Genomic DNA, 57,671 nt, shown 5'->3' with positions numbered 1-57,671 from the left:
GAATACGAGCTGGACGTTATCCGGCAGACGCAGTTCGCCAACTACATCCTGGTGGTGTGGGACATTATCTCCTACACCCGGCGGCAGAATATCCTCTTCGGCGTGCGCGGCAGCGCCGCTTCCAGCATCATCCTGCACCTGCTGGGCATTACCCCCCTCGACCCCATGGAGCACAACATGATTTTCGAGCGCTTCCTTAATATAGAGCGCAAGGAAATGCCGGATGTGGACATGGACTTCCAGGACGACCGCCGGGACGAGGTCATCAACTACGTTTCCCAAAAGTACGGCCCGGACCACGTGGCCCAGATTATCACCTTCGGCACATTGGGGGCGCGGGCCGCTATCCGTGACGTGGGGCGGGCGCTGGGTATGGCTTACGGGGACGTGGACCGCGTGGCGCGGCTGGTGCCGGCGGCCCCGGGCATGACGCTGGGCAAAGCCATAGACGAAAACCCGGAGCTTAAAGAGATTTTCCAGAGCGATGAAATAGTGCGTAACCTTATCAGCCAGGCGCGGCGGGTGGAGGGCGTTTCCCGCCATGCCAGCACCCACGCCGCGGGCGTGGTCATTTCCCGGGAGCCGCTGGCTAATTACGTGCCCCTCCAGAAGGGCGCCAAGGTGGTGGGGGAAGAAGCGGTCATGACCCAGTTCTCCATGAACGATATCGCCCGCATCGGGCTGCTCAAGATGGACTTCCTGGGGCTGGCCAACCTGACCATCCTGGGCAAGGCGCGGGCAATCATTAAAGAGAAACACGGTTTCGAGATTGACCTGTATAACCTCCCCATGGACGATAAGAAGACCTTCGACCTGCTGGCGGCGGGGGAAACGGCCGGCGTCTTTCAGCTGGAAGGCTCCGGCATGAGGCGCTATATCAAGGATCTCAAGCCCTCCGTTTTCAGCGATATCGCCGCCATGGTGGCTTTATACCGCCCCGGCCCCATGGAGCACATCCCCCGCTTTATCGATGCCAAGCACGGCAAAATACCCATTACCTATCCCCACCCCGCCCTGGAAAACATCCTCCGGGAGACCTATGGCGTCATCGTTTACCAGGAGCAGGTGCTGCTCATCGTCCAAGAGTTCGCCGGCTACAGCCTGGGCCAGGCGGATATCTTCCGCAAGGCCATGGGTAAGAAAATCGCCGAGACGATGAAGAAGGAGAAACGCAACTTTTTCAGCGGCGCCAGGAAGCGCGGCTTTGACGAGCGGCTGACCGAGGAGGTCTTCGCCATGATCGAGCCGTTCACCGGCTACGCCTTCAACAAGGCCCACGCCTGGTGCTATGGGCTGGTCGCCTACCAGACGGCCTACCTGAAAGCCAATTACACGGCGGAGTACATGACCGCCTTTCTGACCATCCACGCCGGGGAGCTGGAAAAGACCGCCGGCGCTATCGCCGAGTGCCGCCGCCTGAATATCGCGGTGCTGCCGCCGGATATCAACCGCAGCCAGCTGGATTTCTCCATCGAGAAAGATGAAACGGGCCAGGTGGCCATACGCTTCGGGCTGGGGGCGGTGAAAAACGTGGGCGCCGGTGCCATCGAGCCGATTATCAAAGAGCGCAGCCAGAACGGCCCCTATAAGTCCGTTGAAGACCTCTGCCGCCGCGCCGATATGCAGTCGGCCAACCGGCGCGTGATAGAGAGCCTGATAAAGGTGGGGGCAATGGACTGCCTGGAAACACGCGGCACCATGCTCAACAGCATCGCCCGGATTATTTCCCTGGCGCAGCGGGAAACCAAGCTGCGGGAGACGGGGCAGACCACCATGTTCGATATGTTCGGGGAAACGGCCCCGGTGCCGCTTACGGAGCTGGAGCTGGCGCCCTCCGAGGTGTCCGATAGGGAAAAAGCGCTCTGGGAAAAGGAGCTGCTGGGCGTCGGCTTCTCGGAAAAGCCGTTCAGCCCGGTGTTCAGCCGGACCGAAGGCAACGCGGTGTTCTGCGGCAATATCAACGCGGAGCTGGACAAGCAGATAATCGTTACCGCGGGGCGGATTACCTCCGTGCGCTATGCCTTCACCAAGAAGAACGAGTCGTTCGCCATCTCCGTCATCGAGGATGTCAGCGGCCACGTGGAGGTCATCGCCTGGCCGCGTGTCTATAACGAGACCGAGGCGCTCTGGAAAGAGGGCAGCGAGCTGATTATCAAGGGCAAGGTGCGCGCCCGCGATGACGAGGTCAGCGTTATCTGTGAAAGCGCCGATTTCTACAAGCCGCCCCGGGAAGAAAACGAGCCTGTTGTGAACCACAATAACAAGCCGGCGGCTGGCAATAATCACCAAGCCGTCGCTAAAGCGCCGGAAGCCCCGGCGGGCAACGGCGGCGGTACGCCGCAGAACGGCGCCAGGCGCCGCCTGGTTATCGACCTGCGCCAGACCAGCGATGAGGATGCGGATATAGCCCTGCTTACCAAAATAATCGCTTTACTCAAGACCTACAGCGGCCGTGACGAGGTGCGCCTGAACATGCTTAACGGCGGCCCCGTCATTCCCATGAAGCTGCCCGGCATGCAGACCGGCTGGTGCCCGGAGCTGAGGCAGCGCCTGACCGGCCTGGTGGGGGAGGCGGGGTTCAAGGTAGAAACGCTTTAGTTTTCCTCCATCCTCCCCCCGCATGGGCTTTGTATTAAAAGTAACTAATTCCTGTAATTCTGAGCGTAGCGAAGAATCCGTATTTATCTGGGTGAGTACGGATTCTTCGTCACTATCGCCTGCCAAAGCCTTGTGCGGCGAGCAGGTTGTTCCTCAGAATGACATTTGATACAAAGCCCCCCGCATGAGATAAAAGTCTTTTTTTATCATCCTTCCACGGGTTATGATATTATTGGAAGATTTGGGAATTCCGTCTGATTAAAGGAGCCGCATGAAAGCCTCATTCAAGCTTTTCCGTATCGCGGGCATAGATATCGGCATTCACTACACCTGGATATTTATCTTCGTCCTGTTCAGCTGGACGCTGGCCCAGGGATACTTTCCCGCCTACTATGAATGGAGCACGGCGGCCTACTGGATAACGGGCATCATCGCGTCGCTGCTTATTTTTGTATCCGTGCTCCTCCACGAGATGGCCCATTCGCTGGTGGCCAATGCCCGGGGCATCCCGGTGCACAGCATTACCCTTTTCATCCTGGGCGGGGTAAGCAACCTGGAAGAAGAGCCGCAGAAACCGGTGGCGGAGTTCACCATGGCTATCGTGGGGCCGGCCACCAGCCTGGTACTGGCGGCTATTTTCTGGGGGCTGACCCGGCTGCCGGGAGACAAGACCACGCCGGTGGCGGCTATCATCAGCTACATGGCCTATATCAACCTGTACCTGGGGGCTTTCAACCTGCTGCCCGGCTTTCCGCTGGACGGCGGCCGCGTGCTCCGCTCCATTATCTGGGGGGCCACCGGCAGCCTGGCCAAGGCCACGGACATCGCCGGGAGGGTGGGGCAGTTCTTCGGCTGGGCGTTTATCGGGCTGGGCGTCTTTTTTATCTTCCAGGTCAGCCTGTTCAGCGGTTTGTGGCTGGCATTTATCGGCTGGTTTCTCAACAGCGCCGCGGACTCCAGCCGCAAGGAAATCACGCTGCGCGAGCGGCTCAGCCGCTATAAAGTGCGGGAAGTGATGAACCCGAATATCGAGACCATCCGGCCGGAAACCACGGTGTCCGAGATGGTGATGAACGTGTTCCGGCGGCAGCCGGGGCGGGCGTTGCCCGTTTGCAGGGACGATAAGCTGGCCGGCATCGTGACGATTACGGACGTGAAGAAAGTGCCCCAGGAGCAGTGGGCGACCACCCCGGTGGAGAAGATAATGACGGTCAGCCCGCTTTACACGGTGGCGCCGGAGGATAATCTCAATGCGGCCATGCAGCTAATCGCCCGGCACGATATCAACCAGGTGCTCATCAAGGAAAACGATAAATGCGCCGGCCTGCTGACCCGCGCCGACATCATCCGGTTTATCCAGATGAGCCACGAGCTGAACATTCCCCGGTTGGGAAACTAATAGATTAAGGTCAAGCCGCTTACCGCTTCGGCTCGTCCAGGGCTTCGGTGATGTCCTTGGCCATTTTCAGGAACAGCCGGCGCAGTCGCTTCATGACCTCTTCGGCGGCCTTTTCCCCGGCGGTCCTGGCCTCCTCCGCCGCTTTACGGGCGTCCGCCGCCGCTAACTGGATGTCATCGAGAATCTCCGGGAGGGGCTTGTTGAAAATCTGGTTCTTATCGGCCATATGCGCTCCTTTTACATAAAATGAATCTTTGGCAATCATTATAGCACAATGCGCCGGGTGGCATACCGGCGGCTTTAGTGCTAAAATACTGGCATCAAGGGGAGGGGGCCTATGGACAGACCGCAGTCTAAACTCAGCTTCGCCATGATGTCATTCATGTTCAAAATCCGTGATATCCTCAAACCGCGCAAGAACGTGCTGGCGGAGTTCCGCCGCGTCCTGAAAGAGGGCGGCGCGCTGCTGGTCAACGACCACCATGTGCCGGATGCGGACATCGCGTCCGCCGTCAGCGCCGGAGGGCTTTTCCGCTTTACGGGGAAGGTTGCGTACGTCCGCCGCTTTGTCAGGGTCTGAGAAAGAAAAACGCATGACTTTGGAAGACAGCCGCCCGGGGCACCGGAAACGCCTGCGCGAGAAGTTCCTCAAGTCCGGCTTGAGCGGCTTTCACGACTATGAAATCGTGGAGCTGCTGCTGAGCCTGGGTACGCCGCGGCGGGACTGCAAGAATGCCGCCAAGGAGGCTATCAAGCGGTTCCAGACCCTGCGCGGCGTCCTGGAGTCATCGCCGGAAGAGCTGCAGCAGATTGACGGCATAGGGGCGCACAGCGCCTTCGGCATCAAGCTGGTGCAGGAGGTAGCCCGCGAGTTCCTCCGCGCCAAAATGCTGGAAAAGCCTTTCTACAAGTCCTCGCAGGAGGTGTTCGACTACCTTTATCACGCCATGCGCGGGCTGAAAAAAGAGGTATTCAAGGTGATATACCTCACCACCCAGAACCAGATTATCGATACCTGTGACCTTTCCGAGGGCACGGTCAACAGCGCCGCCGTTTCCCCCCGCGAGGTTATCGAGGGGGCCATCAGGAACAACGCCGCCGCTTTGATATTCGTCCACAACCACCCCTCCGGTATCACCGACCCCAGCCCCAGCGATAAAAGCCTGACCCGGGAGCTGGTCTATGCCGGCCGGGTGATGCGCATTAAAGTCCTCGACCATATTATTATCGGGGATAACTGCTACTACAGCTTCGCCGGAGAAGGGCTTATCGAGGAATACGAGACGGACTTCGTGAACCTGATGCTGCGGGGTACCTCGGAGGCGCGGAAGAGACTCTATCGCGCCCGCCGCCCTGAAGATAAACTCTAGACTATTTTACCTTTGAGGTTTTTTCCAGCGCCAGCAGCTTTTCCTTCATCGCCAGTCCCCCGCTGAATCCCCCCGCCCCGCCGTCGCCCGCCAGCACGCGGTGACACGGCACGATGATAGGGAAGGGGTTCCGGCCTAAAGCCTGTCCCACCGCCCGCGCCGCCCCGGGCTTGCCTATCTGCCGGGCCAGCCAGCCGTAGCTGCGGGTCTCCCCGTAGGGAATGCGCCGGGCGGCCTCCCAGACCGAGCGCTGAAAGGGCGTGAAACCGGAAAAGTCCAGCGCATCCGGGAATTCCACTCTGCGCCCGGTAAAATAGGCGTGGAAGCGCGGCATGAGGTCGCGGAAGGGGTCGGTTGACACCACCGCCCGGTCTATTATTTCATCCCCCAGGGCGGCCTCGGCATCCGGCGCCGATGGCAGGGGCAGGGTAACGCGCCGCAGCCCGCTGTCCGAGGCCAGCAGTCCGACCCACCCGTAAGGGGTATAGAAAACGATGTAGGATAATTCTTCGGTCGAATCCATAGCTCTTCTATTGCCGCGCCTGGTAAATGGCGCCGGAGACTATCAGGACAATGCCCGGCAGGCCGGCCGGGGCTAAAAACAGGTACACGGTCTGGTGTTTAACTATTGCTTTATTCATGGCGGCCAGGCTACATTATAAGCGTTTAACCCCGCTAAATCTACTATTTAAATTCCGGCACTATCAAGCCGTAATCGCCGTCACGGCGGCGGTAGAGCAGCCGCACCGCGGCGGCTTCCGCATCGTAGAATAAATAGAAATCATGTCCCAGCTTCTCCATCTGGTCGATAGCCTCATCCAGAGACGCCGGCTCGATGATGAAGTGCTTGGTCTTGACCACTTTCCGGCGGGGCGGGGCGGCTTCAGGCTCCGGGAACTTGCCCCGCACCCGGGGGTTGCCCCGGCCGCGGTCGTAAAGCTTGCCCTTGTGCTTGTCCAGCTGCCGCGTCAGGACCGCCGCCGCTTTATCGATGGCTTTAAAAAGGTCTTCCGCCCGTTCCTCGGCGTGAAAGACAGAGCGGCCCGCCCCGCTGTTGACGGTCGCCCGCACCAGATAGTGCTGCTGGGGGGACTTGGTGTTTTCTTCGGAGATTTCCACCTTCACGTCGATAATGTCCGGCAGGTGCTTGTCCAGCTTGCCGAGTTTTTTTTCACAGTAGCGGCGGGTCGCGGCGGTTATTTCCACGTTGGTGCCGGTAATTTGCAGTTCCATATCACTCTCCTGGAAAAAGTATTTTTTACAGCTCCAGCGCCAGCGCCAGTCCCCAGACGGATAAAGCCCCGGCGGACTTAAGCGTGCCGGCGCCGGCGCTCAGGGTGGCCCCGGAAGTAGACACGTCATCCACCAGGATAACCTGCCGGCCCTTTAGCTTTTCATTAACGCAGGCGAAGGCGTCCGCCACGTTGGCCAGCCGGCTCGCCACACCGGATGCCCTGGCCTGCGGCGGTGTGTAGGTTCGTTTCACCAGGCAACCTTCGATAACCGGCAGGCCGCTGCGGCGGCCGAGTTCCCGGCACAGCAGCGCCGCCTGGTTGAAGCCGCGTTCGCGCTGGCGTTTGGGGTGTATGGGCACGGGCACCAGGACATCGCCGGGGAGGGGGTTTTCTTTAAGGAAATCGTCCAGAAAAGCGGCCAGGCGCGGCGCCGTGGCGCGGAGGTTGCGGTACTTAAGCTCGTGGATGGCGTGGCGCACCACGCCGCTGAAAAGGAAAGGGGCGCGGATGCCGTCTAATGCGGAATCCTCCCCGATGCAGCCGGGGCAGGGCGCGCCAACGGCCCGGGGACGCCCGCACCTGGGGCAAACGGGGGGAATAATTACCGTCAGCTGCCGCCGGCAGGAGACGCAGATAAAGTCGCCTTCCCTGCCGCAGCCGATACAATACGGCGGAAAAAGGAGGTCAAGTGCTACCCTCTTGAGTCTGGTTATAGGAGGAAGCACATTAGCCACCCGCTGCTGTTTATTCCGGACGCTGACGACGGACTATCGAGGCCGGGAGTTGTGCATCGAGCCGCTCATGATAGGCTCGTCTCTATAGACATCACCGTTCCTGATTTTAAGGTTGAAGCCGCAATCGGGATTGGTGCAAACCCACGCTTTGAACTGAATGGAAGCACCCTGACTTCCGAAATCGGACAAAGGCACGAGGTCTCCGGTATTGCATTTCTGACACTTGGGGAAATTGAACTGTTCCATGGGGTCCTCCTCCCAACCAGTAATAAAGAATAATTAGTATAAGTATAGCCTGTAATCGCAGTACTTGGCAAGTAGGCGCACGAGCCGTGCCGGAAAAAATAAGGGAAGCGGGCACCGCGGCACGATGCCTCACTTCCCCAATGGCCGGGTAAATGTTAAGCTGTTTATCTTATTCGGAAAAATGCCGGGAAATGCGTTCCACTGATTTGGCGGCGTCCTCCTGGGCCTTTTCAATCGTCGTCATGGACTCGTTCATCTTGTTCTGGCTGGCAATCAGCCCGTTAACGCTGGCGGTCAGGTTGTCCACGTTCTTGTTCAGAATACCGGTGTCCTCGTCGATGGTCTTGATCTCCTGTCCCAGGTCGGCGAAAATCTGATTCAGGCCTTTCATGTCCTCGCTGAAAGAGCTCATGCCCAGCGTAAGCGACTTAATATCCTGGCTCAGGGCCTTGGCGGTATCGCTGAAGACCCTGGTGTGCTGGCTCATGGAAGCTATGCCGAAGTAGATGCTTTTCAAATAGTACCAGGCGACGACGATGAGCGCCACCAGCAGCACGACGCCCAGCCCCACCAGCCACAGGGTTAAGTTAGCGGTATTGTAATCTAACATATGTCTCCTTCCGGCTTTATTATTATCTCAGGCCGATAGACAGCGTAATAGTATCGGCAGTGCTGTGCCAACATTATAGCACGTATCCGCGGGCGCGATATAAAGCGGCGGGAAAACGGGGACTAGTCCTGCTGTTTGCCGTCCGCGTCGATGAAGACCATCTTGTCCCGCAGTTCTTCCGCCACCAGTTTTTTCAGCGCCGTTTCCGTCAGCTTGGGCGCGTACTGGCACTGGATGAAGAGGAAGGGACGCCGCACTTTAAGGATGCGGAACGGCGCGTGGACGAGCTTGGCCGGCACCCATATCATGGTGGAAACGGTAATGATATGGCTTTCCATCTCCGGCCCCATGCACATTTCCATGTCCGCCCCCAGGTCCTGGGGGTTGGCGGGGTCGGTGCCGAGCGCTACCAGCAGCTCCGCGTCCTGGTGGATATGCGGGCCGTGCCCGCCCATCTTGGTGGCTTCCTCCCCCATCCACATCACGGAAAAGTATTTGCTGTCCGCCAGGATATCCTTGTCCGTGAAAGCCACCATGGAGGGCATCCGCCCGAAGCCTTTTTTGCGCTGCTCCTCCGGCAGCTCGTGGAGAAAGTACTTGCTGTATTTCAATGACGCCATGTTTTTCACTCCTTCTGATTTATCTTTTTATTACCGGCGGGGAAGTCCTTTTGCAGGCGGAAAACGGTGGTGCCGTCCGTCCGGGCTTCCGGGCCGCCGCTGATACGGTAGTCGTTTCTTTCCCAGAACTTCAGGGCGCGGGGGTTATTTACCTGTACCGCGGAAAGGATGCTGGTGATGCGGCTGTCCGCCAGTATCTCCTGTTCCACCATCGCCACGATGCGGCTGCCGAAACGCCTCTCCCGGCAGGACGGGATTATCATTAATAAGGTAAGGAAAGCGTGGGAAGGATTGCCCTCAAAATTGCCGGGGACGTAGCTCAACACCCCGGCGAGACGGTCTTCCGTGTAAATCCCCCGGAAGACGCCGCCTTCCCGCGCCGCCTCCTCCATGTCCCTGAGCACCATCTGCATCGAGGCGTTGGCATCCGGTCCCAGTGCCAGGAAGCCCTCACACTCGTGGTAAACCTCCAGCACGCTGTCGATTTCGCCGGGGGGCACTGCTTTAATTTTCAGGGTATTCATCTGCTTTCCCCTGACCGCCGCCGGTTATGGTTGCCGATTTCCTGACGGCTGAAAAACTATCCTTTCACAATAGCCTTGGCCGGGCACCACCATTCGTGGGAGACGCAGGCGCCGCAGTCCGTGCATTTCTTCACATCGATGCGTGTCGTGTAGAGGGTCAGGCCGTCATCTTCCGTTACCTTTTCGTCCACCACTATCGCTTTTTCCGGGCACTGCGTGACGCAAAGCCCGCACTTAAGACATTTTTTGGTATTTATCTTGTAAGCCACTTTATCCTCCAACTCTTTCTTCAGCCGGGAACCGCCGCGGGGCTTTTTCAGGCGGGGGTTTCGTACTTGTCGTCCGGCCACATCGCCCAGTTGATTTTCTCCCGGGCTTCCTTGGGCAGTACCTGGCGGTAAGACTTTTCCGTGTGCGCCGGGCCCTGGTTGAACTCCATGAATATCCACGGGCGCTGGCAACTAATAGGTTTCCACGGCGCGTGGATGAAGTTGGGGGGTATCCAGATGCAGCAGGTGCGGGTGATGTGGTGCTCTTCCAGCTCCGGCCCCAGGTACATGACCACTTCCGCCCCCAGGTCCATCGGGTTCTGCGGGTCGGTGCCGATGTGGAAAAGCAGCTCGGCGTCCTTGTGGATGTGCGGCGGGTGCCCGGCGTATTTGAAATCGCCCAGATTATTGGCGAAGCCCGGCAGTATCCAGTGTATCAGGTAAAAGTGGCTGCCTTTCGCCAGGGTATCGTCCATGTAGGCCATCACCGGGCGGCGCTCGTTGGGGAATTTGGCGGGGTCGTACTCGATGATGTATTTATCGTATTTCTTCTCGGCCATGATGAGCCTCCTTTTCTATGCTTGCCGAAATATTATCGTAATCAGAGAACCACTGTCAAATTATTACCGGGATACTAGAAAAGGGGGGGTGGGGGTAAGTACTTTACCCTGTTTATTCAGGAAGCTTCGGCGGCCTTTTGGGGTCCTGGCGCCGCCTTTTCTGCGTCCAGTCTACTCTCCGGGCGGGGAAAAAGGCAAATGAAACGGATTTGACATTAAATAGTACGGTATATAGACTACGTATGGAGTCGATTACTATATATTATTAAGGAGGTTTCATGAAAGCAGCAGTTTTACACGAATACGGTAAACCTCTGGTCATAGAGGAAGTAACCCTGGACAAGCCCGGCCAAGGCGATGTCAAAATACGCATCGCGGCGGCGGCCATCTGCCACAGTGATATCCACTCCATCAAGGGGGAGCACGGCAGCCCGCCCCTCCCCGCCATCCCCGGCCACGAAATCTGCGGCTACGTGGAGGAGGTCGGTGAGGGTGTGGAATACGTAAAACCCGGCGATAAGGTGATTGCCAGCATTATTCCGGAAGGCTGCGGGCACTGCTACTACTGCCGCACCGGCTATTCCAACCAGTGCATGAACAACCACATCATGCTCTATACCAAGGGCCGCTACGTGGACGCCCAGGGCCGCCGGCTTACCCAGTTCGCCGGAGCGGTAGCCGGTTTCGCGGAATACTCCGTCATACCGGAAATGAACCTGGTGAAAGTGCCGGAAGACCTGCCGGTGGACCGGGCCTGCCTGCTGGGCTGTGGCGTGGTGTCCGGCTACGGGGCGGTGGTGTACCGCGCCAACGTCACGCTGAACAGCAGCATCGCCGTTATCGGCTGCGGCGGGGTGGGGCTTAACGCCATCCAGGCCGCCGTGCTTTCCGGCGCTTACCCCATTATCGCGGTGGATGTTATCGATAGCAAGCTGGAAAGGGCCAAAGCTTTCGGGGCGACGCACGCGGTCAACACCCGGCAGGAAAAAGACCCGGTGCGCAAGATATTCGAGATTACCTACGGCCGCGGCGCGGACAACGTTATCATCTGCGTGGCCGGCATCGATATCCTGCGGCAGGGCTTCATGATGTCCGCCCAGGCCGGCACGACGGTTATCATCGGGCACGGCTTCGGCGAGCAGCTGACCGCCTTCGCGCCCACGGACTTTATGATGGGTAAAAAGCTGACCGGCAGCGCTATCGGCGCCGTGCGCCTCCGCCTGGATATCACCCGCCTTATCGAGCTTTACCAGGCCGGGCGCTACAAGCTGGACGAGCTTATCTCCACCCGCTTCCCCTTCAAGAAGATTAACGAAGCGCTGGAGTCCTCGGCCCAGGGCGACGCCCTCCGCAACGTAATCATGTTCGAATAGCGCGGGCCGGCTGCTTCCGGCTGAACTTAATATTACTGACTTTTTACGCTGACGGCGCGGGCGGTTGCCGGCGTGTCTTTCGTCCGTCTGTCCGTTTGCCAATCGGCGGGAAAAACGTGTAAAATATAGCTTGGACAATAAGCGTTTTTTATTCTTTATCCCCTTTTATTTGATTCAATCGCGCATGGAGTAAACCATGCTCCGGTCAGGAGGAATGTTTTGAACAAGGTAGCTGAAGTAACTTTAACGTCCGATGCCCCCGGCGTCAGCCTGTTCATGCTGGGCAACGAGGCTATAGCGCGGGGCGCTATCGAGGCGGGCGTCCAGGTGGTGGCGGCTTACCCCGGCACGCCGTCCAGTGAAATCACCGAGACGCTGGTCAATAACTCTAAAAACACCGGCATGTACGCCGAGTGGTCTATCAATGAAAAGGTGGCTTTTGAGGTGGCCATGGCCGCCGCCATGAGCGGCATGAGGTCGCTGACTATTATGAAGCACGTCGGCGCCAACGTGGCCCACGACCCCCTGATGTCCGCCAGCTACATGGGGCTGCCCGGCTTCGTGATGATATCCGCCGACGACCCCGGCCAGTGGAGCTCCCAGAACGAGCAGGACAACCGCTACCTGGCCCGCCAGGCCTACATCCCGGTGCTGGAGCCCTGCTCTGCCCAGGAAGCCAAGGACATGATGGTGGACGCCTACCGCCTTTCCGAGGAGTTCGGCCAGATGTTCATGCTGCGGTCGGTCACCCGCATCGGCCACGCCCGCAGTGACGTGGTACTGGGGGGAATCGAAGCGGAAAAACGCCCGGCCAACTTCGTGCGGAACTTCCAGAAATACGTTTGCCTCCCCGCCAACTACCGCGGCAACCGCCGCCTGCTGATCAAGCGGCTGGAAAGTATCAAGGGCGCGATGGACACCCTGCCCTATAACCACCTCGCCCTCAAGCAGGGCGCCAAACTGGGCGTGATTGCCTGCGGCATCTCCTACGGCTACGCCCTGGAAGCCGTCAAATGGCTGGGACTGGAAGACAAGGTGTCCGTCCTGAAAATAGGCACGCCTTACCCGATGCCGGAAAAGCTTACCCTCCAGCTATTAAAGTCCGTGTCCGAGGTGCTGGTGGTGGAGGAGCTGGAGCCATTCGTCGAGGACGCGGTGAAAGTGCTGGCTAAAGACAATGACATTACCGCCAAAATCCACGGCAAAGACCTGCTCTCGTTAGCCGGGGAGCTTTCCGTCCGCCAGGCCGCCGAGGCTTTAAGCAAGCTGACCGGCGTCAAGCCCCCGGTGGACTTCGCGGAGATAGACAAGCTGGCCCGGGAAACGGCCTCGCTTTTGCCCCTCCGCCCCCCGACCATGTGCGCCGGCTGCCCGCACCGCGCCTCCGTTTACGCCATCAATATCGCCGCCCGCCGCTACCAGCAGGCCACCGGCAAGGAGCCGGTAAAGACCGGCGATATCGGCTGCTACGCGCTGGCGGCCAACCCGCCGCTGAGCTCCGATGACGCCGCCGTCTGCATGGGCGGCTCCTTCGGGCTGGCCAACGGCTTTGCCCATGTCCTGGACGTTCCGGTGATCGCCCACCTGGGCGACTCCACCTTTTTCCATTCCGGCATCCCCCCGATGATTAATGCCGTCTATAACAAGTCGAAAATGGTCATGGTGGTGCTGGATAACTCCACCACCGGCATGACCGGCTTTCAGCCCCACCCCGGCGCCACCGGCGACCCCAATCTCGATATCAAAATCGAGGACATCGCCCGGGCTTCCGGTGTCAAGTTCGTGGAGGTGGTGGACGCTTTCGATTTGCCTAAACTTATCGACACCATGGAGCGGGCCATCAAGTTCGAAGGCCCCTCGATGGTCATCGCCCGCCGGCTCTGCAATATCCTGGACCAGCGGGAAAAGCGCAAGAGCGGCGAAAAGACCCTACCCTACGTGGTGGACCCGCAAAAGTGCATGTCCGGCGCGCCGCCGGCCTGCCAGGCCACCTGCCCCCTGCATATTGATATCCGCGGCTACGTGGGACTGATTAAGGATGGCAGGTTCGATGAGGCGCTGGCGCTGATCAAACAGTCCCTTCCCTTCCCCTCCATCATCGGCCGCATCTGCACCCACCCCTGTGAGACCAAATGCAAGCGCAGTGAGGTGGAAGAGGCTATCTCCATCAACGCGCTGAAACGGGCGGCGGCCGACTTCGGAAAATATACCGATGATTTAACCGTCCCCGCCGGGAAAAAAGAAAAAGTGGCGGTGGTGGGCGGCGGCCCGGCCGGCATCATGGCCGCTTACGACCTGCGCAAGGCCGGTTATAAAGTGACCGTCTTCGAGGCCCTGGACAAGCTCGGCGGCATGATGGCCGTGGGCATTCCGGAGTTCCGCCTGCCGCGGGACATCCTGGCTAAAGAGACGGACATTATTAAAAAGCTGGGCGTGGAAATCAAGCTGAACAGCCGGGTTGGCAAAGACGTTAAGCTGGCCGACCTCAAAAAAGAATATAACGCCGTTTTCCTGGCCGTGGGGGCGCATAAGGGTCGCCGCCTCGGCATCGAGAACGATAGCGCCGCCGGCGTTATCGACGGCACCGAGTTTTTGCACAAAGTAAATACCGGCGAGAAGATTAAAGCGGAAGACAAGGTGGTGGTGGTGGGTGGCGGCAACGTGGCTATCGACTGCGCCCGCACCTGCCTGCGTCTGGGCTTTAAGGACGTGAACATCGTTTACCGGCGCTCCCGCCAGGAGATGCCCGCCATCGCCGACGAGGTGATTGAGGCGGAGCACGAGGGCGTCAAGCTGACCCTGCTTGCCGGCCCCAGCAAGGTGGTGGTCAAGAATGATAAAGTGGCCGGGCTGGAGTGCGTTAAAATGCAGCTCGGCGAGCCTGACGCCAGCGGCCGGAGACGCCCGGTGCCGGTAAAAGGCTCGGAGTCCGTTGTCGAGACCGGGCTGATTATCGCGGCGGTGGGGGAAGAGCCGGACCTGGCTTTCATGGGTGGGGAAATGGCGGCGGCGGTAAACGGCGCCTTTATCCAGGCCGACCCGCTGACGCTGGCGACGAACGTTAAGGGCGTGTTCGCCGGCGGGGACGCGGTTACCGGGGCGGCTACGGTTATCCAGGCCCTGGCGGCGGGACGCAAGGCCGCCAAATCCATCGACAAGTACTTCAAGGGCGAGCCTCTGGACCAGGGCCGCGAGGGCGAAGAGGTCTTTGAGAGCAAGCTCATTATAGATACCTGGGACGTGGCCAAAGAGTCCCGGGCGGCCGTGCCGGTGCTGCCGGTGGCGCAGCGTAAAGGCAACTTTAAAGAGGTGGAGACCGGGCTGACCAGGGAGAAGGCTATCAGTGAGGCGCAGCGCTGCCTTACCTGCGACTGCCATATCTGCATCAACCTGCTGGGCTGCCCGGCCCTGATTACGGATAAAGGCAAGGTGGCGGTGGACGCGGCCGGCTGCCCCGGCTGCGGGGTCTGCGCCCAGGTCTGCCCCTTTGACGCAATAAAACCAGGAGAGTAAGATGACTGCAAAAAATGAGATTAACATAATAATCTGCGGCACCGGCGGACAGGGCGTGGTGCTGGTATCCGAGCTGCTCGGCACGGCGGCGGTGCGGGGTAAGGTGGCGGTCAAGGGGTCGGAGGTGCTGGGCATGGCGCAGCGCGGCGGCTCGGTCTTCAGCAACCTGAGACTGGGCGGGGACGTTATCGCCCCCATGACGCCGGAAGGCAAGTGCGATGTCCTCATCGCCGTGGAGCCGTCGGAGGCCCTGCGGAATATCCAGTACTTGGCCAAAAACAGTGTGGTCGTCCTCAACACCACTACCGTGCTGCCTTACACCGTTTACCTGGGTAAGAGCGGCTACCCCACGCAGGAACAGATGATCAAAAAGCTTAAGGAAGTCACCCAGCGCGTTATTCCCCTGGATGCCAGCGGTCTGGCTAAAGAGGCGGGCAGCCTCCAGGCGGCCAACGTGGTGATGCTGGGGGCTTTATTCGGCACCGGGCTGATGCCCATTAAGAACGAGACGGCCAAGGAAGCTATCCTGGGTCGCTTTAAAGCCAAGGTGGGGGAGATAAATATCAAGGCCTTCGATTTAGGCTACGCTTACGTCCAGAAAGCGCTCAAGGGCGCGGCGGTCTAGGGAAAACCCCCTTTATTTCCCCCTTTACCTAAGGGGGAAGATGATATAAGCCCGGCAGGGGATTTTCCGCCGGGCTTTATTATTTGCATCTATCCATAAACATACCGGCGAAAGTAGTATACCCCGCATGCCAATCGGGGCCGGTGTCCAGGTATTCCGGCTTAGTGCTGGCTAAGGGAAATCATGCAAATTCATCTCACTGGATTCCGTTTGGCAACGGAATGGTTAACCATTTTCAAAGCTAAAATGTCATAGGCCGTGACAACCATCTATTGTAAATCATGTATGTCCGCGATAAACTGATAACTGTCCACTGTAAACTGTTAACTTTCCGCTATTATACATAACACTAAAAACAAATGCCCGGATTTTGAAGCTAACTGGACATAAACTAAAAAACAATTAACCGTAGCTGATTACGTACGGAAAATAATAAAAAAAATTAAAAAAACAAATGCCGCCCGGCCTTTTCCCCCCGCCGGTTGCCCTTTCCCCTGATTCTTCCCTTGGTTCACCGTTTCGCCAGCCTTCTTCAGTTCCCCCTCTCTGTATACGGAGAGGGGGTTAGGGGGAGAGGCCCGTAAAAAAAGAGAGGGCAGCTTTTTGGGCTGCCCCCTGATTTACATTTTCCGGTTATTCTTATCCTAGTGCTGGGAGAAGGCGGCGGAGACCAGCGCTGGCCCTTCATACTTGAAATTGACTTTCTTGGTCACGTCCGGCAGCGGCACGCCCTGTTTGGCGAGCTGTTTCTGGAGCGCCTTGATATCCACCTTCTTGATGTCCACGCCCGCTTTGAGCGCCAGCGCGGAAGCCGTACCGGCGGCCTCGCCGAAAGCGATGCAGTGCGGGATGAGGTTGAAGTACTCCTGGACGTCCTTGTCCGAGGAGAAAGCGCGGCAGGCCACGAACATGTTGTCCACGTTCTTCGGCAGCAGGGCGCGGTAGGGAATGTACATATTGGGATGGTCCAGGGACGCCTGGCCGCGGTCGAGGTCCGGGAAAACGGCGATGGTGTCCAGGAACGGCTGGTTATCCGCCATGTCTTTAACGGTGAGGAAGTACTCGCCTTTCATGCGGCGGCTGGAGCGGGTGCCCAGCTGCGGGGAGGAGAGTACGATAAAACTCTTTTCAAAGCCCGGCATGTTCTTCTTGAAGAAGTCGTAGGTCTTGAGCATCTTGGCCCGGCCTTCGAACTCGACGCGGGTCAGCTCTTCGATGTCGATCTGGCTCTTGTTGGCGTAGCGGTTGTGGAACCAGACCACGGCGTCCTGGTTGGGCAGGTTGCTGGTAAAATACCCGCCGAAAGCGCCGGACTCCATTGCCTTGCGGGAAAGCTCCATGGCTTCCTTGGGGTGGGTCTTGCGGAATTCGGTGGCCTTCTTGAGGTCGACCCCGTCCACCCAGAAACAGAGCGCCAGGGCGGAGATGCGGTAGTTCGGGGGGATATCGTCTTCAAACTCGATGCCGGCATAGGGGAAAGTATCGCCGTCGCCGGTGGAATCGATAACGATTTTGCCCAGGATGGCCTGGCGTCCGGCCTTGCTCTCGATGATAACGCCCTTGCAGCGGTTGCCTTCCATGATGGGCTCGGTGCCCCAGGCGTGGCAGTAGACCTTGACGCCGGCTTCCTTGACCATCTCGTCGAGGACGCACTTGGAAATTTCAGCGTCGATGATAGCGGCGTAGCTTACGCGGTCCAGCCGCGTCATGAAAAAGCTGCGCTCGAAGTAGTACCGTACCAGGTCCTTCTCCAGGGAGCCCCAGTGCTCTTTCTTGGGGTAGTCCACGGCGTCGCGGGAGATAAGGCGGTCGATCCACTCCTGGGTGATGCCGGCAATCTGCTGTTTGCCGAAATAGTCGCTCAGCAGCGGGATAATCGTTACCAGGCCGCCGGTGCCCATGCCGCCCAGATAGCCGTACCGCTCGATGAGCACGGTGTCCGCGCCGTTCCTGGCGGCGGTAACAGCGGCGCCGATGCCGCCCGGCCCGCCCCCGATGACGACAACATCGCATTCGCGGATAACCTTGATATCCCGCGCCGGCTCTTTAATTGTTTGCATAGTGACGGATTTTGCCATGGCAACCTCCTGAAAGCATTTTGTGCAAAAAGTATAATATATCTTATTTAAAGAATATATAAAAGCCGCACCCCGTGTCAAATGTTTTCTATTCGGTATAACCTGCGGTTGACCGGCCGGAAATGCGGCGGTTAAAGCTGTTTTTATGACCTGGCGCGGTACGGCGCGGCCGGTATCAGTCCGCCCCTCCGGCTGCCGCCTTGCCGATGCTCACCAGCAGGTTGATAAATCTCACCAGCAGGCTGATGCCGTAAATCACGGTAATGCAGATTAAGCCTATTTTCACGCCCATGTCCGTGGCGGCGGCGGCGGTGGAGCTGGGTATCACATTGGTGCTGAAATCAAAGGGATAAACGGCCAGCAGGGTGATAACCGCCGCCAGCCCGAAGCCGCTGGTGATAACGTGAACGGCCCGGCGGAGAAGGATATTATCCAGCAGTATCAGTACCGTGTGCCCGACGATGGAGACTATCAGCGCGGCATTCAAAATCGGCAGCCAGCGCTCGATGTCATCCGTGAAAAATGATTTCCAGCTCCAGGTGGAGGTGGCGGCGTGATAGGTGTAGTAAGCGATGTACTCATGGAAAAAGTTAAGGCCCACCAGCAGGATAACGCACCAGGCCAGGACAAAGGCGTAGCCGGTGACGCGCAGCTCGCGGTGCCGTCCCGTAACGTCTTCCCTTTGGCGGGAGGGTCGCTCATCGCCGGTCGCGGCGGCGCGGTAGGGCGGCGGCGGGGGAGAAGGCGGCGCCGGGGGTGCGACCGGGGGTGGTGGGGCGGAAAAAGGCGCAGCGGCCGGCTGGGCGGCGGCAGGCGGCGTATCGGACGTCCTGAAAGTCCAGCCCACCATCGCTTCCGCCAGCTCGGCGGCCAGCGGCACTCTGAAACGCTCGCCCTGGTAGGCTTTTACCATCAGCACTATCCAGAGGATTACCCCGAGAATACCGAGAACGGCGGAGAAGAACCACCCGATGAAGGGTATCCAGCCGAGCACGCCCATGGCAATGCCTATCGACCCGAACACCACGATGGACTGCGCGGCGTGGAAGCGCACCCACTTGTTCTGCTGCTCCAGGATAAAAAAGATAATGCCGGTAATCCAGATGCCCAGGTAGCAGAGCAGGCCGCTGATGCCGGGGGCGAGGTTCACGGTGGACGCGTAGGGAGCGCCGCGCTGCTCCCGCTCCAGCTGTTCCCGGGCTTCCACCCTGGCCTTCTCTTCCTCGTAGATTTTTCTTCTTTCTTCCGGTGATAGTTCCATAGCGATACCTCCGCCCGGCAGCCGGGCCAGTCACGCCCCAATTATACAATAAGCGGTAATTCCGGTAAATAACATGGAAATCTATGGAGAATTGTCTTAAAATGGTTTATTAACGAGTGAATATGGAAACAGCCAGGATGAAATTACAGCTCGGGCAGCTTGCCCGACTTTACAACGTGCAGACGGCGTATTTAAATATCGACCGTTTCCTGGAACCGGCTGCCCCGGAAAGCCTGCTGGCGATACTTAAAGCCCTGGGCGCCCCGGTAATAACGGAAAAGGACATCCCGGCGGCCATACGGGAAAGAAAACTGTCGCTCCGGCGGCAGCCGGTCGAACCGGTTACTATAGCCTGGGACGGGGCGCGCCCGGCGGTCAAAATGAATTGCCCCGCCCCCCTGGCGGATGCCCCCGTGACCTGCCGCCTGGAGACGGAAAGCGGGGAGCGGACGGAATGGCCGGTGCCGCCGGACGCCATGAAAGTCCTTTCCGGCACTGACGTCGAGGGCATCAGCTATTTGACCAGAGAGATTACCTTGACGCGGGGACTGCCTTACGGCTATCACCGGCTGACTTTAGATATGAAGGGTAATTCCTGCCGGACGCAAATCATCGCCGCGCCGCAGAAAACATTCACACCGGAAGGCCCCGATGAACGGCGCTGGGGCACATTTATCCCGCTGTACGCTTTACGGGGGAAAGATAGCTGGGGCAGCGGGGACTACCGCGCTTTAGGGGAGCTGGCGGACTGGGTGGGGGGAAAAGGGGGGAGCGTCCTGGCTACGCTGCCTTTGCTGCCGCTCTACCTGGACGAGCCTTACGAGGCCAGCCCCTACGCGCCGGTCAGCCGCTTGCTCTGGAGCGAGTTTTACGTGGATATAGCCGGATTGCCGGAGCTTGACGACTGCCCCGCGGCGCGGTCGCTGGTAAACTCGGACGCTTTCCGGGGGGAAATTGCAAGACTGCGCCAAAACCCGCTGGTGGACTACCGCGGTGTCATGGCTTTGAAGCGGCGGGCCATGGAGGAAATGTGCCGCTGCCTCTTGAACAGGCCGGGCGCACGCCGCGATGAGTTCCTCCGCTTTGTACGGGAAAACCCGCTGGTGGAGCGCTACGCCGCCTTCCGGGCGGTGATGGAAAAGCGTGAAGCGCCCTGGCCGGCCTGGCCGCAGACTTTGCGGGACGGCAATATTACCCCCGGTGACTACGATGATAACGTTAAAGACTACCAACTTTACGCGCAGTGGCTGGCGCACCGGCAGGTGGAGGAGCTATCCGTAAACGCCCGCGCCAAAGGCATGAAAATGTACTTCGATTTGCCGCTGGGCGTCCACGCCGCCGGGTTCGATGTATGGCAGCACCGGGACAGCTTTGTGGCCGGCGTGACCGCCGGAGCGCCGCCGGATGCCGTTTTTACCGGTGGGCAGGACTGGTATTGCCCCCCGCTCCACCCGGAAAATATAAGGCGGGACGGCTATCAATACGTGCGCGACTACCTGCGGCACAACTTGCAGTACGCGGATATATTGCGCGTCGACCATGTGATGGGGCTGCACCGCCTTTTCTGGATTCCGCCGGGAGGAGATGCCGGGCGGGGGGTGTACGTTAAGTACCATGCGGAAGAGCTTTACGCCGTCCTTTGCCTGGAGTCCCATTGTCACCAATGCGTCATCGTCGGTGAAGACTTGGGCATGGTGCCCGGCTACGTGCGTAAAAGCATGTCCCGCCACGGGCTGGACCGCATGTACGTCCTCTATTATGAGCTGGCGGAGGACGCCTCCAAAGCCATGCACGCTATCGCACCGTCCACCGTGGCCAGCCTCAATACCCACGATATGTCGCCCTTCGCCGCTTTCTGGGACGGGGACGATATTAAGGAAAGATTAAACATGGGTCTGACGGACGCCGCCGGGGCTGTAGAGGAAAGAAAGCATCGGCGCGTGGTAAAAAACAGCCTGACCAATTTCCTCCGGCAGAAGAAGTTCCTGGCTAAAGCGGCCTCCGGCACGCGGGCGGCGTTGAGTGCCTGCCTGGCCTATCTCAGCGCCAGCCGGTCGCGCACGGTGCTGGTCAACCTGGAAGACCTCTGGCTGGAAAAGCGGTCGCAGAACGTGCCGGGCGTAGGTGAAAAGTACCCCAGCTGGCGGCGCAAAGCGTGCTATACTTTAAAGGAGTTCAGTAACGATAAAGACGTCAGCGCCGCGCTGGCCGGGGTTGACCGTCGCCGTAAACACCGGATGGAAAGGGAAGGCTAGATGGAACGCTATATCTGTATTCACGGGCATTTCTACCAGCCGCCGCGCGAGAACGCCTGGCTGGAGTACGTAGAGTGGCAGAACTCGGCCTATCCCTACCACGACTGGAATGAGCGTATTACCGCCGAATGCTATCTGCCCAATACCTCCTCCCGCATCCTGGGAAAAGACGGGTTTATCGCTAAAATCGTCAATAACTACGCCAAAATCAGTTTCGACTTCGGGCCTACCCTCCTGACCTGGCTGGAAGATAACAGTCCGGACGTTTATCAGGCCGTCCTGGAAGCGGATAAACAGAGCGTTATAGATTTCTCCGGGCACGGCTCGGCGATGGCGCAGGCCTACAGCCACCTCATCATGCCGCTGGCCAATTACCGCGACCGCTACAGCCAGGTGGCGTGGGGCATCAGGGATTTCGTGTACCGCTTCGGGCGCCAGCCGGAAGGCATGTGGCTGCCGGAGACCGCCGTGGACCTGGAGACGCTGGATATCATGACGGAGCTGGGCATTAAATTCACCGTCCTCTCCCCGTACCAGGCGGCCAAGGCGCGCCGCGGCGGCGCCCAGAACTGGCGGGACGTTAGCGGGGGGACTATCGACCCCACCCGGGCGTATTTCGTAAACCTCCCCTCCGGGCGGAAAATCAGCGTATTCTTTTACGATGGCCCCATTTCCGCCGACGTTTCTTTTAAAGACCTGCTGAAAAACGGCGATGTATTCGCCGGCAGGCTGTCCGACGCTTTTTCCGAGAAACGCGACCACCCCCAGCTGGTCAACATCGCCACCGACGGCGAGACCTATGGGCACCACCACCGCTTCGCCGATATGGCGCTGGCTTACGCCATCCATGACATCGAAAACGGCGGGGCGGCTAAAATCACCAACTACGGCGAGTTCCTGTCCAAATACCCGCCGGACTTCGAGGTGAAAATTATCGAAAAATCGTCCTGGAGCTGCACCCACGGCGTGGACCGCTGGTGGAGCGATGACGGCTGTACCACCGGCGCGGGCAACCACCCGGAATGGAACCAGAAATGGCGCACGCCGCTGCGCAACGCCATGGACTTTCTGCGGGACACCATCGCCCCCCGCTATGCAGAAAAAGCCGCCCCGCTGTTTAAAGACCCCTGGGACGCCCGCAATGGCTATATAGATGTGATACTGGACCGCTCCAAGGAAAACGTGGCTCAATTCTTCCAGAAATACGCCTCTCACGAGCTGAACCCGGCAGAGCGGGTAACGGCGCTCAAGCTGCTGGAGCTGCAGCGCCACGCCATGCTGATGTACACCAGCTGCGGCTGGTTCTTCGATGAGCTTTCCCGACCGGAGCCGGTGCAGGTCATCCAGTATGCCGGCCGGGTGGTCCAATTGGCCCGCGACCTTTTCAGCGGGGATACGGAGGAGGACTTCCTCAAGATTCTGGAGCAGGCTAAAAGCAATATACCGGAGCAGGGGGATGGCCGCCGCATTTACGATAATTTAGTGCGACCCGCCATGATAGATTTAGATAAAGTGGCCGCGCATTACGCCATCAGCTCTCTCTTTGAAGACTATAGCGATAACAACAAGGTCTATTGCTATTTCGTGGATAATGAGGACTACCATGTCACGGAGTGCGGCCAGGCCAGGCTGGTGACCGGGCGGAGCCGCATAACCTCCGAGATTACGGAGGAAACGGCGCTGATAAGCTACGGCGTCTTTCACCTGGGCGGGCATGTCATCAACGCCGGGGTGCACGATTACCAGGGCGAAGAGCCGTATCAGCAAACGGTAAGTGAGATAGCCAACAGCTGCTCTACCGCCGACTTTACCCAGGTGATGCGGCTGCTGGATAAGAGCTACGGCGGCGCGGCCTATTCCCTGAAGTCGCTTTTCCGCGACGAGCAGCGCAAGGTGCTGGACTATATCTTGCAGTCGACGATGACGGATATCGAGCGGGCCTACCGGCAGCTCTACGAGAACCACTATTCCCCGATGCGTTTCCTTTCCGAGCTGGGCGGCCCGGTGCCCCGCGCTTTCCACTCCGCCGCCGAGCTGATTATCAATATAGATTTGCACCGCGCCGTCAACGGGGGCGCGGTGGATGTGGAGTCCGTGCGCAGCCTTATTGATACCGCCGGGAAGTGGCAGATAATAGTTGACGGCGAGGGCATCGGCTACGACCTTAAGTTAACGCTGGAAAAAATGATGGCGGCGCTGGCGGCCGCCCCCGCTGATACGGACAGGCTGAAGAAGCTGGGGGAAGCGATAACGCTGGCGCGCGGCCTGCCCTTCCCGGTAGACCTGTGGAAGGTGCAGAACCTCTACTGGGAGATGCTGGGCAAGGACTACGCCGTCCTCCAGCTGAAAGCCGGGCGGGGCGATGCCGCGGCCCGACAGTGGGTGAAAGCGTTCGCCGGTCTGGGCAACGACCTTTCTCTGCGGGTGGGGACGGAAGGGTAAAAAGCGCCGTCAGGTTTCTACAACGCGGAAGCGGTAATAGAGCGCCAGCCCGGCCACCAGTATGGAAATAGCCACGATGTTCGCCCCGATGATTACCCAGTCGTGCCGGCCGATGCCGTAAGTTAACCACAGAGCGTTGCCCGCGGTCAGCTGCCACATGGTAATATGGCTGACGTCACGCGCGGAGCGGCATTTCAATATCTTGGTTACCTGGGGTAAAAAGCTGAAGCTGGTAAGCGCGGCGGCACAGATGCCGACGATTGTCCAGACGATGCCGTCCATATATCACCGCTTTCCGGATAAATCATTTATCCTGCCGCCGCAGGAAAATCACGCCCAGCGGCGGTATGGTCAAGGTCAAAGAATGAGGCCGTCCGTGCCTCGGCTTGTTCTGGGTGGCAAGCGCGCCGGGATTGCCCTGGCCGCTGCCCCCGCAGGCGGGGCTATCGCTGTTGAGTATTTCCCGCCAGGCGCCCGGCAGGGGCACGCCGATATCGTACTTGAAGTGCGTCTGCGGGGTGAAGTTGCAGACGATAATGGTGAGATCTTCCGGTTTGCGCCCCTTGCGGATAAAGCTGATGATGCTGTTATCGGCGTCGCTGGTGTCCAGCCACTCGAAGCCGTCGGCCTCAAAGTCCAGCTCGTGTAAAGAGGGCTGCTCCCGGTACAGCTTATTGAGGTCGGCCACCCAGCGCTGGATGCCGGCATGGCGGTCATACTGCGTAAGGTGCCAGTCCAGAGAGCTTTCGTGCGACCACTCCCGCCACTGCCCGAACTCCCCGCCCATGAAGAGGTTTTTCTTGCCGGGCTGGGCGTACATGTAGCCGTAAAGCAGGCGCAGTCCGGCGAACTTCTGCCAGTCATCCCCCGGCATCTTGCCCAGCAGCGATGACTTGCCGTACACCACCTCGTCATGGGAGAGGGGAAGCACAAAATTCTCGGTAAAGGCGTAGACCATGCGGAAGGTGATATCGTTCTGGTGATACCTGCGGTAAACGGGGTCGCGGCCCAGATAGACCAGTGTATCGTGCATCCAGCCCATGTCCCATTTCATGCCGAAGCCGAGCCCGCCGGAATAAACGGGGCGGGACACCCCCGGCCAGGCGGTGGACTCCTCGGCGATGGTCTGCACATCCGGCTTTTCCCGGTAGACCACCTCGTTGAGCTGCTTTAAAAAGGCGATGGCGTCCAGGTTTTCCCGCCCGCCGTTTTTATTGGGTATCCACTCCCCGTGCTTGCGCCCGTAGTCCAGATAAATCATGGAGGCCACGGCGTCCACCCGCAGGCCGTCCGCGTGGTACTTTTCCAGCCAGAAAAGGGCGCTGCTCTTGAGGAAGCTCCGCACCTCGTCCCGGCCGTAGTTAAAGATGCAGCTGTTCCAGTCCGGGTGGATGCCCAGGGCGGGGTCGGCGTGCTCATAGAGGTGGGTGCCGTCGAAGAAATTCAGGGCGTGCTCGTCATCGGGGAAATGGGAGGGAACCCAGTCCAGGATAACGCCGATGCCCTGTTGGTGCAGGTAGTCCACCAGGTACATGAAGTCCTGGGGGGCGCCGTAGCGGGAGGTGGGGGCAAAGTAGCCGGTGGTCTGGTAGCCCCAGGAGCCGTAAAAGGGGTGCTCCATGACCGGCAGCAGCTCCACGTGGGTGAAGCCTAGTTGCTTGATATAATCGGCGATTTGCGGGGCGAGCTCGCGGTAGGTCAGATAGCGGTTGCCTTCCTCCACCACGCGCCGCCAGGAGCCCAGGTGCATCTCATAGATAGAAAAGGGGGCGTCCAGCGCGTTATTTTTCTGCCGCTTGGCCATCCAGTCGGCGTCCCCCCAGTCGTAAGCCAGGTCGCGCACGATGGAGGCCGTTTTGGGCGGGGTCTCGGCGTAAAACGCAAAGGGGTCGGCTTTGTCGACGGTGTATTTCCGGACATGGGAAACGAGGTGGTATTTATAGACCGCGCCCGTCCCGATGCCGTTAATAAAACCTTCCCAGATGCCGGACTTGCCCCGCTGCCGCAGGGGATGGCTTGATTTGTTCCAGCCGTTAAAGTCGCCGGTGACGGATACTTCCCGGGCGTTGGGCGCCCAGACGGCGAAGTGCGTCCCGGCCGCGCCGTCGATCACGCGGGGGTGCGCGCCGAGCTTATCGTAAAGCTGGTAGTGATTGCCTTCGTTGAAAAGGTAGAGGTCGTCATCGGAAAGCAGGGAAACATCATAGCGGACGGGGGGCGCGTTAGGGGTTGGCGCGGGCTGGGGCGGTTTGGCGTTCTTTTTCGGCGTCATGATTTTAGTATTGACCTTTCTCGTCCTCAACCTCAGGAACAGCCTCTTTGACCGGCGCCGGGGTGAGGTCGGTTAGGCGGAAGATGTGGGCGGGGCAGACGGCGGGATTAAGCTCCACGTAGTTCCATTCCCCCCGCCAGGTGTAGGACTTGCCGGAAAGCAGGTCGATCACCTGGTACGGTTTTTCCGTATCGAAGCCCCAGGCCGCCAGCGGCACGTTGACCATGGAGGACTGTATGGCCTGGGGATCCAGGTTCACCGCTATAAAGATGATATTGGCGCGGTCGTCCGTGTGCTTGCTGTAGCAGATAATATGGTCGTTGGCGGAGGCGTTGAACCATAAATTACGATTGCGGCGCAGGGCCGGGTTTTCTTTACGAATACGGTTGACGCTGCCGATAAAGCCCTTGAGGCTGTCCGGCCGGTCGGTGTCCCAGTGTTTTATTTCATATTTTTCCGAGTTCAAATATTCCTCGCTGCCCGGGGCGCGCGGCGTATTCTCCATCAGCTCGAAGGCCGGGCCGTAAATGCCGTAGTTGGAGGAGAGCGTGGCCGCCAGCACCAGTCGCGCCTGGAAAGACCACTGTCCCGCCTTTTGCAGGTAGGCGTGGAGGATATCCGGGGTGTTCGGCCAGAAATTGGGCCGGAAGAAATCTTTGACCGGCGTCTGCGTCAGCTCCACCAGGTATTCCGTCAGGTCTTTTTTATGATTACGCCAGGTAAAGTAGGTGTACGACTGCGTAAAGCCGAGCTTGGCCAGGCGGTACATCACCTTGGGGCGGGTGAACGCCTCGGCCAGGAAAATGGCGTCCGGGTAGTCTTGCTTTACCTCCCCGATAAGCCACTCCCAGAACCGGAAGGGCTTGGTGTGGGGGTTGTCCACGCGGAAGATGCGCACGCCCTGCTCCGCCCAGAACACCACGATGCTTTTCAGCTCTTCCCACAGCTCCCGCCAGTTTTCCGTATCGAAGTTCAAGGGATAGATATCCTGGTACTTCTTGGGGGGATTTTCCGCGTACTGGATAGTGCCGTCCGGCCGCCTGAGGAACCACTCCGGGTGCTCCCTGACGTAAGGGTGGTCCGGCGAGCACTGGAAGGCGATATCCAGGGCGATTTCCATATTGAATTCCCCGGCTTTGGCCAGGAAGCGCCGGAAATCCTCCAGCGTGCCCAGCTCCGGATTGACGGCTTTATGGCCCCCCTCCGCCGCCCCGATAGCCCAGGGCGTGCCGGGGTCGCCGTTATTAGCGGCCACCGCGTTGTTCTTCCCCTTGCGGCTGGTGACGCCTACCGGGTGGATGGGGGGCAGATAGAGCACGTCGAAGCCCATTTCCGCGATGTAGGGCAGACGCGCCTCGCAGTCCCGGAAGGTGCCGTGTTTCCCCGGCGCCGGGGAGACGGAGCGGGGAAACATCTCGTACCAGGCGCTGAAGCCGGCTTTTTCCCGTTCCACTCTTACCGTGAGCTCTTTGGCATAGGTGGCGGGGTTCCGGCGGTCGGTGCATTTTTCCATCAGCTCCGTTATTTCGTCGCTCATGGCCAGGTCTATTTTTTCCTCGTCGCTGACGGTGGGGGAGTTGAGCGTATCCAGTAAAGTCTTCAGGCCGTGCTTGTTGTTTTTGGAGGCGCAGCGCCTGACCTCCGTTATCATCTCGATGCCGCTGCGGAAGTGCACCATCAGGTCTTTATCAGCGGCCAGCAGGCGTTTTTTCAGGTCGCGCCGCCAGGTCTTGAAGCAGTCCACCCAGGCGGTGATGGTGAAAATATAGTCGCCGATTTCTGCGGCGGCGAACGACCCCGCCCAGCGGTCATTGACCAGCAGCCGCATTGGGGTCTCCCGCCACCCGGTCTCTTCACCGCGGCGGTAAAGGAGGCGGGCGGACAACACGTCATGGCCGTCCGCGTAGATATCCGCCTCGACGTTGACCGTATCGCCGGCGGCGGCCTTGGCGGGATAGCGTCCGCCGTCCACTTCCGGGCTGACGCCCTCGATGATGATGCGGCAGCGGCTGTCCATCGGTCCGTTCAATTGTTTCATCATAATATCATGCCCGGGAGGCCGGGAGGTACATTTGTTCGCAGTACTCTTTGAGCATGCGGCGCGCGGAATAGACGGGGACGATGGTGCGTATGGAATTTTTCATCATGGCAATCCAGCCCGGCGGCAGGCTGTTCCGGTCGCGCTGGTAATAGAGCGGGATTACCTCTTCCTCCAGCAGGTCATACAGCGCGTCGGCGTCGGACTTGTCCTCTTCCTCGCAGCAGCTTTTAATCGTGTCGTCGCCGATAGCCCAGCCGTTGCCGTCGGTAAAAGCCTCATGCCACCAGCCGTCCGGCACGCTGAGGTGGAGGACGCCGTTGAGGCAGGCTTTCATGCCGCTGGTGCCGGAGGCTTCCTGGAGGCGGCGGGGGGTATTGAGCCAGATATCCGCGCCCTGGGCCAGGTACCGGGCCAGACGCATGTCATAGTCCTCCAGAAAGGCGATGCGACCCTGGAAGGTATGGTCTTTGGTCAGGTTGTGCACCTGCTGGAGCAGCAGCTTGGAGGCCGTGTCCGCCGGGTGCGATTTGCCGGCGAAGATAATCTGGACGGGGCGCTCCTCGTCATTGATAATGCGCTTGATGCGCTCCAGGTCCTGGAACAGCAAAGAGGGGCGCTTGTATTCCGCGAAACGCCGCACGAAGCATATGGTTAACGCATCGTGGTCAAGCAGAGAGCCCATGGAAAGGATTTGCTGGGGTGATATGTCTTTATGCGACCAGCGCTGCTGCGCCCGCTCCAGGATGATGTGGAACAGTTTGCGCTTGAGCACCTGGTGGAGCTCCCACAGCTCCGCGTCCGGGATGTCGTTAATGCGTTCCCATAGCGCCGGGTCATCGTGTTTTTCCATCCAGTCGATGCCCAGGTACTTGCTGTATAGCTGCCGGGTCTCCAGGGCCACCCAGGTGGGCACGTGAATCCCGTTGGTAACGTAGGATATGGGGACTTTGTCCTCCGGCACGTCCGGCCACAGGCTGTGCCACATATGCCGGGTGACTTTGCCGTGTAGCCGGCTGACGGCGTTGCGGTAGCCGGAGGTCTTCATCGCCAGGATGGTCATGTTAAAGCTGTTTTTGGGGGCTTCGCTATCGCGGCCCAGGTCCAGGAAAGTCTCCTTATCGATGTCCAGCAGCGGCCAGTAGCTTTCAAAGTAATGCTCCATGAGCTGTGTGGTAAAGACATCATGCCCGGCCGGGACGGGCGTATGGGTGGTGAAAATGGTGTTGCGCCGTATCTTTGCCGCGGCGTCCTCGAAAGACGCCCCGGCGGCTACCTCTTCCCGGATGCGCTCCAGCGTCATAAAAGCCGTATGCCCTTCATTGGCGTGCCAGATGGACGGGCTGATGCCCAGGGAGCGCAGCACGCGCACCCCGCCGATGCCCAGCAGGATTTCCTGCACCAGGCGCTGCTCGCGGTCAGCGGTGTAAAGTCGGTTGGAAAGCTGGCGGTCCTGGAGCTCGTTTTCTTCCAGTCCGGTATCCAGCAGGTAAAGTTTCACCCGCCCCAGCTGCACCAGCCAGGCGCCGATGTGCAGCGTTCTTTTATCCAGCTTTACCTCTACCAGGCAGCGCTGGCCGGAGCTGGAAAGGATGCGGGTAACCGGGGCTTTGTTAAAATCCAGCTGGCGGTATTCTTCTTCCTGCCAGCCTTCCGAGGAAATGCGCTGGTGAAAATAGCCCTGCGGGTACATAAACCCCACCGCCGCCATGGGGATGCCCAGGTCGCTGGACTCTTTGCACAGGTCGCCGGCCAGCACGCCCAGGCCGCCGGCATAGATGGGCAGGGAGTTATGCAGGGCGAACTCCATGGAAAAATAGGCCACCGGGCCGTTAAAAGCGCCGGGGTGTACCTGCCGGTACCAGGAAGAGCCGTCCCGGGTATCGGCGTCGAAGGAGGTCATGGCGGCATCGTAAATCGCCAGGAAGGATGAATCGGCCGCCGCCGCTTCCAGCTTTTCGCGGCTGATATCGTAAAGCATCTGGATGGGATTGTGCCCGGTCAGTCTCCAGAGGGTATAATCCAGGGTGCGGAAAACCAGCCGGCCTTCCGGGTGCCAGCTCCACCAGAGATTGGTGGCCAGCTCTCTGAGACGGCTGATGCGTTCCGGTATTTTAAGGTACGTCACTGCTGTGCTCCTTTTTTACCCGCTCAAGACCTATAGAAAAATTATATTCTAATTGGATTGAGATTACTAGATGATAAAGCGTCAAGAAGGTCAGGGTTAGCTTTATATTTTGTTGGTGGTTTGGCCGTAATTATGGATGGAAATGGACAATATTGACATCAAAAGCCGGGCGTGGGACAATCAAAGTAGTATAAATATGACACTAACCGAGACCGGTAAAAGGAGTATAATATGACGCCTGGATACATGGGAAAGCTGCTATGGGTGGACCTTACCACCGGGAAAATTACCGTTGAAACCCCGGACGAAAGCCTGTACCGGGACTACATCGGGGGCTACGGCATCGGGGTAAGGAAGCTTTACGACCACATGAAGCCGGGCGTTGACCCGCTGGGACCGGAAAACATTTTAGGGCTTATCAGCGGCCCCTGCACCGGCACGCCGATTCCCTCCGGCGCCCGCTACGCCGCCGTGGCTAAGTCCCCGATAACCGGGGGGTGGGGTGATGCCAACTCCGGCGGGTTCTTCGGGCCTTATTTGAAATTTTCCGGTTATGACGGCGTGTTTTTCACCGGCGCCTCCGCCAAGCCGGTGTATCTGTTAATCGACGAGGGCAAGGCGGAGCTGAAAGACGCCGGCCATCTCTGGGGCAAGGACGCTTACGAAACGGAAGAAACACTGGAAGCGGAATACGGCAAAAACAGCCGGGCGGTCTGCATCGGCCCGGCCGGAGAAAAGCTGTCGCTCATCGCGGCCATCATGACGGACCACGGTTCGGCGGCGGGGCGCTCCGGGCTGGGGGCGGTGATGGGCTCCAAGAAGCTCAAGGCGGTGGTCGCCCGGGGTACCGCGGCGGTTACCATCGCCGACAAGGAAGCCGCCGACCGGCTGAGAAAAGAACACGTCAAAGAGCTGGCGGCGCCCGGCCCGATGAACCTGGAAGGGCTGCACAAATTCGGCACCTCCGCCATGACCGCCAACTCCGCCGTCAGCGGCGATACCCCGGTCAGGAACTGGGGCGGCATCGGCGTCGTCGATATACCCAACGTGGAAGGCCTCAAGGCGGACGTCCTGGCTTCTTACGTAACCAAGCTGGGCGGCTGCTGGCGCTGCCCGGTGGCCTGCAAGGCCGTCCTCAAAGAAGGCGTGGAATACGAATACCCCGCCGGCGTCAGGCGGCCGGAATACGAAACGCAGGGTAGCTTCGGGGTGCTCTGCGGTAACAGCAACACCGAGTCCATCAACAAGGCCAACGATATCTGTAACCGCTACGGACTGGACACGATATCCGCCGGCACGATTATCGCCTTCGCCATAGAGTGCTATGAAAACGGCATTATTACCAAGAAAGACACGGACGGCATCGACCTTAAATGGGGCAATCACCAGGCGCTGGTAGCCATGACCGAGAAAATGGCTAAAAGGGAAGGGCTGGGCGATATCCTGGCCGACGGCGTCAAGGTGGCGGCGGAGAAAATCGGCAAGGGCGCGGAGAAATTCGCCGTGCACGTCGGCGGGCAGGAAGTGGGCATGCACGACCCCAAACTGGGGCATGGCATGAGCTCGGGCGCCCGCTACCAGATGGACGCCACCCCCGGCCGCCATACCCAGGGCTTCGGCCCCGGCGGCTTCAGCACCCATGTCCTCAATTCCAGCGGCCTGTGCCTGATAGGTTTCGGGTTCGGGGCGGGACCGGCCAGGATGGTGGACTTCCTGAACGCGGTCACCGGCTTCAACTATACGCTGGCCGAAGTCCTCAAATGCGGGGATAGGATCGGCGCTTTGAGACATATTTTCAACCTGCGCGAGGGCATCTGCGAGCTGAACTGGACGCCGCATCCCCGGATAATCGGCGACCCGCCGCAGAAGGAAGGGCCGCTGGCCGGCGTCACCATCGACCAGAAAGCCCAGGTTTACTGGAACATGGGCGCCATAGACTGGGACCCGATTTCCACCAAGCCCTCCAAGCAAAAGCTGATGGACCTGGGGCTGAAAGAACTGGCGGAAGAGCTCTGGCCGCCGCCCAAGTTCCCCTTCGGGCCGCCCCCGGGCTAAATAGTTGCCGAATAGTTAATTAAGAGCCTGCCTGACAAGCTATACGCCGGGCAGGCTTTTTTTTAGGGGGAAGAGATTAGGGAATAGAGATTAGGGGGAAGAGGGAAGGGAAAATATGGTGAGCCGTGGAGGGCTCGAACCTCCAACCTGATGATTACAAGGAACTAAATGGCAAACCATGCAAAACTACACCTCGTAGCTAAAACCGGCAGCTCCTACTCATTTTAAAGGTGATTAGGGTTCCGTTGATAGAACCTTGATAGTATATACAGAGCAACAGCCCCGCCTGTTACTGCCAAAGCTTTAAACATGCCCTCAGCATATAGCTGGATGATTTGAATGGCACTTGCCCCGGCGCTGGCCGCGAAATCAACATTACTCATCGTGTTTTTATAGATTACGACAAGAAAAATAACAGCCAACAATCCAACGAAAAACCTGACCGCTCCCACTAGGTAAGGGATAATATTTAAAGCATTCATCTATATTAGTTCCTCCTATATAAATATGTCACAAAAATAAAACTATCAAGATGATGATTACCCCGTCGGCAATTATTTATGATAGTGAGGCCAATGCCTTAAAATCAGATTCTTTCAATATACGTATCTGTTGACCCTGAAGCATTAGTTCCTCTGCCTTTCTATGTTTTGTACTCTTTTCTTGACCCGCTAATTTTTTAATATCTTGGTCCCCGGCAACTAACAAAGTAGTCCGTTTAGTCACACTGTTCTCAACCTGGCATCCAAGATTAGCCGCCATTATTACAGCTTCATTCCTATGTATTGATAAAGCACCGGTAAATACCATCACTTCACCATAGAGCGGTCCATCTGGATTACCATTCATCTTAATGTGGTGTGAATCGCTTGATTTAGAGATATTAATGGGTTGTCGTACACGTTTTAGCCAAGATTCTATATCAAGGCCAGTCTTTTCAATAGCCGCAATCATGATATGGCCTGAGGCTTTAGCATCTTCAAATGCATCATGGTGTGTGAAGTTATATCCGATAAAGTCACAGATATTTTTCAGACCATAACCTTTATAGGCGAATTGTTCCCAGGTTCGTCGTGCAACCAAAGCTGAATCTAACCACTTTATAACCGGCGGTTCAATCTCATATTTTTCAAAAGCCTTAATAATGGAAACTCTATCAAAATGGGTATGGCACACGCAGATATGACTAATAAAATATTCACTGATTATTTCAGTTATATCAGGGAATCTGGGAGCTTCTGTAACTGTAATTTCATCAATACCATGGATAGATATATTCATCTGATCAAAATAATCTTCCGGATTAACATAAGATTTCCAGCCTTTAACGAACACCCCATCTTTAAATTCTGCAATACCGATTTGGCAGATTGAGGACATATCAGCATTGGCTGTTTCTACGTCAATCGAAATGAAATTCATCCGACCAATCCTTTTTTCCCCTTTGTTGAGGCCACCCGATGCCGCTATCGGCGCTGGTGATACGCGCTGCCTTGCCGGAAGATTTACAGCTAGGAGGATTCATAATACACCTCTGTGACTGAAATTATGGCGTATTGAATTGGCTTTATTATAAAACAAAGGAAGAGATTAGGGAATAGAGATTAGGGGGAAGAGGGAAGGGTGAAGGGGGAAGTAAAGTAAAAAGATGGTGAGCCGTGGAGGGCTCGAACCTCCAACCTGATGATTAAGAGTCATCTGCTCTACCAGTTGAGCTAACGGCCCGGCTAATACTTACGACTTTTTATTGTAGCATTACCGGCTGTATCGTGGCAAGGCATTGAAGCTGACAGGTAAAAACAGCCAACAAAAAGCTCCCCCGCGCTAAAGGGCAGGAGAGCTTTATTTATCTTGTTACGGTGTTTCCCGGCCAAAAATCAGCCGGTAGCGGCTCAGTTTTGCACGTGGTCGGCCAGTTTTATACGGTCGATGGGCGCCAGCAGGCTGCCTTCCGCCGTCAGGATATCCCGGCTGCTGATGATGTTCAGGTCCGGGTGCGCCAGGCGGAACCTCTTCATAATGTCGTCGTGTTTCTTGAAAGACTCGTCATCCTTCGCTTTGGCGTTGTCCGCGTTCTTTTTTCTAATCCACAGTATAATCATGCTTCTCTCCCGGATAAAGCGTTTATTTTAACGCCGCCCATCGTCTTACCGTCGCATCACCTGAAGCAACGTGGGTGGCGATTAAGCTACGGAACTAGCTTATCGCCGGGGCGGATAATAAAACATAAAAAGGCGGGGCGGCGCTATAAACAAAATATAAATTTTAAACGTGGGGGCGGAAAATAGGGGTAAACGAAGAGGGTCGGACGGCGCGCCGTCCCGGCCCTCAAATAACACGGGGAAGCCGTAGATTTAGTTTTTACTGACGCGTATATTGAACTGGGGTTCCGGGGCGGACGCCATGCGCTTTAGCGTGTCCTCTATCCTCTGTTTCAGCTCATCCATCCCGAAGGGCTCGGTCAGATAGCTGTCACAGCCCAGGTTGAGACCCCTGACCGTGCCGTCGCCGGTGTCCCAGGTACTGAGCATCATGATGGGGGTCTGTGTCCACTGGCGGAGCTGGAGACAGGTGCCGATGCCGTCCAGGGTAGGCATGACGATGTCCAGGATAATAAATTCCGGCTGTTCCGCCCCGAGCACCTCCCGGAGCTGGAGGCCGCTGCGTTCGGTATTGACTATCTCGTACTTGCCGTCGTTCATCTCTGTTTGCAGCAGCGATACCAGAGCGGGGTCGCGGCTGATAATAAGCACCTTGATTTTCGCCATCATGGTAGTCTCCTTCGGCATGATTGCTCGTTTTACCCGTAAAGATTAACACCGGGTCAGTAAACAGGGCATAAACGGAAATAATCATAAGATAAATAACTTGTTAATGATACGGTGGGGCGGGACGGCAAAAGAAACCCCGACCGGGGAGGTCGGGGTTTACATAACCTATGAGGTTTGCGGGAATAAATTCAGCTATTTTTTCGCTTTAGGCTTGGCTTTGGCCGCGGGGGCGGCTTTGGCTTTAGCCGCCGGTTTTTTGGCGGCAGGTTTGGCGGCGGCTTTCTTTACCGCGGCGGGCGGCGCGGCTTCGCCGGGTTTGCGCGGCGGTTTGCGCCCCATTTTGTAGACGCGGGTCAATGATACTTCCATGAAGACGATGGGCTTGGTCACTTTGCTGATAACGATAGGGCAGTGCTTGACACTGCCGGGTATGGAGACCACCGCGGGCTCGGTGATATGGTACTTTTCCCCGCCCAGCGTGAAATCGATTTCCGCCCCGAAGTCCGTGATATCCAGCGGGTTCCCGCCGATGAAGCAAAGCATCTCCGGGAATTTGTGGGCGTGGGTGAAATCAAAGGACATGGGTTTGGTGATGCAGTGGTACCCGATGCTGCAATCGGCGTCCAATTCGCCGTCATGCGCCACGATTGATTTCCCGCTGTAATGGGCGATCTCCCGTATCAGGTCCCCGGTGTGTACGCACTTTTCGTATTTGTTTTTTGCTGCCATGTTTCTCTTATCTCCTTCTAAATAAATTTACTAAATTAAACCGGTTATTCGTTCCCGGAGGAACGCGTGTAAGCCCGGCTGTTGCCCGCGGTGAAAAAGAACACGGGACTATCGATGCGGCGGAAGACCAGCGGCAGGTGCTTTAACCCGCGGGGCACGAATATCAGGCAGGAGTAATCTATAATGTACTGCTCGTCATCCAGCCAGAACTCTATTTCACCGTCGAGCTTCCGCGGGTCTTCGCGGCTGCTCCCGATGAACCCCAGCACCTCATCGAAGGCATGGGTATGGGCAATCTCCGTCTGGATGCCCTGCTGGCCGTGGGACTTCCAGAGCCAGTGGCAGTCCACGTAAAAAGCCCCCGGCACGATCTTTTCGTTGAGGTTAAAGAGGGGAGTGCTTTCCGTATAGTTGCCGGCTTTACGCTGCTCCTCCATCCGTTTCATCATTTCCGCCGGTGGCTGTCCCATCCGGATGTTATCCGTGATGATGTATTTAGCGTATTTTCTTTCGGCCATTACTATCGCTCCTCATCCATAAATACCCGGGCGGCTAGGTCTCGTTGCCGGAGGTCCGGGTGTAAGCGGCGCCGTTGCCCATGGTGATAAACAGCAGGGGGCGGTCGATTTTCCTCATGCCGCAGGGGCCGTGGGCCAGCCCGCCGGGGATGAATACCATACAGCTTTTGTCCACGATGTACTGCTCATCGCCGAGGTAGAAATCCAGCTCGGCGCCCAGCTCCTGCGGGTGCTCGCGGTCCGTCCCCGCGAAAATCCAGACCTCGTCCCATTCATGGGCGTGGGAAATCTCGGTATAGACCTTGCCCTTCTGGTCCCACATCCAGACGCAGTCCACGTAAAACGCCCCTTTGGCCACGGTATCCGTCAGGTGGAACATGTGGGTGCTTTCCGTATAGTTGCCCGCCTGCCGCTGCTCCTCCAGCCTTTTCAGCATCTCGGCGGGGGGCGGCGGAGTCTTGTCTTCTTTAATGATATACTTTTCATATTTTTTATCCGCCATGATTCTCCTTACAAAGACCTATTGCCGCCGGCAACACCGGAAAAAACTATTTTTTGGACTTGCGTTTGGCTTTGGTTTTTTCCTTACCGACCGCTTTTTCTTTATCTTTGGCTTTGGACTTAGCTTTGGACTTGGCTTTACCTTTGGGTTCAGTCGCCAGCGTTTCCCGGGCGATTTTAGCCGCGGCTTTGACGTTGGCAAGGAGCTTGGCGTTCTTGGCGGTTTCCGAGGTAGGTTTGCCGGTGACCGGGTGGTTGAAATGGAAGGGGAAAATGTAGCCGGAAACGAAGCGGGGGTCGCCTTTGGGGGTGGGGATATCGGCCCCGGGAGCGACGAAGCTCTCCATCGCCTTGCCGAGCTCTTCCACCGGCGACCAGGAGTCCGCGGGTATCTTGATGCTCAGGGGGATAATCCAGTCCACCTTCCAGAATTTCCAGACGCCCTTCTGCTTGATATATTCGATTTCATACAGGCCGCCGACGATGGACGGGCTGGTCTTGCCGGTCTTTTGGTTGGGGACGGCCACGCCTCCGAAGGAGTACCAGCGCCCTTTGGCGTGCTTGCCGTCCGGGTCTACGTCCACCACCCCGGCGATGGGCATGACCTGGTGGAGAAAGCCGGGCGGCGGCTCGGGCCGGTCCGTGCCTACCCCGAAATAGCGGTTGACGCCTTCCTTGCCCTTCCAGGTGCCTTCCAGCCAGTGCAGGGTTACGTCCGGGTCGTCCGCGAAGCAGTCGGCAATCTCATCGCGCATCATGTGCATGACGTAATAGCTGTAGGCGCGCTGGAGCCTCTTGACCTCGTTAACGTCCTCCAGCAGGCCTACTTTCTTTTCCAGGGCTTTGATTTTGGCTTCCATTTCTTTTTGTGTCATCTGAAAAACTCCTTACGATGCATTATCCGTATTCATGAGCGTGTTTTTAGAGCTATCCGTTTGTTTTTAGGTAATATTAAACTGATTTTACTCTAAAATACAGGGAAGAAACAAATAAAAACGGGGTATATTTTACTAAATATACAGTATAACGCGGATATTTATTTAATAAGCGGCGGATTGCGCAGCGCCGGGGTCGGTTATAGCGGCAGGACGCAGGACGGAATGGGGTGAAGAAAATAATGGCGGCGGGGGGAGGCAAAGCCGCCCGACGGTGATTTATTGGAGCCGGGACTAATGCAGGCCAACAAATAACCGCTCATGGTGAGCCTGCTTGCCCTTCATAGCTTCAGCGTAGGAGGGTCGAATCCATGAGCGGCTTAGTGTATTGCCCTTCGACAAGCTCAGGGTGAGCGGTTACGCGAATTGTTTTTTGTTGCAAGCTACGGCGTAATTAGTATAAATCCGCTAGACCGACGTCGCCGGGGCGGAGGTGGTTATATGGTACCCCACCCCCGGTATGGTCTGGATGTACTTGGGGTTCTTGGGGTCCGGTTCCAGCTTGCGGCGCAGCCGCCCCACGAATACCCTCAGGTACTCTTTTTCCGATGAGTATTCATTGCCCCAGACGCTTTGCAGCAGCATGTTATGGGTCAGCACTTTATCCGAGTTTACCGCCAGGTGCTGTAAAAGGGCGAACTCGGTGGGGGTAAGCGTTATCTCCCTGCCGTCCACGGTCACCCGCCGCTTGGCGAAATTGATTTCCAGCCCGTCACTGACAAAAGAGGGCTGGGCGGGGGCCACGGTGGGGTCGCCGCGGTGGCGGAAAGCGGTCTTGATGCGCGCCATCAGCTCGGCGATGCCGAAAGGCTTGGTCAGATAATCGTCCGCGCCCAGCTCCAGGCACTTCACTTTATCGTTTTCATCACCGCGGGCGCTTAAGATAATAATAGGGATGTCCGACCACTCGCGGATGCGGCGGCATACCTCGACGCCGTCCACCTTGGGCATCATCAGGTCGAGGATAATCAAATCAACGAAGTCTTTCTGCACCTTTTCCAGCGATTCCTCGCCGTCCGTGGCCGTAAAGATTTCGTAGCCCCGCGCTTTCAGGTTGGTACTGAGCAATCTCAGTATCGCCGGGTCGTCATCTACGATTAAAATATGTTTCTTGTCCATGGTCGTGTCCCCCTTAGTTCAATGGCAGGCTGAAAGTAAACCTGGCGCCTTTGCCCGGCTGGCTGTCCACCCAGATTCTGCCTCCATGCGCTTTTATAATGCCCTGGCAGATGGCCAGTCCCAGACCGGCGCCCTTGCGGCGCCCGGCCTTGCGGCCGTCTCCCTGGAAAAACCGTTCAAATATTTTCTGGTGCAGCTCCGGGGGGATGCCGGCGCCTTCATCGGTAACGCTAACGTTAACCTCCTGGCCCCCGTTCCGCGCCTGGATATAGATATTGGAGTTGTCCTCGGAGAACTTGACCGCGTTCTCCACCAGGTTGGTAAGTACCTCGCCGATACGCACATCGTCTATTTCCACGGCCGGTAAATCTTCCTTGACGTCGATATGCAGGCGGTGCCGGAGGGTAATGTTGTCCAGCCGGTCTTTAATGGACTCGATTACGTTAGCGAGGTTGCCGGGCTTTTTCCTGACCTCCAGGGCGTCCGCTTCCAGGCGGGATATCATGAGCAGGTCGTCCACCAGGCGGGTCAGCGTGTCCGCGTCTTTATCGATGGATACCAGGAAGTCCCGCCGCGTCTCTTCGTCAAAAATAACATCCGGCTGCAAGAGGCTGTTGGCTGAGCCTTTGATTACCGCCAGCGGGGTGCGCAGCTCGTGGGAGACGTTAGCCAGGAAATCGGTACGCATGACGTCAAGCTCCCGGAGCGCCCTGGCGCTGGACGCGTCTTCATAAAGCTGGGCGTTCCTGACCGCGATGGCAATCTCCCGTCCCACCCCCTGGAGCAGTTCCACGTTGGTGGGACTGAAACAGTTGTTGAAATCCGTGGCTACCCCCAGCACGCCGATGCTTTCACCGAAAATCAACAGCGGCACCCCGGCGAAACAGCGGTAGCCGATGCTGCTGATAAAGCCTAGCTCCGGGTCGTTATTCTTGGTCAGGTCTTCCACCACCACCGGTTTGGCCTGTTTCACAATATTGCCGATGGTCCCCACGGCGTTGGGGTACTCTTTGGGGATATCGATGATGGTCCTCAAGGATAATCCGTGATGTCCGGACAGCTTTAGTTTATCTTTGTCGCAGAGGTAAACGAAACTCGCCTCCAGCCCGGTGCACTGGGCGATTCTTTCCAGCGCGGAGTCTATAAGTTTCTGAAGGTCGAGCGACTGCGCCACCGCCTGGGAAACGCTGAGCAGGGTATTGGCGATGCGGTTGCGCCGTTCCAGTTCCTCTATCAGCTCCCGGTTTTCCAGCACCAGGTGCTGTTTTTCCAGCCCGCGGTGGAGGACGGAAAGCAGGCTTTCCGGGTCAACCGGCTTTTCCAGGTAGGCGAAAGCGCCGCGGTTCAGGGACTGCACGGCGTTTTTCACCGAGGAATGGCCGGTAAGCATAATGGCGATGATGTCCGGGTGAAGCTCCATGATTTTAGAGAGCAGTTCCGTGCCGTCGGCATCCGGCAGGCTGATGTCGAGGATAGCGGCGTTATAAAAGCACTCAGCCAGCAGCGCTAATGCCTCGGCGGCGGAAGGGACGGTCCGTACTTCGTAGCCCTTCTTTTCCAGTATCTGGCGGATGACGCCCAGGAAATCATGGTCATCATCGACGACGAGTATGCGGTCATTAACTCTCATGGAAACTCCTGAGACGGCTTGGTTTTTTACCTATTTGCTTGACCAGCTCGGCGGCTTTGGCGGGGTCGAAGGGTTTATAGAGGCAGGTGATGGCTGAAGCCTCCTGGGCTTTTTCCAGGGCGTCCTTAACCTCGTTACGGAATCCGGTCATCATGATAGCCAGCAGTTCCGGGTTTATCTCTTTCAATCTTAAAAGGGTTTCCAGTCCGTCAATATCAGGCAGTTTGACGTCTATGAAAGCCATCTGGCAGTTCCGGTTGCGGGTTAACGAGACTGCTTCTTCGCCGCTGCCGGCGGTGACCACATCATATCCCTGGTGTTCCAGTATATTGGTCAGGGTATCGCAGATATCCGCGTCATCATCGACGACGAGGATGGGCTGGCCTTCGGCAGTCTCGTTAATCAGCTCCAGGAGTTTATCTATCCTTATGGGCTTGTGGATTATCTGATGGGCGCCCTCGTCCCGGGCGGTCTGCAGCAGCTCTTCATCGGAATAGGCCGTCATTAAGATTATGGATGCTCCCGGCTGCATTTCCTTGATTTTCTTGAAAGCGTCCACGCCGTTCATTTCCGGCATGACGATGTCCATCAGGGTAACGTCAAACCTCTGTTCCTTGAATTTATCCACGGCAGACGCACCGTTGTCCGCCGTCTGGACGGAATAACCACGCCGCTTCAGAATCATGGCAAATGTTTCTAGAAGGTCCTGATTATCATCAACCACAAGAATTGTAGGTTTGTTATTCATTAGCGGTTTATCTCCTTTTTTCGATAGGTAGTGTTACGGTAAAGGTGGTGCCTTGTCCTATCTGGCTGACCACTTCCATTTTGCCGCCGTTTTGTTCCACCAGCCTTCTGGAGATGGCCAGTCCCAGGCCGATGCCCTTGGGCTTGGTGGTGAACAGCGGTTCGAATATTTTATTGATATTTTCTTCAGGTATGCCGCAGCCGGTGTCTTTGAAAGAGATTGAGACGAAACTGTCATCCGCGGCGGCATCGATATCAAGTTCTCCTCCTTTCCCGTTCATTGCCTGCAAGGCGTTGGTGATAATATTGGAAAATACCCGGTTCATCTGCTCCGGGTCGGTTCTTACCGGGGGAGTGTGCCCGTTCAGATTCACGTGGATGCCTATTTGCTCCGGCGGCGCCGCCAATGACAGGCTTTCTTTTACCAGGCTGGTCAGGTCCACTTTTACCTGGGCCGGCGGCCTGATGCGGGTGAAGTCCAGCAGGTCGGTCACTATTTTATTGGCCACGTCTATCTGTTTATCCAGTACTTTAAGCGTGTTGGCCGCCTCCTCATCGCTCTTTTCCGTGAGCGTCAGGTTAAGCAGATAGGCGCAGTTACGGATAACGTTCAGCGGGTTGCGCAGCTCATGCCCCACCCCGGAGGCCAGCTCCCCCACGGCCGCCAGCCGCTCGGAGCGGATAAGCTTTTCCTGTACCTGCTCCAGGTCTTTGGTGCGGATATCCACCTCTTTTTCCAGCTGCTGGTAATAGTTGCGCTGGGATTCCTCCAGCTCCAGCTGGCGGATAGCGGCGCTGATTCTTTCCGAAATGGTCCGGGTGAGGTGTTCTTTCTTTATTAAATAGGGATTATCCCGGCTGGAGTATATTTCCAGCAGGCCGATAGTCTCCCCGTTCCTGACCAGGTTTTCCGCCACCCGGCTGTCGGATTTCTGGAAATCGGGGCTGTTAAATACCTGGTCGCGGAAGGTAATCCTTACCGTGGTTTCCTCCGGGTACTGGAGTGCCTGGGGAATCAGTGTCACCGCTTTGCCCAGGAACTCGTTGATGGAGTTGCTGTCCCCGGAGGCTTTGCCGATGTCATAAAGGCATTTCATTTCCCTGTCCCGCTGGTGGTGCTGCTGCTCGCTGTTTTGCAGCATGGCCACCACCGAGCCTACCGCGCTCAGAATAATAACGAAGGCGGTGGGCTTGAACATGGCGTTGGGGTAGGTATCTATTAATATGGCGTAGGGCAGCAGTACGATCATGGCGACGAGCGCCGTCATTATGGCCGGGATAACGCCGAGGCTATAAGCCGCGTAGACCACCGGCGCGAAGAACACCAGGCCGAGGAAATCAATTCCCCACAGATTATGGAGATTGTTCATGCCGTCGGAAAAACCGGTCCAGCCGAGCCGCCCGGCGATAGCCGGTAAATAGTAGACGAACGCGCACAACGCCATGATGGCGATGATATACCGCAGGTGCTTGTTCGCCCACAGTCCTTGTTTATTATGTTGGCAACTCATTTGCGGCCCTCCCCCGGCCTTCCGGGTCGGCTGCTTTACCTGCTGCGGCATTCCACAGCAAAAAGCAGTAGGGGCAATTCATCCGTTTTGCCCCGCATTTTCAGGCTACTACCGACCAACTATGGCGGACAACCATGATAACCCTCTAATAATATTGGTGTTCACCCTTACTCCCATATCAGCTTTTCTCTGGAATAGGCGTTATCTCCGGTTTATTTTTTCTGGAATTACTGCATGATGTTTTTTATTTCCTTAATGTCATCCAGCAACTCCCCCGCGGATATGTCCGGCAGCGACTGCATCAGCCCGGCCAGGGGATATTCCTCTTCCTCGTCCTGGGCGAAGAGGCTGCTGAGGGAATCGCTGCTCAAGTCCATTTTGGCGTCTTTAGCCTCCGCCGGCGCGGCGGGAGCTTTGGCGGTCTCGATGCCGGTAATGCCTTGCTGGCTCTTCAGGTTGTTCCCCAACCGTGTTTGCATCCCGTATCCTCCTGCGAGGTCGAATGGATACATCCAATTTACCCCCAGTCTCCGTTTATGAACACCAGACCATCCCTAACTTTGGCCTGTTCTTTTTCCTAATTAGCCTGAGAAAACCATCCAGAGCTAAAATAGGGAATTTACCATAATAAATTAAGGGGCAACCTGTATTGTCAATAAGGGGATGAGGTGGCAAAATCTATACGCTTACGCCGGAAAGAGCTATGAAATACGTAAAAACCCATCAATCGCATGAAAAATTTATGATATATTTATGGTTTATTTATGAACTTTATCCTTCTCTTAATACCGCTGGCATAAAATCGTAAAGGTTGTTAGAAAAAGGTGGGAGAGGGGCGGGAAAATAGGGGATATTAAAGAGGGGTTAAAAAATGATGCAGTCAAAGACGGATAGCGTAAGTTTGTATGTGGTCGAGGAGCAGGAGATATACCGGGAACTCTACAGCTGCGTTCTTCCACGGCACGCCAATATAGAAATACTGCGCGTTTCCGGCGGCGGGGAAAAAGGGGTGATGATGCGGGCGGTGGCGGAGCTTATGCCGGACGTCATGCTGCTCAGCGTAAAGAAACTGGACAAGAACATCATCGACGAGCTGGAGAAAATCAGGAACTCCTACCCGCGGATGGGCATCGTTATACTTATCGTATTTTACAGCTCGCAGGACATCGAACTGCTGCGCCGCCTGGCGCTTAGCGGGGAGAGCGGCATGGCGCTTTTCCTGAAGCAGTCCCTGGATAAAGTGGACCAGCTATGCCGGACGGTCATGGCCGTCAGCCAGGGACAGGTAATCCTGGACCCGCCGCTGGCCACCTTCATGTTCGCCGGGAAACCGGAAAGCCCTTTCCTGAAACAGCTCACCACCCGCGAGCTGGAAATCCTCAGCCTGCTGTCCCAGGGCTACACTAATTCCGCCATCGCGGATACCCTATTTATCGATATTAAGACCGTGGAGCACCACCTCAACAGCATGTACAGCAAGCTCAAGGCGGACCCGGGCTACAATACCAAGCATTTGAGAGTCAGCGCCGCCCGGCTTTACCTGGAAACCATGGGCACGCTCTATCAGAAAGAAGAAACGAATGCGCGGGCCGCGGCGGTGAGATAGGGGCCTATACCAGGAAGACTATCAGCTCTTTCACGTTCCAGATAACGATCAGCGCCAATAAAACAATGGAAGGTATCAGCAGCTTGCCCGGCGCCAGCCAGGCAAGCCCCACCGGGACGATTACCTTGACGAAAACCAGCAAAAACGGGATTTGAAGCAGCGCCCTGACAAGGGGATTAATCTCGTCAAACCCCAGGTATACCGCCAGCAGCGTCAGGACAAAGTCCAGTACGCCCAGAGAAACAAAGGTCAGCTTCTCCGCCGTGCACTTTTTAAAAGTAGCTGAAGAGCTCCGCCAGCCGGTTACCATGACACTCTTTCCCCCGCCAGCTATTTATGCATCAGGCAGCTTTATCCTGATATACCCCCGGACCGCGGCACGGTACCGTTCCTGAAAGCCCCCCGCGAATCTGGAGTTGCTATTCCCAGGTTTTCAACGGCTCGTAGCTGGCAGTTGTCATTATCTCGAAGCCCTTGCCCTGCCAGGTCCCCTGCATTTCCGCTATAGCGGCTTTGAACTCCGGGCTCTGGGGCAGGGAGTCCAGGTCTTTTTGGGTATCGTATTCGTAAACCGCCAGGTACTGGGGTTTCTGGCTTTTTTCCTCAATCATCTTATAGCGGGTCACCTTTTTTATGCCCTTGAATTTCAGGAGCATGGGGACATGCACCTCGTTATACCACTTGTTAAACTCGGCCTCCCGGGCGGGGTCGCATTCGGTTACGACCAGGTTGACGATTCTGGCTTTAGACATGATGTTTTCTCCTTTCAATATAGCGGGTAAATTATATCCGTAACGATGTGTTAATGATAGAATTTGGTATGAGTAGTTGTCAACAAAATTGCAGGGGCGTATTTGACATTATCCCGCCGGGGAAATACACTGTGTATGGCTAATTAACCGGTAATAAAGTGATATAGGAGGACACCTTGAAAGCTGCAGTTTGCTATGAGTTCAACAAGCCCCTGGTGGTCGAGGACATTACGCTGGACCCGCCCAAGGAAGGCGAGGTAAAAGTGAAGATAGCGGCCACCGCCGTCTGTCACAGCGATATCCATTTTTTCAAAGGAGAGTTGCCGGGACAGCCGCCTTTTGTGGGGGGGCATGAATCGGCGGGCTGGGTGGAAGAGGTCGGTCCCGGCGTTACCGGCCTGAAAAAAGGCGACCCGGTAGTGCTGTCGCTGCTGATATCCTGTAACAAGTGCAAGTACTGCCTGAGCGGGCGTTCCAACCAGTGCACTACCGTTTTCACGCTGGATAAAGAGACCCGGATGCACAACAAAAAGGGACAGGACGTCAACATGCTGCTCAAGACCGCCAGCTTCGCGGAATATACCATCGTGGACCAGACCCAGCTGGTCAAGATCCCCGCCGATATGCCGATGGACCGGGCCTGCCTGCTGGCCTGCGGGGTGATCACCGGCTACGGGGCCGTGGTCAACCGGGCTAAGGTCTCTCCCGCGAGCAGCTGCGTCATCATCGGCGCGGGTGGGGTGGGGCTTAACTCCGTACAGGCGGCGGCCATCTCCGGGGCCTACCCGATTATCGCGGTGGACGTGGCTGACAGCAAGCTGGAGGCGGCCAGGAAGTTCGGCGCCACGCACACGGTAAACTCCACGAAAACGGACGCGGTTAAAGAAGTCCAGGCGATGACGGGGGGAGAAGGGGCGGACTACGTTTTCGTGACGGTGGGCAACACGGCGGCTATCGTCCAGGGCATCGACATGTCCGCGTTCACCGGCATGACGGTTATCGTGGGCATGCCTAAAATATCGGACACCATCACCATATCGCCTTTCTTCATCACCCGCTATGAGAAAATCGTCACCGGCGCTTTCATGGGCAGCGGGCAGCTGCACATCGAGGTGCCCAAGATGATAGCGCTTTACAAGGCGGGCAAGCTCAAGCTGGACGAGCTTATTTCCGGCCGTTTCCCGCTGGAAGACATCAACGAGGCGATCAACCAGGTGGTGACCGGCAAAGCGCTGCGCAACGTTATCGTGTTCAAGTAAATAAGCGTTTTATCGCTATAAATACAATGAAGGATCTCAGGGAGGGGTAAGGCATTTGCCCCTCCCTTCCTTTTCCCCCCAAACAAAACCCCCTCCCATTTGGGGGAGGGGGCCGCCAGGTTACTGTCAACTAACAACTGTCAACTGTTAACTGTCAACTGTCAACTGACAACTGTCAACTCAAAATCTTACTTTCCGTCCCCGGCCTTATACACTTTACATAATAGCGCGGTCAGGTCCGGCGACCCGTACATCGGGTCGCAGTGGTTATTGTTCGTCAGCACGTTGGGGTTGGAGCGCAGCAGCCCGTGCAAAGGTCCCGGGTCTTCCGGGTAGAAGCAGTTGGCCGTAGCCATTACCACCCCCCGCAGAATCCCCGGGAAGAGACGAGCTTTCTGTTTGATGCGGCCGCGCGGGCTTTCAATCCACGCCCAGTCCCCGTCCTCGATGCCGTACAGGGCGGCGGTGTCCGGGTGGAGCTGCATCACCGGGTCTTTCTGGAAGCTGCGCAGCCAGGGGATGTTCCGGTACTGGGAGAGGAAGTAGAAGGGCTGCCGGTAGCCGGTGGTCAGCACGCACGGGTATTCTTTATAAAGCTCCGGCGTGGAGATAGGGCTTTCCCCCGGCTCCTGGAAGTAGGGCAGCGGGTCGTAGCCCAGGTTTTCCAGCACGGTGGAGTACAGCTCCATCTTGCCGGTAGGGGTGGGAAAGCCGCCCCCCTTGCGCCAGTATTCCGTCTTGTACTTGTAATAAAGCTGGTCTTTGCCCATCCGGGCGTGGACGACCTTTTTGCTGAAGTCTTGCCAGGTCATGTTGCCCTTGCGCAGCTGGTAGTCCAGCATTTTCTCCACGTTCTCGAACCAGTATTTCGGGGCGACCCGCTTGCCTATTTCGTTAAATATTTTGCTGTCCTGCCAGGCCTCGCCGGGCGGCTCCACCACCTTGTTGTGCGCCTCTATCATAAAGCGCGGGTGCATATCGAAAATATCGTCGATTTCCAGCCAGTGCGCCGCCGGCAGCACGATGTCCGCCTGCTCCGCCATCGGCCCCATGAACTGGTCGGCATGTATCATGAACTCCACGTTGTTGATGGCCTGCAGGACTTCCGTGGTGTTGGCCAGGTGGATGATTTGCTGTCCCCCCACGCTGAACCACACCCTGACGGTGGGGTCCGGCTTGAGCAGCTGCTTGATAACCGTGTCCGAGTGCGCGGTGCGGGCGGCGCCCATTTTAAACTCGTCCGCCCCCACGATGCCCCGGCGCATTTCGTCGGTAATCGGTATCTCGGTAAAGAAGTCCTCGCGCAGGCCGGTGTCCGGGGGCATCCAGCCTATCATGCTGCCCGGCCTCTCTATATTGCCGGTCACCCCTAGCAGGCAGATGATGCTCCGCAGCGTCTGGCCGCAGTTGGCCTGGCGTTCCAGCGAGCTGCCCACCTGGATGCAGCCGGGCGTGTCTTTGGCGAACAGCCGGGCCGCTTTGCGTATATCGTCGGCTTTAAGCCAGCAAATCTCCGCGGCGCGTTCCGGGGTGTATTCCTGGACTCTCTCCTTGAGATTTTCGAAGCCGTAAGTCCACTTCGCCACGAACTCCTTGTCCCAGAGCCCCTCGCTGATAATCACGTTAATCATGGCCAGCGCCAGGGCGGCGTCGGTGCCGGGGCGTATTTGCAGCCACAGGGTGGCGCGGGAAGAAAGCGCCGTTTCCCGGGGGTCGATGACGATGAGATTTTTAACATACTTGAGGCTGTTGAGGAACCAAACCGCCATCTCGCCGTCGGCGCTGGAGATTTCCAGCTGCTTGGCCCAGGCAATCTGGGTCTTGGGGAACTCGCCGCCCCAGCCGTGATAATCGCAGTAAAGCCGCCCGTAGCCGGTCACCAGCCCGTATAGGCCCAGCCGGGGGCTGTGGCAGATGTAGCCGGGGGTGATGATGTTGGCCGTGCCGATGGAGCGCGCGAAGCGGTGGGTGTACTCGTTATAGCCGCGCCCCGTCCCCTGTGACACCGCGATGGACTGCGGCCCGTATTTGGCGATGGACTCCTTCATTTTGGCTTCGATGGTGTCCAGCGCCTCGTCCCAGGTAATGCGCTGCCACTTGCCCTCCCCCTTTTTCCCCGCCCTTTTCAGGGGGTAAAGGAGGCGGTCCGGGTGGTTGATGTGCTGGATGCTGGAAAGCCCCTTGGAGCACATCGTGCCTTTGGTGGGAGTATCCGGGTTCCCCTCGATGTGGATGATGACCCCGTCCTGGACGGTGGCCAGCACGCCGCAGCCGCCGTGGCAGCTTTTGCAGGTAGTTTTAATTATTTTCGTTTCACTCATAACCGCTGTCTTTCTGAAAAAATATCCCAGACTTTTGCAGAGTTGCGTAGTAAAGAGGGTAAACGGCTGCGCCGGCCGCTAACGCGCTCTGGCGACCAGCGGTCTATACGCGCCGGCTTTGAGGACCACGTACCGTAGCGCCAGGCCGCCGCATATCTCGCACACCACCCCGGTAATCAGGATGGCGGAGTTCACCTCGCCCGCCGCCAGCCCGGCGATGGTAACGGCCAGCGGTATCACGATGCCCAGCAGCACCACCCCGACCCAGAACATGGGGGCGCTGTGGCCGTGGATTTGCTCCAGCACCGACTGCTTGCCGACCGCCTCCCGGGCGGAGGCCCGCCACAGGTAGATAATGATTAAGAGGATGTTGGCCGCCAGCAGCCAGCGGCTGCCCGTTTCCGCCTGGGAAAGCACGATGCCGCCGCCGTTCAGCGCGATAATCACCGCCAGTCCGAAGCCGCCCAGCACGCCGCACATGATGAACAAAATGGGCAAAAGCCAGGTGTTCCAGAAAGGCACCCCCTTGACCGATTTCAGGACGAAGCCGGTGTAAATAGCCACGGCGAAGGCCATGACGCCGGTCAGTGCTTTAAAGACTATTTCCGCCGCCCCGCCCGGCCACTGCCAGGAAATCAAAAGCTGTATGGCCCCCAGCCCCACGAACCCCACCACGAACAGGAAACCCCGCGCCAGCCAGGATGTTTGCGGGTGGGCCATAATCCGCCAGAAGCGCAGCGGCTTGCCCAGGAAAATAAGGTGGGTGCCGCCCTTGAGCACGGCGATTATCAGCCAGCTGATGAGCATGCCCCACAGGCTGTTAAAAAACAGCGATACCAGGTATAGACCCCCGCCCAGCCCGCCGGCATAAAAGGCTATCCATAAAAAGATGCCGCGGCGTTCTATCCATTCCGTCTGGCGGGTGTAATTTATCATCCACTCGTGTGCCTGCATGGTACTATGCCGCTCCAATCGTGACCCCTTCCTTTGCGCCGTCGGCTTCCGTTGCATCGGATACCTGTCCTATTTTGCCGTCCAGGAAGAATACCGAGGGGTCGGTGTCATATTCGGGGTGCAGCTGGAAGCCTTTTCTGGCCTCTATCAGCCGCGATATTTCGCTCTCGGGGTCGTCCAAATCCCCGAAGGTCAGGGCGCGGGCGGGGCAGGTGTTGACGCAGGCGGGCGTGGCCTCCCGGTCTTGGCCCGGCTGGAGCCCTTTGGCCATACCGGCGTCGATGCGCTCTACGCAGAAATTGCATTTTTCCGTGGTGCCTATCTGGTGGGTATAAAGCTTCTTGCCCGCTTTTTCGAAAGGCGTCTGTATCTTGCCGGGGAAAAAGCCCCGGTCTTTATCCTTGGAAAGGAAGGTGCGGTTCTGGTAAGGGCAGGCCACCACGCAGTAGCGGCAGCCCACGCACTTGTTCTGGTCCACCATGACGATGCCGTCCGCGCGCCGCGTGGTGGCGCCGGTAGGGCATACCGCCACGCAGGGGGCGTCTTTACACTGGTTGCACCGCACGGAATAGGTTGACACTTCCGGGTGGGAGCCGCCGGTATCCAGGAAGACCAGGCGGGGCCACCACATGCCCATCGGGAGATAGTGCTCGATGCGGCAGGCGGCCACGCAGGCGTAGCAGCGCACGCACCGGGATAAATCTACGGCCATTCCCCATCTCATCGCACTATTTCCTCTCTTTAGTACCTGTTACGTAATGCGTAAGATAAATCCATAATGACTACGCAATACTTTTGTATAATAGCATAGAAAAGGTGTATCATGCAAGAACTATTTATAGTATATATTGAAACGCACAATATGTCAGTGAACTATGTCACAATGTGAACTATTTAACATTGTGCAACGGCGGCGGGAAAATGGATTTAAGAGATGGCGGTGTGGAAAACTAAAGGTAGGGGGTGGGGCTAAGCGTTATCGGACATGCCCTCGGCGATGCGGTGGAGCACCTCTTTGTCCAGGATGATGACGGTGCGGCGGGACAGCCGGATGCCGCCCATCCCCTCGATAACCTTGAGCGAGCGGTTCACCATCTCCCGCGAGCTGCCCACCAGGCTGGCCATGTCTTTCTGTGTCAGGTTCAGGCCGGTGGTGTACTCTTCGCCGCCGTAGCGGCCCAGGAAAAGCTTGGCCAGCCTGGCCAGCACCTGGGAGGAGGACAGGTCTTCCAGCAGGTTGGAATCGCGCCGGATACGCTCGGCCAGGGCGCGGATGACGTTCATCATCACCCGGGGGTTGTCCTGCAATACCTTGATGATGTCCTTCTTTTCGATGGAATAGAGGACTACCGGGGTCAGCGCCACCATTCCGGCCGCGTTGGGCCCGCCGTCGTACAGCGAGACGTCATTGAGCGAATCGCCGGGGGGCGCGACGTGCAGCACCTGCTCTTTCCCGCCGGGGGAGGTCTTGTACACCTTCACCAGACCGGAAACGATAAAGTACAGCGAGTCCGTAAAGTCGCCTTCCGCCAGGAAATGGGCGCCTTTGTCGTGGCGGACTTCCCGGAAAAGGCGCTGTACCGGCTCGATCTGCGCCGCGTCGATACCGGTAAAGTATCTCATGGACTGGAGTAGTTCGATTTGTATAGCCATAGGCGTACACTTGATATTAGCATATTACGCGACCGTAAAAAAGTGAGGGGGGCGCCGCCGGTGCCCTTTTCTCTTTTTCCCGGAAGGCGGAATTTGCATTAATAAACACCAATGGTATAATAAGTAAACTATATTTAAGGAGACTTCCGTGAGCAGCAGCAGGCAGGCCGTGGTCACTACCAAAAACGGTAAACTGGAAGGCGCTTTTGCCGGTGGTATTTACACGTTCAAGGGCATCCCTTATGCCGCCCCGCCCGTGGGTGACTTGCGCTGGCTGCCGCCCCGGCCCGTCAAGCCCTGGGACGGCCTGCGCCCCGCCCAGAAATACGGCGCTATCGCCCCCCAGAACCCCATGCCGGTGCCCCTCCCCGGCATGCCCCCCGCGGATGAAGCGCAGGATGAGGACTGCCTGTTCCTGAATGTCTGGACGCCGGGCCTGGACGACGCCAAACGCCCGGTCATGTTCTGGATACACGGCGGCGCTTTTATCATCGGCTCCGGCACCGAGGCTTTCTTGGTAGGCGGCAGCCTGGCCCGGCGCGGGGATATCGTCCTGGTCAGCCTCAACTACCGTATGGGCGTTTTCGGGTTTATGAACCTTAAGGAAATCACCGGCGGCCAAATACCGGCCACCGGTAATGAAGGACTGCTCGACCAGGTGGCGGCCCTGGAGTGGGTACGGGAAAATATCTCCGCCTTCGGCGGCGACCCGGCTAACGTCACCGCCTTCGGCTTTTCCGCCGGCGGCATGAGTATCGGCAATCTGTTGGGCATGCCGGCGGCCCGCGGCAAGTTCCATAAAGCCATCCACCGCAGCGGCGCCGCCAATATCATCGGGCCGCTGGAGGAAGCGGTAAGCATTACCGGGCAATTTTTGGAGATATTGAATATCAAAGGTAAAGACACAGATTCTTTACGGAAACTGACCACCCAGCAATTACTGGACGCCCAGCAGGCGCTGGGACTGAAATTGCAGCAGACCGAGTTCCGGCTCACGCCCTTCCAGCCGGTTAAGGACGGGGCAATCATTCCGGACTGGCCGCTGAGCGCGGTCCGGAAAGGCCTGGCTGAAAATATGCCCGTCATCGTGGGCAACACCGCCGACGAGCTGAAAATCTCGACGGCCATGACCCCCGGCATCGCTAAGCTGACCGATGACGCCCTGTGTCAGCGCCTTGATACCATGCTGCCTCATGAGCTGGTGCCCGGCCTGGTGCGGGACTACCGCGCTATTTCCCTGGCCCACGGCGGCAGCGGCGCCCCGGCCGAGATACTGGCCAACATCAATACCGACCTTACCTTTAAAATGCCCGCCCTACGGCTGGTGGCAGCCCGGCGCGATAGCGGCGCCCCGGCCTATCATTACCTGTTTACATATAAATCACCGGCTATGGGCGGCATGTTGGGCGCCATGCACGGCCTGGATAACCCTTTCCTCTTCGGGGCGCTGGATAAGGAGTTTACCGGCGACGGGCCGGAGCAGGAGAGCCTGGCCATAAAGATACAGGACTCCTGCGCCGCTTTCGCCCGTACCGGCGACCCGTCCTGCCGGAGCATCGGTAACTGGCCGGTTTACGGCAATGACCGCGTGACCATGATATTGGATACGGAGACCCGACTGGAAAAGAATGTGCTGGCGGGCGAGCTTAAAGCCTGGGAAAAATTCGATTTTCTGTCCACCCGGCCGCTTTAAACGTTTTCTAAACCGGGTCGATGCGCACATCCAGCACGGCGGCCTGTCCGCCGCGCACCGTCGCCAGGCAGTCCTTTAACGCTTTAGGGAGGTCGGCGGGGTCATCCACCATGCGCCCGTAAGCGTTATTGGCGCGGGCAATCAGGGTATAGTCCGGCGGCCTGGCGATGTCCGCCCCCATGTTGGTAACGTCGTACTTCTCCCGGAAAAGCCCCTTGATGGCGCCGTAGCCGCGGTTGTCATAGATGACGGCTAAAAACGGGGCCTGGTAGAGACTGGCCGACCATAGAGTTGCCTCCGGGCAGCCGTAGATGAAAGCGCCGTCGCCCATCAGGCTGATGACCGTTTTCTCCGGCGCCGCCAGCTTTACCCCCAGCGCCGCCCCCGGCGCCCAGCCGATACAGCCCCCCGCGCAGGAGAGCAGCGTGCCCGGCCGGCTCCGGTGGACCAGATGCGCCACGATGTTGGCCGGGGAAATGGTCTGGTTCACGATTATCGTGTCTTCGTCGAGTACTTCATCGATGCAGCGGCTCAGCCAGTGGGCGGAAACGGGCGTGCGTGCCGCGTGGCTTTGCGCCAGGGACTGCCAGTCGCCATCCAGTTTCCGGTGCTCCGCCGCCAGTGTCCGGTAGCGTTTTTGCAGCTGGGCGCGCCGGGCCGCGGTAAGCTGTTCTTTGACGGCGGCTGTCAGCGCCGGTATCGCCTGCCGGGAGTCCGCTTTAAGCAGGATATCCGGTTTCCTGCCCCAGAGCGGCAAGCCCTTTTTGGCGGTATCTATATCCAGGTGTATTATTTTCGCGGCCGGGGCCGGGGATACCGGCGGCGCGGCGTAATGCATGTCATAGTCGATAGCCAGGATAACGTCGGCGGTAGCCAGCACGGGAGTCCCGAAGCCCTCGGCGGGCTGATAGGCCGCCAGGGGGTGGGTATTGGGGAAATTCACCCTGGTGTCCGCCGTCATCACCCGCGCCGCCAGCGTTTCCGCCAGCTCTACCAGGCAGGCCACGGACTCGGTATGGCGGCCCGTATAGCCGGCTACTATCAGCGGGTTTTCCGCTTTGACCAGCAGGGCCGCGATTTTGTTTAATGTGGCGGCATCGGCTTGTGGCGGCGCTCCCGTGGCGTATTTCACCTTTTTGCCCGCGGTAGCGGCGCTTTTGCTCCACAGCGTTTCCCGCGGCAGGGAAAGGTACACCGGGCCGCAGGGCTCGGCGGCGGCTATCCGGAAAGCCTCCCGGAAGACCTCCCCGGGGTCTTCATCCGCCCCCAGGTAATGGTCCCATTTCACGAAGTTGCGCACCATCATGCCCTGGTCGAAAGGCTCGCCGCGCCAGTTGGTGCGTTCGGGCGGGCCCAGGCTTTCGGTGAAAAAAACCAGCGGCACCTTGCCCCACTGGGCGTTATGCAGCGCCCCGCCGATTTGCAGGATGCCCAGCTCCGAGTGCACCGATACCGCCTGCGGCTTGCCGGTGGCCATGTAGCTGCCGTGCGCGGCGGTCATGGCGACGAACTCATCCAGGCAGAGGATGCCCCGGGGCGCTTTTTTGCCCTGGGCCTGGCAGGCGGCCAGCGTTTCCAGCACCGGCACATTATCGATGCCCGGGTTGAAGAACACGAAGTCCACGCCGTTCTCATTCATCACGTCTATCAGCGTTTTGATATTGCCGTATTCTTCCGTCATCGGTCACCGCCCGTTTTGAAATTATCTGAAGGTAAGGCTCCCGTTATTTTTTGTAGACGCCGTACTCCCGGGCGGCTTCCAGCATGGCGCGGACGTTTTCCGGCTTGCCGTTATCCACCTGGGCGCCCCCGGACAGGATATAGCCTCCCCCCTTACCGCAGGTTTCGATGAGCTTGCGGCAGTACTCCTTGACCGCCTTGGGCGTGCCCGTGGCCATCAGGGAGGTGGGCACGTTCCCGGCGATGCAGCACCGGTCCCCCAGCACCGTCTTGGCTTTGGCCATGTCCGTGCGGTCGAACAGCCAGGTAACCGCGCCCTTGGGGAACTCGTTAACGCTTTGCAGTCGCGTCTCGTAGCTGCCCTCGGCGAAGAGCGTCACCAGGATACCCTCGTCGATGAAGGCGTTGATGACCTTTTTCAGGGAAGGCCAGTAGAATTTATCGAACTGTTTTTCCGACATCCAGCCGTCCGCGCCCTTGTGCAGGGGGAACATGGCGTAAAGCCCCTTGGAGGCGTTGAGGGAGTTGATAACGGACTCTATCATCAGACGGGTGACCACGTCTATGGCTTCCAGTAGCTTGTCCGGCCGGCGGAACATATCGCTGATGATGCCCTGCGTGCCCCTTAAAGTGTCGCCGATAACGTCGAAAGGCGCTTTGGCGAACCCGCCCCGCGCCGCCGGATAGCCGGCTTCCAGTGTGCGCCGCCCGAACTCCCCGGTGACCTGCATGTATTTCAGCAGCTCGTTGCCCACGTTAATCAGCGTTTTCAGCGAGTTCTGCACCTCCGGCATGGAATAGGGAGTGAAGTTCATCGCCGGGGCCTCGATGATGCTGGTCAAAGGCGTCAGATTCCGCCAGGACTCGAAGGCGCCGAAGACGCGCGGCATATAGACCCGCTGCCAGAAATCGGAGGGGTTGCCTATCAGGGCGTCATATTCGTCCGCCCGCATGTATTCCCCCTCCACGAACTGGATGCCGGTGGCGCTGGTCGACAGCCCGTGCCCGGGCCACTTGTACAGCTTGTAGTCCAGCAGGTCATAGACCCTGCCCGGAATCACCGTGCCCGGACTGGACAGCGAGTCCGCGTCCAGAAAGTCCTGGTTGAACTTGTCCCAGGCCTTGACCGCCTTGTCATAGTCGTACATGCAGGTATGGTAGTCGGTGCCGTAGAGGTAGGCCGGCAGCGCCCCGATCATCAGGGATACCGGCACCCGGTCCGGCTCGCCCACGTTATATACGTCTATCAGCCGCTGCACCCGCTGTTTGTAAGCTTTCTGGGCATTGGCGTCGATAAAGTTCACCCCTTCGGCGTCGAGCCACCATTTAAACCTCTGTTCCCGCTTCTGCTGCGGTGTCAAATTCGTCCATTTAGTCTCCGGCATTTACTTCTCCTGTTCTGTATTTCAGCGCGGCCGCTGGGTACGCCGGCCGCCGCTGGTAATGGGGTTTTACGGGGCTTTAGCAGCCTCTATCCGTAGCTGTCACATTATACCAGCGCCTGAAAAATAATACAAAAGGTATATTATCCGCCGGGGTGAACATAATAACCGGTGGGGAAAACGCCGGCGTCTATTTTCAGGTTGGCCGCGGGCTTTATTACGGCGTGTTTGTTTGTTGCTTTCTATGTGGTCAAGACGACTAAAATGGGATGCTATTATTCGCGTTTGATATTGCCATGTGTTCTGAAATGGGGAGTAGCCTGACGGAGAGGGGCGCTGGCTCCTCTATACTTCCTTTCCCTTGGGTATTCTGGCGGTATAAACAATAGGGGTATCCAGTTCTACTGGATAAGGGTTAATAGCCCTGCTATGACCAGTAGAAACTTTGGCAGACGTTCTGACAGAAGGGCCGATGTAGCGGATTACCTTTTGCCGCACCTTGTTGCCCTCATGGACGGTTTTTACCTCATAGTCATACCAATTCCCTGAACGTGGTGGTATTTCTTTCGCACGTATAAAGCTCATTTATTCGTCTCCCAATTCATGTGGAAATTGCAAACTTATCTCCGCTTCATAAGCCGGGAATAGTGACGGGTCAACTTCTTCATTAGCTACTCTTATTAGTTGACTATTAGCATCAAAATATAGTGTAAGCGCAGACCACCAAGTTTCAGAATACCAGTGTATTTTCCCCATTGGGGCATCGGCGTACCTGATTTTAGTATAGGTTATAAAAATAATTTGTCCCCCGGGCGGCGCAGAATGAGCATGAAGCGTGATAGTTTCTGTCACCTGACGATTTGCACTCTCGTAGATAGGACTAGTTATATACTGGTCTTTAAGCGTTTGCACGTTACTGGGGTCAATATCTCGAAAGCCAGCAAATCTTACTTGGGTTTGATATGATGGGTTATCCCTCAGATTTGATAGTGTATACTCAATTGTGATGTTGGCAGTGTAAGACTTATCATCGTATTTAACATCCTGTATGTTTGGTTCTAATACAAGAATTGGCCTTGTTTGTTCAATATACACTGTTTGTCTGTAGAGAAATATCTGAACTCCTATAATAAATATCAAAGCGAGCACAACAAGCCCGACCAACTGAAAACAATACTTAATATACTCCTTCTTTTCTAGGTCGTGCTTAATACTTTCAGATGTAAAACTCTTTTTATGGTCTCTTTTACGGTCAGTATAAGACCATATTAACAATCCGAAACCTATAAGAACAAAAACAACAGATATTATGAGCCCGGTAAGGCATTGTTCAAAATAACCTAGCACTCCACCGCCTCCCAGCGCAATGCAAAAAGAGGCAATGGCAGATTTCGCTCTCCAATCCCACATATACCAAATCCCCTTACCAATAATTGCTTTAATTGGTAGTATAGTCCTATTAGGCACTCTGGGCAAGAGTGTACTCTAACCAAATGGAGAGTAGCCTGACAGAGAGGGGCGCTAGCTCCTCTCTACTAAATTCCCCCTCTCCAAACAGTTGATTTCCGCGTTAACGCCTGACCCGTTTGGAGAGCAACTGTGTTAATTTATACATATTGCCAAGCTCTTTGATGTTTTAAAATTGAGTTCATGATAGTGAGCAGCCGCCTCATGCAGGCGACGAGGGCTACTTTCTTGGCTTTTC

At 57.4% G+C, this 57,671-nt stretch carries 51 protein-coding genes and 1 tRNA gene (1 of these 52 running past the window's edge); 13 read left to right on the top strand and 39 right to left on the bottom strand.

Translation table 11 applies throughout. The features are described 5' to 3' along the window. Positions 1–2,598, top strand: partial view of a DNA polymerase III subunit alpha gene (locus WC370_05355; protein ID MFA5308900.1) — the 3' portion only. The gene continues 948 nt to the left of window position 1, outside the view; the window shows 2,598 of its 3,546 coding nt (coding positions 949–3,546); its start codon lies beyond the left edge, outside the window; its stop codon occupies positions 2,596–2,598. Positions 2,599–2,869: 271 nt separating this feature from the next. Then, positions 2,870–3,997, top strand: coding sequence for a site-2 protease family protein (locus WC370_05350; GenBank protein MFA5308899.1), 1,128 nt, complete (start codon positions 2,870–2,872; stop codon positions 3,995–3,997). 19 nt (positions 3,998–4,016) lie between these two features. On the opposite strand, the gene WC370_05345 is transcribed toward WC370_05350, so the two are convergent. Further along, a complete protein-coding gene (locus tag WC370_05345; GenBank protein ID MFA5308898.1) occupies positions 4,017–4,223 on the bottom strand; it encodes a hypothetical protein in 207 nt (68 codons plus the stop codon). 111 nt (positions 4,224–4,334) lie between these two features. Here WC370_05345 and WC370_05340 point away from each other — a divergent pair, with 111 nt between their 5' ends. Then, complete coding sequence (locus tag WC370_05340; protein MFA5308897.1) at positions 4,335–4,577, top strand: hypothetical protein; 243 nt, start codon at positions 4,335–4,337, stop codon at positions 4,575–4,577. Between the two features lie 13 nt (positions 4,578–4,590). Next, positions 4,591–5,367 carry a DNA repair protein RadC gene (radC, locus tag WC370_05335; protein MFA5308896.1) on the top strand — a complete coding sequence of 259 codons (777 nt, stop codon included), beginning with the start codon at positions 4,591–4,593 and terminating at the stop codon, positions 5,365–5,367. 1 nt (position 5,368) lies between these two features. Here the strand turns inward: radC and WC370_05330 are convergent, their stop codons facing one another. The 9 genes from WC370_05330 to WC370_05290 form a co-directional block, all read right to left on the bottom strand. Then, positions 5,369–5,890 (bottom strand): methylated-DNA--[protein]-cysteine S-methyltransferase, encoded by a 522-nt coding sequence (locus tag WC370_05330; GenBank protein MFA5308895.1) that lies wholly within the window; start codon positions 5,888–5,890, stop codon positions 5,369–5,371. Between the two features lie 161 nt (positions 5,891–6,051). Continuing rightward, entirely contained in the window at positions 6,052–6,600 is a 549-nt protein-coding gene (raiA, locus tag WC370_05325; GenBank protein MFA5308894.1) for a ribosome-associated translation inhibitor RaiA, read from the bottom strand. A gap of 25 nt (positions 6,601–6,625) precedes the next feature. Further along, positions 6,626–7,327 carry a ComF family protein gene (locus tag WC370_05320; GenBank protein ID MFA5308893.1) on the bottom strand — a complete coding sequence of 234 codons (702 nt, stop codon included), beginning with the start codon at positions 7,325–7,327 and terminating at the stop codon, positions 6,626–6,628. A gap of 42 nt (positions 7,328–7,369) precedes the next feature. Next, the gene (locus tag WC370_05315; protein MFA5308892.1) at positions 7,370–7,582 is read right to left on the bottom strand and encodes a hypothetical protein; all 213 of its coding nucleotides are present in this window, start codon (positions 7,580–7,582) and stop codon (positions 7,370–7,372) included. A 169-nt stretch (positions 7,583–7,751) separates the two neighbouring features. Next, entirely contained in the window at positions 7,752–8,192 is a 441-nt protein-coding gene (locus WC370_05310) for a hypothetical protein (GenBank protein MFA5308891.1), read from the bottom strand. Positions 8,193–8,314: 122 nt separating this feature from the next. After that, a complete protein-coding gene (locus WC370_05305; GenBank protein ID MFA5308890.1) occupies positions 8,315–8,812 on the bottom strand; it encodes a hypothetical protein in 498 nt (165 codons plus the stop codon). Positions 8,813–8,817: 5 nt separating this feature from the next. Beyond that, positions 8,818–9,336, bottom strand: a complete 519-nt coding sequence (locus WC370_05300; GenBank protein ID MFA5308889.1) for a GNAT family N-acetyltransferase — start codon at positions 9,334–9,336, stop codon at positions 8,818–8,820. Positions 9,337–9,392: 56 nt separating this feature from the next. After that, on the bottom strand, positions 9,393–9,605 hold the full coding sequence (locus WC370_05295) for a 4Fe-4S binding protein (protein MFA5308888.1): 213 nt from the start codon (positions 9,603–9,605) through the stop codon (positions 9,393–9,395). A gap of 47 nt (positions 9,606–9,652) precedes the next feature. Beyond that, positions 9,653–10,165, bottom strand: coding sequence for a hypothetical protein (locus tag WC370_05290; protein ID MFA5308887.1), 513 nt, complete (start codon positions 10,163–10,165; stop codon positions 9,653–9,655). A 278-nt stretch (positions 10,166–10,443) separates the two neighbouring features. Here WC370_05290 and WC370_05285 point away from each other — a divergent pair, with 278 nt between their 5' ends. The 3 genes from WC370_05285 to WC370_05275 all read left to right on the top strand — a co-directional run bounded on the left by WC370_05285 (position 10,444) and on the right by WC370_05275 (position 15,676). After that, positions 10,444–11,538 carry a Zn-dependent alcohol dehydrogenase gene (locus WC370_05285; protein MFA5308886.1) on the top strand — a complete coding sequence of 365 codons (1,095 nt, stop codon included), beginning with the start codon at positions 10,444–10,446 and terminating at the stop codon, positions 11,536–11,538. 219 nt (positions 11,539–11,757) lie between these two features. Further along, the gene (gene iorA, locus WC370_05280; GenBank protein ID MFA5308885.1) at positions 11,758–15,051 is read left to right on the top strand and encodes an indolepyruvate ferredoxin oxidoreductase subunit alpha; all 3,294 of its coding nucleotides are present in this window, start codon (positions 11,758–11,760) and stop codon (positions 15,049–15,051) included. A gap of 1 nt (position 15,052) precedes the next feature. After that, positions 15,053–15,676 carry an indolepyruvate oxidoreductase subunit beta gene (locus WC370_05275; protein ID MFA5308884.1) on the top strand — a complete coding sequence of 208 codons (624 nt, stop codon included), beginning with the start codon at positions 15,053–15,055 and terminating at the stop codon, positions 15,674–15,676. Positions 15,677–16,320: 644 nt separating this feature from the next. Here WC370_05275 and WC370_05270 read toward each other — a convergent pair. Next, positions 16,321–17,754: an FAD-dependent oxidoreductase gene (locus tag WC370_05270; protein ID MFA5308883.1), complete on the bottom strand. Its 1,434-nt coding sequence runs from the start codon at positions 17,752–17,754 to the stop codon at positions 16,321–16,323. A gap of 175 nt (positions 17,755–17,929) precedes the next feature. Next, a complete protein-coding gene (locus WC370_05265) occupies positions 17,930–19,015 on the bottom strand; it encodes a DUF4870 domain-containing protein (protein ID MFA5308882.1) in 1,086 nt (361 codons plus the stop codon). 122 nt (positions 19,016–19,137) lie between these two features. Between WC370_05265 and malQ the strand changes: the two genes are divergently transcribed. After that, positions 19,138–21,270 carry a 4-alpha-glucanotransferase gene (gene malQ, locus WC370_05260; protein MFA5308881.1) on the top strand — a complete coding sequence of 711 codons (2,133 nt, stop codon included), beginning with the start codon at positions 19,138–19,140 and terminating at the stop codon, positions 21,268–21,270. Further along, positions 21,271–23,712 (top strand): DUF3536 domain-containing protein, encoded by a 2,442-nt coding sequence (locus WC370_05255; GenBank protein MFA5308880.1) that lies wholly within the window; start codon positions 21,271–21,273, stop codon positions 23,710–23,712. A gap of 9 nt (positions 23,713–23,721) precedes the next feature. On the opposite strand, the gene WC370_05250 is transcribed toward WC370_05255, so the two are convergent. The 4 genes from WC370_05250 to glgP are packed head-to-tail and all read right to left on the bottom strand — an operon-like array spanning position 23,722 to position 30,150. After that, positions 23,722–23,994, bottom strand: a complete 273-nt coding sequence (locus tag WC370_05250; GenBank protein ID MFA5308879.1) for a SemiSWEET family transporter — start codon at positions 23,992–23,994, stop codon at positions 23,722–23,724. Between the two features lie 22 nt (positions 23,995–24,016). Beyond that, complete coding sequence (gene glgB / locus WC370_05245) at positions 24,017–26,014, bottom strand: 1,4-alpha-glucan branching protein GlgB (GenBank protein MFA5308878.1); 1,998 nt, start codon at positions 26,012–26,014, stop codon at positions 24,017–24,019. After that, positions 25,989–28,025 carry an alpha-1,4-glucan--maltose-1-phosphate maltosyltransferase gene (locus tag WC370_05240; protein MFA5308877.1) on the bottom strand — a complete coding sequence of 679 codons (2,037 nt, stop codon included), beginning with the start codon at positions 28,023–28,025 and terminating at the stop codon, positions 25,989–25,991. Before WC370_05240 ends, glgB begins: the two co-directional genes overlap by 26 nt. Before the next feature lie 4 nt (positions 28,026–28,029). Beyond that, on the bottom strand, positions 28,030–30,150 hold the full coding sequence (gene glgP, locus WC370_05235) for an alpha-glucan family phosphorylase (protein ID MFA5308876.1): 2,121 nt from the start codon (positions 30,148–30,150) through the stop codon (positions 28,030–28,032). A 231-nt stretch (positions 30,151–30,381) separates the two neighbouring features. Between glgP and WC370_05230 the strand changes: the two genes are divergently transcribed. Then, a complete protein-coding gene (locus WC370_05230; GenBank protein MFA5308875.1) occupies positions 30,382–32,205 on the top strand; it encodes an aldehyde ferredoxin oxidoreductase family protein in 1,824 nt (607 codons plus the stop codon). Between the two features lie 224 nt (positions 32,206–32,429). On the opposite strand, the gene WC370_05225 is transcribed toward WC370_05230, so the two are convergent. From WC370_05225 to WC370_05160, 14 genes are all read right to left on the bottom strand, one after another. Next, positions 32,430–32,687 carry a hypothetical protein gene (locus WC370_05225; GenBank protein MFA5308874.1) on the bottom strand — a complete coding sequence of 86 codons (258 nt, stop codon included), beginning with the start codon at positions 32,685–32,687 and terminating at the stop codon, positions 32,430–32,432. 76 nt (positions 32,688–32,763) lie between these two features. Beyond that, positions 32,764–33,627: an exonuclease domain-containing protein gene (locus tag WC370_05220; GenBank protein MFA5308873.1), complete on the bottom strand. Its 864-nt coding sequence runs from the start codon at positions 33,625–33,627 to the stop codon at positions 32,764–32,766. Between the two features lie 227 nt (positions 33,628–33,854). Beyond that, a tRNA-Lys gene (locus tag WC370_05215) sits at positions 33,855–33,930 on the bottom strand. Between the two features lie 167 nt (positions 33,931–34,097). After that, positions 34,098–34,307 carry a hypothetical protein gene (locus WC370_05210; GenBank protein ID MFA5308872.1) on the bottom strand — a complete coding sequence of 70 codons (210 nt, stop codon included), beginning with the start codon at positions 34,305–34,307 and terminating at the stop codon, positions 34,098–34,100. 252 nt (positions 34,308–34,559) lie between these two features. Further along, positions 34,560–34,994, bottom strand: a complete 435-nt coding sequence (locus tag WC370_05205) for a response regulator (protein MFA5308871.1) — start codon at positions 34,992–34,994, stop codon at positions 34,560–34,562. Between the two features lie 174 nt (positions 34,995–35,168). Beyond that, the gene (locus WC370_05200) at positions 35,169–35,705 is read right to left on the bottom strand and encodes a hypothetical protein (protein ID MFA5308870.1); all 537 of its coding nucleotides are present in this window, start codon (positions 35,703–35,705) and stop codon (positions 35,169–35,171) included. A 44-nt stretch (positions 35,706–35,749) separates the two neighbouring features. After that, the gene (locus tag WC370_05195; GenBank protein ID MFA5308869.1) at positions 35,750–36,223 is read right to left on the bottom strand and encodes a hypothetical protein; all 474 of its coding nucleotides are present in this window, start codon (positions 36,221–36,223) and stop codon (positions 35,750–35,752) included. A 34-nt stretch (positions 36,224–36,257) separates the two neighbouring features. After that, positions 36,258–36,725 (bottom strand): hypothetical protein, encoded by a 468-nt coding sequence (locus WC370_05190; protein ID MFA5308868.1) that lies wholly within the window; start codon positions 36,723–36,725, stop codon positions 36,258–36,260. A gap of 46 nt (positions 36,726–36,771) precedes the next feature. Then, positions 36,772–37,599: a nuclear transport factor 2 family protein gene (locus WC370_05185; protein MFA5308867.1), complete on the bottom strand. Its 828-nt coding sequence runs from the start codon at positions 37,597–37,599 to the stop codon at positions 36,772–36,774. A 468-nt stretch (positions 37,600–38,067) separates the two neighbouring features. After that, the gene (locus tag WC370_05180) at positions 38,068–38,778 is read right to left on the bottom strand and encodes a response regulator transcription factor (protein MFA5308866.1); all 711 of its coding nucleotides are present in this window, start codon (positions 38,776–38,778) and stop codon (positions 38,068–38,070) included. A gap of 13 nt (positions 38,779–38,791) precedes the next feature. Then, positions 38,792–40,408 (bottom strand): ATP-binding protein, encoded by a 1,617-nt coding sequence (locus tag WC370_05175; protein MFA5308865.1) that lies wholly within the window; start codon positions 40,406–40,408, stop codon positions 38,792–38,794. After that, positions 40,398–41,156, bottom strand: coding sequence for a response regulator (locus tag WC370_05170; protein ID MFA5308864.1), 759 nt, complete (start codon positions 41,154–41,156; stop codon positions 40,398–40,400). Before WC370_05170 ends, WC370_05175 begins: the two co-directional genes overlap by 11 nt. A 7-nt stretch (positions 41,157–41,163) precedes the next feature. Beyond that, a complete protein-coding gene (locus WC370_05165; protein MFA5308863.1) occupies positions 41,164–42,666 on the bottom strand; it encodes an ATP-binding protein in 1,503 nt (500 codons plus the stop codon). Positions 42,667–42,893: 227 nt separating this feature from the next. Next, positions 42,894–43,145, bottom strand: a complete 252-nt coding sequence (locus WC370_05160) for a hypothetical protein (protein ID MFA5308862.1) — start codon at positions 43,143–43,145, stop codon at positions 42,894–42,896. A 392-nt stretch (positions 43,146–43,537) separates the two neighbouring features. Here WC370_05160 and WC370_05155 point away from each other — a divergent pair, with 392 nt between their 5' ends. Then, positions 43,538–44,272 carry a response regulator transcription factor gene (locus tag WC370_05155; protein ID MFA5308861.1) on the top strand — a complete coding sequence of 245 codons (735 nt, stop codon included), beginning with the start codon at positions 43,538–43,540 and terminating at the stop codon, positions 44,270–44,272. Between the two features lie 4 nt (positions 44,273–44,276). Here the strand turns inward: WC370_05155 and WC370_05150 are convergent, their stop codons facing one another. Both WC370_05150 and WC370_05145 read right to left on the bottom strand, forming a co-directional pair. Further along, positions 44,277–44,582: a DUF5658 family protein gene (locus WC370_05150; GenBank protein ID MFA5308860.1), complete on the bottom strand. Its 306-nt coding sequence runs from the start codon at positions 44,580–44,582 to the stop codon at positions 44,277–44,279. 109 nt (positions 44,583–44,691) lie between these two features. Continuing rightward, positions 44,692–45,024 (bottom strand): EthD family reductase, encoded by a 333-nt coding sequence (locus WC370_05145; protein ID MFA5308859.1) that lies wholly within the window; start codon positions 45,022–45,024, stop codon positions 44,692–44,694. Positions 45,025–45,200: 176 nt separating this feature from the next. Between WC370_05145 and WC370_05140 the strand changes: the two genes are divergently transcribed. Beyond that, positions 45,201–46,283, top strand: a complete 1,083-nt coding sequence (locus WC370_05140) for a Zn-dependent alcohol dehydrogenase (protein MFA5308858.1) — start codon at positions 45,201–45,203, stop codon at positions 46,281–46,283. Positions 46,284–46,471: 188 nt separating this feature from the next. Here WC370_05140 and WC370_05135 read toward each other — a convergent pair whose 3' ends face one another. The 4 genes from WC370_05135 to WC370_05120 all read right to left on the bottom strand — a co-directional run bounded on the left by WC370_05135 (position 46,472) and on the right by WC370_05120 (position 51,211). After that, positions 46,472–48,604, bottom strand: coding sequence for a molybdopterin-dependent oxidoreductase (locus WC370_05135; protein MFA5308857.1), 2,133 nt, complete (start codon positions 48,602–48,604; stop codon positions 46,472–46,474). 78 nt (positions 48,605–48,682) lie between these two features. Then, complete coding sequence (nrfD, locus tag WC370_05130; protein ID MFA5308856.1) at positions 48,683–49,558, bottom strand: NrfD/PsrC family molybdoenzyme membrane anchor subunit; 876 nt, start codon at positions 49,556–49,558, stop codon at positions 48,683–48,685. 4 nt (positions 49,559–49,562) lie between these two features. Beyond that, positions 49,563–50,270 carry a 4Fe-4S dicluster domain-containing protein gene (locus WC370_05125; GenBank protein MFA5308855.1) on the bottom strand — a complete coding sequence of 236 codons (708 nt, stop codon included), beginning with the start codon at positions 50,268–50,270 and terminating at the stop codon, positions 49,563–49,565. A 257-nt stretch (positions 50,271–50,527) separates the two neighbouring features. Next, positions 50,528–51,211: a Crp/Fnr family transcriptional regulator gene (locus tag WC370_05120; protein ID MFA5308854.1), complete on the bottom strand. Its 684-nt coding sequence runs from the start codon at positions 51,209–51,211 to the stop codon at positions 50,528–50,530. Between the two features lie 148 nt (positions 51,212–51,359). Between WC370_05120 and WC370_05115 the strand changes: the two genes are divergently transcribed. Beyond that, a complete protein-coding gene (locus WC370_05115) occupies positions 51,360–52,904 on the top strand; it encodes a carboxylesterase/lipase family protein (GenBank protein ID MFA5308853.1) in 1,545 nt (514 codons plus the stop codon). A 7-nt stretch (positions 52,905–52,911) separates the two neighbouring features. Here the strand turns inward: WC370_05115 and WC370_05110 are convergent, their stop codons facing one another. From WC370_05110 to WC370_05100, 3 genes are all read right to left on the bottom strand, one after another. Next, positions 52,912–54,585: a thiamine pyrophosphate-dependent enzyme gene (locus WC370_05110; GenBank protein MFA5308852.1), complete on the bottom strand. Its 1,674-nt coding sequence runs from the start codon at positions 54,583–54,585 to the stop codon at positions 52,912–52,914. Between the two features lie 43 nt (positions 54,586–54,628). Continuing rightward, complete coding sequence (locus WC370_05105; GenBank protein ID MFA5308851.1) at positions 54,629–55,969, bottom strand: uroporphyrinogen decarboxylase family protein; 1,341 nt, start codon at positions 55,967–55,969, stop codon at positions 54,629–54,631. A 582-nt stretch (positions 55,970–56,551) separates the two neighbouring features. After that, complete coding sequence (locus tag WC370_05100) at positions 56,552–57,376, bottom strand: hypothetical protein (protein ID MFA5308850.1); 825 nt, start codon at positions 57,374–57,376, stop codon at positions 56,552–56,554. Between the last annotated feature and the right edge of the window lie 295 nt (positions 57,377–57,671).

The sequence above is a fragment of the Dehalococcoidales bacterium genome (assembly GCA_041652735.1).
Taxonomy (GTDB): domain Bacteria; phylum Chloroflexota; class Dehalococcoidia; order Dehalococcoidales; family RBG-16-60-22; genus RBG-13-51-18.
This window is presented reverse-complemented; position numbering and strand designations above follow the sequence as displayed.

Bases quoted from the DNA above. Each gene is read 5' to 3' on its own strand.
- WC370_05350 (MFA5308899.1), top strand. From the start codon at position 2,870: ATGAAAGCCTCATTCAAGCTTTTCCGTATCGCGGGCATAGATATCGGC.
- WC370_05345 (MFA5308898.1), bottom strand. From the start codon at position 4,223: ATGGCCGATAAGAACCAGATTTTCAACAAGCCCCTCCCGGAGATTCTC.
- WC370_05340 (MFA5308897.1), top strand. From the start codon at position 4,335: ATGGACAGACCGCAGTCTAAACTCAGCTTCGCCATGATGTCATTCATG.
- radC (MFA5308896.1), top strand. From the start codon at position 4,591: ATGACTTTGGAAGACAGCCGCCCGGGGCACCGGAAACGCCTGCGCGAG.
- WC370_05330 (MFA5308895.1), bottom strand. From the start codon at position 5,890: ATGGATTCGACCGAAGAATTATCCTACATCGTTTTCTATACCCCTTAC.
- raiA (MFA5308894.1), bottom strand. From the start codon at position 6,600: ATGGAACTGCAAATTACCGGCACCAACGTGGAAATAACCGCCGCGACC.
- WC370_05315 (MFA5308892.1), bottom strand. From the start codon at position 7,582: ATGGAACAGTTCAATTTCCCCAAGTGTCAGAAATGCAATACCGGAGAC.
- WC370_05310 (MFA5308891.1), bottom strand. From the start codon at position 8,192: ATGTTAGATTACAATACCGCTAACTTAACCCTGTGGCTGGTGGGGCTG.
- WC370_05305 (MFA5308890.1), bottom strand. From the start codon at position 8,812: ATGGCGTCATTGAAATACAGCAAGTACTTTCTCCACGAGCTGCCGGAG.
- WC370_05300 (MFA5308889.1), bottom strand. From the start codon at position 9,336: ATGAATACCCTGAAAATTAAAGCAGTGCCCCCCGGCGAAATCGACAGC.
- WC370_05290 (MFA5308887.1), bottom strand. From the start codon at position 10,165: ATGGCCGAGAAGAAATACGATAAATACATCATCGAGTACGACCCCGCC.
- WC370_05285 (MFA5308886.1), top strand. From the start codon at position 10,444: ATGAAAGCAGCAGTTTTACACGAATACGGTAAACCTCTGGTCATAGAG.
- WC370_05275 (MFA5308884.1), top strand. From the start codon at position 15,053: ATGACTGCAAAAAATGAGATTAACATAATAATCTGCGGCACCGGCGGA.
- WC370_05270 (MFA5308883.1), bottom strand. From the start codon at position 17,754: ATGGCAAAATCCGTCACTATGCAAACAATTAAAGAGCCGGCGCGGGAT.
- WC370_05265 (MFA5308882.1), bottom strand. From the start codon at position 19,015: ATGGAACTATCACCGGAAGAAAGAAGAAAAATCTACGAGGAAGAGAAG.
- malQ (MFA5308881.1), top strand. From the start codon at position 19,138: ATGGAAACAGCCAGGATGAAATTACAGCTCGGGCAGCTTGCCCGACTT.
- WC370_05255 (MFA5308880.1), top strand. From the start codon at position 21,271: ATGGAACGCTATATCTGTATTCACGGGCATTTCTACCAGCCGCCGCGC.
- WC370_05250 (MFA5308879.1), bottom strand. From the start codon at position 23,994: ATGGACGGCATCGTCTGGACAATCGTCGGCATCTGTGCCGCCGCGCTT.
- WC370_05240 (MFA5308877.1), bottom strand. From the start codon at position 28,025: ATGATGAAACAATTGAACGGACCGATGGACAGCCGCTGCCGCATCATC.
- WC370_05230 (MFA5308875.1), top strand. From the start codon at position 30,382: ATGACGCCTGGATACATGGGAAAGCTGCTATGGGTGGACCTTACCACC.
- WC370_05225 (MFA5308874.1), bottom strand. From the start codon at position 32,687: ATGAATGCTTTAAATATTATCCCTTACCTAGTGGGAGCGGTCAGGTTT.
- WC370_05220 (MFA5308873.1), bottom strand. From the start codon at position 33,627: ATGAATTTCATTTCGATTGACGTAGAAACAGCCAATGCTGATATGTCC.
- WC370_05210 (MFA5308872.1), bottom strand. From the start codon at position 34,307: ATGATTATACTGTGGATTAGAAAAAAGAACGCGGACAACGCCAAAGCG.
- WC370_05205 (MFA5308871.1), bottom strand. From the start codon at position 34,994: ATGCCGAAGGAGACTACCATGATGGCGAAAATCAAGGTGCTTATTATC.
- WC370_05200 (MFA5308870.1), bottom strand. From the start codon at position 35,705: ATGGCAGCAAAAAACAAATACGAAAAGTGCGTACACACCGGGGACCTG.
- WC370_05195 (MFA5308869.1), bottom strand. From the start codon at position 36,223: ATGGCCGAAAGAAAATACGCTAAATACATCATCACGGATAACATCCGG.
- WC370_05190 (MFA5308868.1), bottom strand. From the start codon at position 36,725: ATGGCGGATAAAAAATATGAAAAGTATATCATTAAAGAAGACAAGACT.
- WC370_05185 (MFA5308867.1), bottom strand. From the start codon at position 37,599: ATGACACAAAAAGAAATGGAAGCCAAAATCAAAGCCCTGGAAAAGAAA.
- WC370_05180 (MFA5308866.1), bottom strand. From the start codon at position 38,778: ATGGACAAGAAACATATTTTAATCGTAGATGACGACCCGGCGATACTG.
- WC370_05175 (MFA5308865.1), bottom strand. From the start codon at position 40,408: ATGAGAGTTAATGACCGCATACTCGTCGTCGATGATGACCATGATTTC.
- WC370_05170 (MFA5308864.1), bottom strand. From the start codon at position 41,156: ATGAATAACAAACCTACAATTCTTGTGGTTGATGATAATCAGGACCTT.
- WC370_05165 (MFA5308863.1), bottom strand. From the start codon at position 42,666: ATGAGTTGCCAACATAATAAACAAGGACTGTGGGCGAACAAGCACCTG.
- WC370_05160 (MFA5308862.1), bottom strand. From the start codon at position 43,145: ATGCAAACACGGTTGGGGAACAACCTGAAGAGCCAGCAAGGCATTACC.
- WC370_05155 (MFA5308861.1), top strand. From the start codon at position 43,538: ATGATGCAGTCAAAGACGGATAGCGTAAGTTTGTATGTGGTCGAGGAG.
- WC370_05150 (MFA5308860.1), bottom strand. From the start codon at position 44,582: ATGGTAACCGGCTGGCGGAGCTCTTCAGCTACTTTTAAAAAGTGCACG.
- WC370_05145 (MFA5308859.1), bottom strand. From the start codon at position 45,024: ATGTCTAAAGCCAGAATCGTCAACCTGGTCGTAACCGAATGCGACCCC.
- WC370_05135 (MFA5308857.1), bottom strand. From the start codon at position 48,604: ATGAGTGAAACGAAAATAATTAAAACTACCTGCAAAAGCTGCCACGGC.
- nrfD (MFA5308856.1), bottom strand. From the start codon at position 49,558: ATGCAGGCACACGAGTGGATGATAAATTACACCCGCCAGACGGAATGG.
- WC370_05125 (MFA5308855.1), bottom strand. From the start codon at position 50,270: ATGGCCGTAGATTTATCCCGGTGCGTGCGCTGCTACGCCTGCGTGGCC.
- WC370_05120 (MFA5308854.1), bottom strand. From the start codon at position 51,211: ATGGCTATACAAATCGAACTACTCCAGTCCATGAGATACTTTACCGGT.
- WC370_05110 (MFA5308852.1), bottom strand. From the start codon at position 54,585: ATGACGGAAGAATACGGCAATATCAAAACGCTGATAGACGTGATGAAT.
- WC370_05105 (MFA5308851.1), bottom strand. From the start codon at position 55,969: ATGCCGGAGACTAAATGGACGAATTTGACACCGCAGCAGAAGCGGGAA.
- WC370_05100 (MFA5308850.1), bottom strand. From the start codon at position 57,376: ATGTGGGATTGGAGAGCGAAATCTGCCATTGCCTCTTTTTGCATTGCG.